The 55,639-nt window shown below is 73.4% G+C and carries 53 protein-coding genes (1 of these 53 cut by a window edge); 32 read left to right on the forward strand and 21 right to left on the reverse strand.

Annotation, left to right across the window (positions count from 1 at the left end; genetic code table 11):
- The 6 genes from CFP65_RS31445 to CFP65_RS31470 all read left to right on the forward strand — a co-directional run.
- Positions 1-477, forward strand: the 3' end of a protein-coding gene (locus tag CFP65_RS31445) for a LodA/GoxA family CTQ-dependent oxidase (protein WP_104819360.1). 1,449 nt of this gene lie to the left of the window's left edge; the window shows 477 of its 1,926 coding nt (coding positions 1,450-1,926); the start codon falls outside the window, past its left edge; its stop codon occupies positions 475-477.
- Positions 474-1,592 carry a tryptophan 7-halogenase gene (locus CFP65_RS31450; RefSeq protein WP_104819361.1) on the forward strand — a complete coding sequence of 373 codons (1,119 nt, stop codon included), beginning with the start codon at positions 474-476 and terminating at the stop codon, positions 1,590-1,592. Before CFP65_RS31445 ends, CFP65_RS31450 begins: the two co-directional genes overlap by 4 nt.
- Positions 1,589-1,804 (forward strand): hypothetical protein, encoded by a 216-nt coding sequence (locus tag CFP65_RS31455; RefSeq protein ID WP_104819362.1) that lies wholly within the window; start codon positions 1,589-1,591, stop codon positions 1,802-1,804. Before CFP65_RS31450 ends, CFP65_RS31455 begins: the two co-directional genes overlap by 4 nt.
- A gap of 43 nt (positions 1,805-1,847) precedes the next feature.
- Positions 1,848-2,147: a hypothetical protein gene (locus CFP65_RS31460; RefSeq protein WP_104819363.1), complete on the forward strand. Its 300-nt coding sequence runs from the start codon at positions 1,848-1,850 to the stop codon at positions 2,145-2,147.
- 149 nt (positions 2,148-2,296) lie between these two features.
- Positions 2,297-3,016, forward strand: a complete 720-nt coding sequence (locus tag CFP65_RS31465; RefSeq protein ID WP_104819364.1) for a hypothetical protein — start codon at positions 2,297-2,299, stop codon at positions 3,014-3,016.
- Positions 3,017-3,089: 73 nt separating this feature from the next.
- On the forward strand, positions 3,090-3,857 hold the full coding sequence (locus tag CFP65_RS31470; protein WP_104819365.1) for a cyclopropane-fatty-acyl-phospholipid synthase family protein: 768 nt from the start codon (positions 3,090-3,092) through the stop codon (positions 3,855-3,857).
- Positions 3,858-3,888: 31 nt separating this feature from the next.
- Here the strand turns inward: CFP65_RS31470 and CFP65_RS31475 are convergent, their stop codons facing one another.
- The 6 genes from CFP65_RS31475 to CFP65_RS31500 form a co-directional block, all read right to left on the reverse strand.
- Positions 3,889-4,590: a DUF6230 family protein gene (locus CFP65_RS31475; RefSeq protein ID WP_104819366.1), complete on the reverse strand. Its 702-nt coding sequence runs from the start codon at positions 4,588-4,590 to the stop codon at positions 3,889-3,891.
- The gene (locus tag CFP65_RS31480) at positions 4,587-5,246 is read right to left on the reverse strand and encodes a hypothetical protein (protein ID WP_104819367.1); all 660 of its coding nucleotides are present in this window, start codon (positions 5,244-5,246) and stop codon (positions 4,587-4,589) included. The genes CFP65_RS31475 and CFP65_RS31480 overlap by 4 nt, the downstream gene beginning before the upstream one ends.
- On the reverse strand, positions 5,243-5,653 hold the full coding sequence (locus CFP65_RS31485; protein WP_104819368.1) for a DUF6114 domain-containing protein: 411 nt from the start codon (positions 5,651-5,653) through the stop codon (positions 5,243-5,245). The genes CFP65_RS31480 and CFP65_RS31485 overlap by 4 nt, the downstream gene beginning before the upstream one ends.
- Positions 5,647-6,459 carry a DUF6230 family protein gene (locus tag CFP65_RS31490; RefSeq protein ID WP_104819369.1) on the reverse strand — a complete coding sequence of 271 codons (813 nt, stop codon included), beginning with the start codon at positions 6,457-6,459 and terminating at the stop codon, positions 5,647-5,649. Before CFP65_RS31490 ends, CFP65_RS31485 begins: the two co-directional genes overlap by 7 nt.
- A 33-nt stretch (positions 6,460-6,492) precedes the next feature.
- Positions 6,493-6,945 carry a DUF6114 domain-containing protein gene (locus CFP65_RS31495; protein ID WP_104819370.1) on the reverse strand — a complete coding sequence of 151 codons (453 nt, stop codon included), beginning with the start codon at positions 6,943-6,945 and terminating at the stop codon, positions 6,493-6,495.
- A 92-nt stretch (positions 6,946-7,037) separates the two neighbouring features.
- Positions 7,038-7,790, reverse strand: coding sequence for a DUF6230 family protein (locus CFP65_RS31500; RefSeq protein ID WP_254552661.1), 753 nt, complete (start codon positions 7,788-7,790; stop codon positions 7,038-7,040).
- Positions 7,791-7,970: 180 nt separating this feature from the next.
- On the opposite strand from CFP65_RS31500, the gene CFP65_RS31505 reads away from it, so the two are divergent.
- Complete coding sequence (locus CFP65_RS31505; RefSeq protein ID WP_104819371.1) at positions 7,971-8,630, forward strand: TetR/AcrR family transcriptional regulator; 660 nt, start codon at positions 7,971-7,973, stop codon at positions 8,628-8,630.
- A 141-nt stretch (positions 8,631-8,771) separates the two neighbouring features.
- Here CFP65_RS31505 and lepB read toward each other — a convergent pair whose 3' ends face one another.
- Together lepB and CFP65_RS31515 are read right to left on the reverse strand one after the other, a co-directional pair.
- Positions 8,772-9,392 (reverse strand): signal peptidase I, encoded by a 621-nt coding sequence (gene lepB, locus CFP65_RS31510; RefSeq protein ID WP_104819372.1) that lies wholly within the window; start codon positions 9,390-9,392, stop codon positions 8,772-8,774.
- A gap of 63 nt (positions 9,393-9,455) precedes the next feature.
- Positions 9,456-10,574 carry a GlxA family transcriptional regulator gene (locus CFP65_RS31515; RefSeq protein WP_104819373.1) on the reverse strand — a complete coding sequence of 373 codons (1,119 nt, stop codon included), beginning with the start codon at positions 10,572-10,574 and terminating at the stop codon, positions 9,456-9,458.
- A 122-nt stretch (positions 10,575-10,696) separates the two neighbouring features.
- Here CFP65_RS31515 and CFP65_RS31520 point away from each other — a divergent pair, with 122 nt between their 5' ends.
- Complete coding sequence (locus CFP65_RS31520) at positions 10,697-11,668, forward strand: NADP-dependent oxidoreductase (RefSeq protein ID WP_371682484.1); 972 nt, start codon at positions 10,697-10,699, stop codon at positions 11,666-11,668.
- 44 nt (positions 11,669-11,712) lie between these two features.
- Positions 11,713-12,249: a GNAT family N-acetyltransferase gene (locus CFP65_RS31525; protein WP_104819374.1), complete on the forward strand. Its 537-nt coding sequence runs from the start codon at positions 11,713-11,715 to the stop codon at positions 12,247-12,249.
- Positions 12,250-12,251: 2 nt separating this feature from the next.
- Here the strand turns inward: CFP65_RS31525 and CFP65_RS31530 are convergent, their stop codons facing one another.
- Entirely contained in the window at positions 12,252-13,508 is a 1,257-nt protein-coding gene (locus CFP65_RS31530) for an MFS transporter (RefSeq protein WP_256387315.1), read from the reverse strand.
- A 327-nt stretch (positions 13,509-13,835) separates the two neighbouring features.
- Here CFP65_RS31530 and CFP65_RS31535 point away from each other — a divergent pair, with 327 nt between their 5' ends.
- Positions 13,836-14,771, forward strand: a complete 936-nt coding sequence (locus CFP65_RS31535) for a LysR family transcriptional regulator (protein WP_104819376.1) — start codon at positions 13,836-13,838, stop codon at positions 14,769-14,771.
- Between the two features lie 15 nt (positions 14,772-14,786).
- Here the strand turns inward: CFP65_RS31535 and CFP65_RS31540 are convergent, their stop codons facing one another.
- Genes CFP65_RS31540 through CFP65_RS31550 form a run of 4 tightly spaced genes read right to left on the reverse strand, consistent with a single transcriptional unit; the run spans position 14,787 to position 16,720 of the window.
- On the reverse strand, positions 14,787-15,392 hold the full coding sequence (locus tag CFP65_RS31540) for a hypothetical protein (protein WP_104819377.1): 606 nt from the start codon (positions 15,390-15,392) through the stop codon (positions 14,787-14,789).
- 20 nt (positions 15,393-15,412) lie between these two features.
- Positions 15,413-15,934, reverse strand: coding sequence for an AAA family ATPase (locus CFP65_RS31545; RefSeq protein ID WP_104819378.1), 522 nt, complete (start codon positions 15,932-15,934; stop codon positions 15,413-15,415).
- 34 nt (positions 15,935-15,968) lie between these two features.
- Positions 15,969-16,073: a hypothetical protein gene (locus CFP65_RS41405; protein WP_254552663.1), complete on the reverse strand. Its 105-nt coding sequence runs from the start codon at positions 16,071-16,073 to the stop codon at positions 15,969-15,971.
- Positions 16,070-16,720 (reverse strand): SDR family NAD(P)-dependent oxidoreductase, encoded by a 651-nt coding sequence (locus CFP65_RS31550; protein ID WP_254552664.1) that lies wholly within the window; start codon positions 16,718-16,720, stop codon positions 16,070-16,072. Before CFP65_RS31550 ends, CFP65_RS41405 begins: the two co-directional genes overlap by 4 nt.
- A gap of 176 nt (positions 16,721-16,896) precedes the next feature.
- Between CFP65_RS31550 and CFP65_RS31555 the strand changes: the two genes are divergently transcribed.
- A complete protein-coding gene (locus CFP65_RS31555) occupies positions 16,897-17,502 on the forward strand; it encodes a nucleotidyltransferase domain-containing protein (RefSeq protein ID WP_158702450.1) in 606 nt (201 codons plus the stop codon).
- 27 nt (positions 17,503-17,529) lie between these two features.
- Here the strand turns inward: CFP65_RS31555 and CFP65_RS31560 are convergent, their stop codons facing one another.
- Complete coding sequence (locus CFP65_RS31560) at positions 17,530-20,778, reverse strand: AAA family ATPase (RefSeq protein ID WP_104819380.1); 3,249 nt, start codon at positions 20,776-20,778, stop codon at positions 17,530-17,532.
- A gap of 136 nt (positions 20,779-20,914) precedes the next feature.
- On the reverse strand, positions 20,915-22,084 hold the full coding sequence (locus CFP65_RS31565; protein ID WP_104819381.1) for an exonuclease SbcCD subunit D: 1,170 nt from the start codon (positions 22,082-22,084) through the stop codon (positions 20,915-20,917).
- Between the two features lie 462 nt (positions 22,085-22,546).
- Between CFP65_RS31565 and CFP65_RS31570 the strand changes: the two genes are divergently transcribed.
- The 3 genes from CFP65_RS31570 (at position 22,547) to CFP65_RS31580 (ending at position 25,240) form a co-directional block, all read left to right on the forward strand.
- A complete protein-coding gene (locus tag CFP65_RS31570) occupies positions 22,547-23,320 on the forward strand; it encodes a hypothetical protein (protein ID WP_104819382.1) in 774 nt (257 codons plus the stop codon).
- A gap of 254 nt (positions 23,321-23,574) precedes the next feature.
- Positions 23,575-24,174: an NUDIX hydrolase gene (locus tag CFP65_RS31575; RefSeq protein ID WP_217368206.1), complete on the forward strand. Its 600-nt coding sequence runs from the start codon at positions 23,575-23,577 to the stop codon at positions 24,172-24,174.
- 262 nt (positions 24,175-24,436) lie between these two features.
- The gene (locus tag CFP65_RS31580) at positions 24,437-25,240 is read left to right on the forward strand and encodes an SGNH/GDSL hydrolase family protein (protein ID WP_104819383.1); all 804 of its coding nucleotides are present in this window, start codon (positions 24,437-24,439) and stop codon (positions 25,238-25,240) included.
- A 91-nt stretch (positions 25,241-25,331) separates the two neighbouring features.
- On the opposite strand, the gene CFP65_RS31585 is transcribed toward CFP65_RS31580, so the two are convergent.
- From CFP65_RS31585 to CFP65_RS31595, 3 genes are all read right to left on the reverse strand, one after another.
- Positions 25,332-26,615 carry a chitinase gene (locus CFP65_RS31585; protein ID WP_104819384.1) on the reverse strand — a complete coding sequence of 428 codons (1,284 nt, stop codon included), beginning with the start codon at positions 26,613-26,615 and terminating at the stop codon, positions 25,332-25,334.
- A 55-nt stretch (positions 26,616-26,670) separates the two neighbouring features.
- Positions 26,671-27,786, reverse strand: coding sequence for a polysaccharide deacetylase family protein (locus tag CFP65_RS31590; RefSeq protein ID WP_104819385.1), 1,116 nt, complete (start codon positions 27,784-27,786; stop codon positions 26,671-26,673).
- A 145-nt stretch (positions 27,787-27,931) separates the two neighbouring features.
- On the reverse strand, positions 27,932-29,749 hold the full coding sequence (locus CFP65_RS31595; protein ID WP_104819386.1) for a long-chain fatty acid--CoA ligase: 1,818 nt from the start codon (positions 29,747-29,749) through the stop codon (positions 27,932-27,934).
- A gap of 437 nt (positions 29,750-30,186) precedes the next feature.
- Between CFP65_RS31595 and CFP65_RS31600 the strand changes: the two genes are divergently transcribed.
- The 9 genes from CFP65_RS31600 (at position 30,187) to CFP65_RS31640 (ending at position 40,869) form a co-directional block, all read left to right on the forward strand.
- Complete coding sequence (locus CFP65_RS31600; RefSeq protein ID WP_104819387.1) at positions 30,187-33,423, forward strand: nitrate- and nitrite sensing domain-containing protein; 3,237 nt, start codon at positions 30,187-30,189, stop codon at positions 33,421-33,423.
- A complete protein-coding gene (locus tag CFP65_RS31605; RefSeq protein WP_104819388.1) occupies positions 33,420-33,824 on the forward strand; it encodes a roadblock/LC7 domain-containing protein in 405 nt (134 codons plus the stop codon). Before CFP65_RS31600 ends, CFP65_RS31605 begins: the two co-directional genes overlap by 4 nt.
- A 24-nt stretch (positions 33,825-33,848) precedes the next feature.
- A complete protein-coding gene (locus CFP65_RS31610; RefSeq protein WP_104819389.1) occupies positions 33,849-34,286 on the forward strand; it encodes a DUF742 domain-containing protein in 438 nt (145 codons plus the stop codon).
- Positions 34,267-34,857, forward strand: coding sequence for an ATP/GTP-binding protein (locus CFP65_RS31615; RefSeq protein WP_104819390.1), 591 nt, complete (start codon positions 34,267-34,269; stop codon positions 34,855-34,857). The genes CFP65_RS31610 and CFP65_RS31615 overlap by 20 nt, the downstream gene beginning before the upstream one ends.
- Positions 34,858-35,192: 335 nt before the next feature.
- Positions 35,193-35,975: a winged helix family transcriptional regulator gene (locus CFP65_RS31620; RefSeq protein WP_305778265.1), complete on the forward strand. Its 783-nt coding sequence runs from the start codon at positions 35,193-35,195 to the stop codon at positions 35,973-35,975.
- Between the two features lie 351 nt (positions 35,976-36,326).
- Positions 36,327-36,782: a cupin domain-containing protein gene (locus CFP65_RS31625; RefSeq protein ID WP_254552665.1), complete on the forward strand. Its 456-nt coding sequence runs from the start codon at positions 36,327-36,329 to the stop codon at positions 36,780-36,782.
- A 77-nt stretch (positions 36,783-36,859) separates the two neighbouring features.
- Positions 36,860-38,614: an FAD-binding oxidoreductase gene (locus CFP65_RS31630; protein WP_104819391.1), complete on the forward strand. Its 1,755-nt coding sequence runs from the start codon at positions 36,860-36,862 to the stop codon at positions 38,612-38,614.
- Complete coding sequence (locus tag CFP65_RS31635; RefSeq protein ID WP_254552666.1) at positions 38,611-40,071, forward strand: MFS transporter; 1,461 nt, start codon at positions 38,611-38,613, stop codon at positions 40,069-40,071. Before CFP65_RS31630 ends, CFP65_RS31635 begins: the two co-directional genes overlap by 4 nt.
- Before the next feature lie 36 nt (positions 40,072-40,107).
- Positions 40,108-40,869: an SDR family NAD(P)-dependent oxidoreductase gene (locus CFP65_RS31640; RefSeq protein WP_104819392.1), complete on the forward strand. Its 762-nt coding sequence runs from the start codon at positions 40,108-40,110 to the stop codon at positions 40,867-40,869.
- Between the two features lie 81 nt (positions 40,870-40,950).
- On the opposite strand, the gene CFP65_RS31645 is transcribed toward CFP65_RS31640, so the two are convergent.
- On the reverse strand, positions 40,951-41,943 hold the full coding sequence (locus tag CFP65_RS31645; protein ID WP_104819393.1) for an aldo/keto reductase: 993 nt from the start codon (positions 41,941-41,943) through the stop codon (positions 40,951-40,953).
- A gap of 54 nt (positions 41,944-41,997) precedes the next feature.
- Positions 41,998-43,854 carry an acyl-CoA dehydrogenase gene (locus CFP65_RS31650; RefSeq protein ID WP_174805587.1) on the reverse strand — a complete coding sequence of 619 codons (1,857 nt, stop codon included), beginning with the start codon at positions 43,852-43,854 and terminating at the stop codon, positions 41,998-42,000.
- A 111-nt stretch (positions 43,855-43,965) separates the two neighbouring features.
- On the opposite strand from CFP65_RS31650, the gene CFP65_RS31655 reads away from it, so the two are divergent.
- From CFP65_RS31655 to CFP65_RS31695, 9 genes are all read left to right on the forward strand, one after another.
- Positions 43,966-44,523, forward strand: a complete 558-nt coding sequence (locus CFP65_RS31655; protein ID WP_254552667.1) for a TetR/AcrR family transcriptional regulator — start codon at positions 43,966-43,968, stop codon at positions 44,521-44,523.
- A gap of 52 nt (positions 44,524-44,575) precedes the next feature.
- Positions 44,576-44,980 (forward strand): carboxymuconolactone decarboxylase family protein, encoded by a 405-nt coding sequence (locus CFP65_RS31660; RefSeq protein ID WP_104819395.1) that lies wholly within the window; start codon positions 44,576-44,578, stop codon positions 44,978-44,980.
- Positions 44,977-45,921, forward strand: coding sequence for a phosphotriesterase (locus CFP65_RS31665; protein WP_104819396.1), 945 nt, complete (start codon positions 44,977-44,979; stop codon positions 45,919-45,921). The genes CFP65_RS31660 and CFP65_RS31665 overlap by 4 nt, the downstream gene beginning before the upstream one ends.
- Before the next feature lie 183 nt (positions 45,922-46,104).
- Positions 46,105-47,637 carry an alpha/beta hydrolase gene (locus CFP65_RS31670; protein ID WP_104819397.1) on the forward strand — a complete coding sequence of 511 codons (1,533 nt, stop codon included), beginning with the start codon at positions 46,105-46,107 and terminating at the stop codon, positions 47,635-47,637.
- A 119-nt stretch (positions 47,638-47,756) separates the two neighbouring features.
- Complete coding sequence (aspT, locus tag CFP65_RS31675; RefSeq protein WP_104821267.1) at positions 47,757-49,433, forward strand: aspartate-alanine antiporter; 1,677 nt, start codon at positions 47,757-47,759, stop codon at positions 49,431-49,433.
- Positions 49,434-49,461: 28 nt separating this feature from the next.
- The gene (aspT, locus tag CFP65_RS31680; RefSeq protein ID WP_104819398.1) at positions 49,462-51,159 is read left to right on the forward strand and encodes an aspartate-alanine antiporter; all 1,698 of its coding nucleotides are present in this window, start codon (positions 49,462-49,464) and stop codon (positions 51,157-51,159) included.
- A 34-nt stretch (positions 51,160-51,193) separates the two neighbouring features.
- Positions 51,194-52,852, forward strand: a complete 1,659-nt coding sequence (locus tag CFP65_RS31685) for a bifunctional aspartate transaminase/aspartate 4-decarboxylase (RefSeq protein ID WP_104819399.1) — start codon at positions 51,194-51,196, stop codon at positions 52,850-52,852.
- Between the two features lie 104 nt (positions 52,853-52,956).
- Entirely contained in the window at positions 52,957-53,835 is an 879-nt protein-coding gene (locus CFP65_RS31690; protein WP_104819400.1) for a universal stress protein, read from the forward strand.
- Positions 53,836-53,890: 55 nt separating this feature from the next.
- Positions 53,891-54,346, forward strand: coding sequence for a peptidase inhibitor family I36 protein (locus tag CFP65_RS31695; RefSeq protein WP_104819401.1), 456 nt, complete (start codon positions 53,891-53,893; stop codon positions 54,344-54,346).
- Between the two features lie 17 nt (positions 54,347-54,363).
- Here the strand turns inward: CFP65_RS31695 and CFP65_RS31700 are convergent, their stop codons facing one another.
- Positions 54,364-55,545, reverse strand: a complete 1,182-nt coding sequence (locus tag CFP65_RS31700) for an esterase family protein (RefSeq protein WP_104819402.1) — start codon at positions 55,543-55,545, stop codon at positions 54,364-54,366.
- Positions 55,546-55,639 lie beyond the last annotated feature (94 nt).

Here is a 55,639-nt window from a genome sequence, read left to right on the forward strand (position 1 = left end):
TACGAACTCGCGCTCAGCCCCCGGTACGACCCCTACCTCCCCACCTTCTGGCCCGCCCGGGTGCCCAACCACGTGCTCACCGAGGAGGACTACCGGATCGTCCGCGACGAGAGCCGCCCGCTCGCCGAGCGGAACGCCGCCTTCGAGCGGCGGGCCGTCTGGCTGCGGGGCCTGCGCGGCCAGAACGTCCAGCAGCTGACCCAGATGATCGCCGACTGGTACCAGCTGGGCATCGTCGAGGTCCGCGAGGGTACCGCGGGCTTCCCGGAGCGGATGCAGGTCGAATCCACCCCCGGCATCGACCTCACCGGCGTCGGCCCCACCGACAACCTGGTCTCCCTGCACGTCCCGCAGGCCCCCGACCCGGCCTTCACCGCCGCCGCCGTCAACCAGGCCGTGGAGGTCGGCGGCTACACCGCGGCCGAGGTCAACGCCGGGTACTTCGACAAGCTCGCGCCCTACCGCGACCAGCGGTGACCGGCGCTCGGCCGCGCGGCGGACTCGCGTACGAGGTGGTGGTCGTGGGCGGCGGGCCGGCCGGGGCCGCCGCCGCGCTCACCCTGGCCCGGGCCGGGCGGTCCGTGCTGCTGGTGGAGGCGGCCGGGGGTGGGCCGGTGAAGGTGGGGGAGGCGCTGCCCTCGGTGGCCCGGGTGCTGCTGCACGACCTCGGTGCCGCGCTCGACCCGGCCGCCCACCTCCCCAACTACGCCAACCTCGCCGCCTGGGGCACCCCGGCCCTCACCCGCACCGACTTCCTCCGCGACCCGCACGGCCCCGGCCACCACCTCGACCGCCCCGCCTTCGACCGCTCCCTCCGCACCGCCGCCCTCGCGGCCGGCGCCACCCTGCGCACCGCCACCGCCCGCCCGCTCCACCGCTCCCCGGACGGCTGGTGGACGGTCTCGCTCACCTCGCACGGTGCGCCCCAGCCGGTCCGCTGCCGCTGGTTGATCGACGCCAGTGGCCGGCGCCGGGCCGTGGCCGCACGCTGCGGCGCCGCCCACCACCGCGCCGACCGCCTGCTCGCACTCCACCTCGAACTCCCGCCCGCCACCGGCCCGGCCGAGTCCTGCTCCCTGGTCGAGGCCGCCCCGGACGGCTGGTGGTACACCGCCCCGCTGCCCGGCCGCCGCCGGCTGCTCGCCTACTTCACCGACGCCGACCTCGACCCGCCCACCGCCGCCGAGGCCTTCCACCGCCTCCTCCGGCAGACCCGCCACCTCGCCGAACGCACCGCGGCCCACCCCCGCCCCGACCACCCGACCCCGCGCCGGGCGCCCGCCCACTCCGCCCACCTCACCACCCCCGTCGGCGTGGGCTGGCTCGCCGTCGGGGACGCCGCCACGGCCTTCGACCCGGTCTCCTCCCAGGGCATCCTCACCGCCCTGCACACCGGCCGCGCCGGCGCCGCCGCCCTGCACGCCCACCTGACCGGCGACCCGACCGCCCTCCCGGCCTACGTCAGCGGTGTCGCCACCCTGCTCGCCGCCTACCGCCGCAACCGCCATGTGGTCTACACCACTGAATCCCGGTGGCCCGAACGGCCGTTCTGGCGCCGTCGGCACCGCACACTGCCTACGCTGGAACCATGAGCGACGAACCCGCCCGCGACCTGGCGCCCGTCTGTGAGCTTGCGCCCACCGCTGACCCCGAGGCCGCCCTGATCCCCGCCACCGACCCCGGCCCCCGGGCCGACTGCGTGCAGTGCGGCGAGCCCACCGAGTACCCGGCCGACCAGCCGGGCGTCACCCTCTGCCCGGTCTGCGCCTGGCAGGAGGCCCAGCGGATCGCCTGCTCCGGCTGACCCGCCGCCGGCTCATTCGCCGCCGGCCTGCAGCAGCGCGTCGGTGTGCTCCAGCGCCCACTGCCCGAGTGCGGCCAACGGCCCGGGCACCGGATGGCTGGCCCCGGCGCCGGTCGGGCAGCCGGTGCGGACGGTGGCGATCTGCGGGGAGGACGAGGCTGCGCTGGGCGTGGTGTCCGAGCTGGTCCGCGAACTCGGCGGCACCCCAGCCGTGTTGGGCGGCCTCGCGCTCGCCCGGCAGGTGGAGGGGGTGGCGGGGTTCGTGATGCGGCTGGTGGCCACCGGCCACAACCCCGTGACGGCGATACCGGCCGTCCCCGCTGCCGCCACCGACCGTTCGTAGCCTGAGCAGCCTTCCGGGGTAAGGATCCCGGGTGTGTCGGTCTGACTAATCCACCCGTGCGGGTGGCGCCCGGCCCTGTGCCTGGCGCGGTCCGCCCGGGCCAACCTATAAAGGGCCACGTCCTGTTGATCAACTGATGGGCTCTCACCATGTTGCAGGCCGCTCTGCGGGTGCTCGCCGCCGTCTCCCTCGCCTCCGCCGTCTCCACCGTCGCCGTGGCTCCGGCCTCGGCCGTCGCCCCGGCCACCGTGCCGGCCCCGCGCGCGGCGGCGGCCGACGACCTGACCACGCCATGTGGCCCGGTCCTCGACTACCGCGCCTCGGACTGGTGGCAGACCACGACCCAGCCGGACATCGCCCAGTCGGTGGCGGCCAACGCGACGGCCGAGCACTGGCAGTGGCGCAACGACGTCAACACCCTCTGGCGCGGCGACACCCGCGAGAACGTGGAGGACATCTTCCGTGCCGGCTTCACGCCCCGCGGCAAGGAGGTCACCCCCCTCGACCAGTACATCGTCAAGGGCGGCGGCCAGAGCAGCGCCCACCTCAGCACCAGCTGCGCCCAGTGGGTCGCCCAGAAGTTCGCCACCTACGGCACCGCCAAGACCGGCTGGGTCTACGAGATCTACGCCCCGGGCGGCATCGACGTCAACGCCACCGCCCGCGTGAACAACTACCAGTCCCCGTACCTCTGGAACAAGGAGATCGACTTCCCCGGCGGCATCGACGGCCACTACCTCAAGGGCGCCTGCAAGTACCACCTGACCGCCACCGACCCCGACACCAAGGTCAGCACCTTCGAAAACCTCGGCTGCAAGTCGAACCCCGACTTCGCCCCCTTCCAGCAGGCGCCGCCTGCCGCCCACTGAGCCCGCCCCCCTGGCATCGCCGCCCGGAAAAGCGGTGTCGCCGCCCGTCGGGCCGGCCCTACCGTTCTGACCCATGGACGACACCACCGCCCCGCCGCGGCTGACCCGGCTCACCTTCCACGGCCCGCTCTCCGAGGAGCGGGCCGCCCGGATGATCCGCCGGCTCGGCGCCCCAGCCACCCCGGCCACCGTGCTCGACATCGGCTGCGGCTGGGGCGAGTTCATGCTCCGTCTCCTCGAAGCGACGCCCGGTGCGACCGGTGTCGGCATCGATCTCAACGAGGACGACCTCGCCCGCGGGCGCGCCAACGCCAAGGCCCGCGGGCTGGCCGAGCGCGTCCGCTTCGTCCGGGAGTCCGCCGTCGACACCGCCCAGGGCCCCGCCGACCTCGTTCTCTGCCTCGGCGCCAGTCACGCGCTCAGCGACGCCCAGCCACCCGAGCACACGACCGCCGCCCTGCGCGCTCTTCGCCGCCTGGTCGCCCCTGGCGGCCGAGTTCTGCTCGGCGAGGCCTTCTGGGAGCGCACGCCCACTCCGGGCGAGCTGTCGGCCATGTGGCCCGACGCCTCCGCCGCCGAGTTCCACGAGCTCCCCGATCTCGTCGACCTCGCCATCGCCGCAGGCTTCCGCCCGGCCTGGATCGAAAGCGCGAACCTCGACGAATGGGACGACTTCGAGTCCGCCTACCAGTCCGACGTCGAGGAGTGGCTCGCCGCCTACCCCGGCCACCCCCTGGCGCAGGAGACCCGCCACCGTGTCGACCGCCACCGCGCCAGGTGGCTCCGGGGCTACCGCGGTGTCATGGGCCTGGCCTACCTGACCCTCGTACCCGTGCGCTGAGCGGCGGGCGGACTCGACTGCCAAGACCGCCTCACGGCGTGCCCGGGGTGCCCGTCGGGGCTTGGGGGGCCGGGCAGGTGGCGGTGCCGGGGTGGACGGTGATGGAGAGGTTGGGGGTGGTGAGGAGGCCGGGGAGCTGGAGGTCGTCGACGGTGGCGGTGACCTGGTCGAACTTGGCGTAGCCGGCCTGGATGCCGAAGCGGTGTTCGGGGCTGAGGAGGGGGTTGGGGACGGGCTGGTTGGTGGCGGGGTCGGTGACGGTGGTGATGTCGGGGCCGTTGATGTTGAGGTCGACCAGGCCGTCCATGTCGAGGGTACCGGTGGCGGTGCGGAGGTCGAGGACGGTGTTCTGGGTGGAGATCTCCCAGCTGCCCGGGTTGGTGTCGCCGAGGGTGATCATCAGGGTGTAGGTGGCGCCGAGGATCTGCTGCTGCTGGGCCAGGCAGAGGCCGTTGAGCAGGCCGTTGGCGAAGCCCATCCGGAGCGGGTGGGTGGCGGCGGTGGTGCCGGTGGCGGTCTCGACGGTCTGGTCGACCAGGGCGGCGGCGTAGTGGGTGCCGTAGAGGCTGCTGGTGGTGAGCTGGATGGTGCCGCTCTGGATCAGCAGCCCGCTGGCCAGCACGCCGTGGGCGAGGGCGCCGCCGAGCCCGCCGGCCACGGTGAGGGCGGGGAGCAGGACGAGCAGGGCGCGCCGCCAGTGCGTCCGGCCCTCCGGAGCTTCCACGGCGGTCACGGGGTGGTCACCGTGATGGTGCCGGGCAGGTGGACCGGATTGTTGGTGGAGCTGAGGGCGGCGTGGTTGTCGGTGGTCTGGATGCCGTAGACCCGGGCGTCGAAGCCGCTCGCGCCGGCGTTGAGCTTGATGAACGAGCCGAAGAAGTTGAGCAGGCCCTGCACCCCGCAGATCGGGATGATCACGGTGACGCAGATGTTGTCGATCGTGCCCCACATCACCGTGGTCTCCGGCTGCCCGGCCGTGTCCAGGCCGCCGAGCGAGCCGGAGCCCGGGATGTCGATGGTCAGCGCGGTGCCGTCCGGGGCGGTGTGGGTGACGTGCATGTGGCTGTTCACCTGGAGCTGGGTGAAGGTGTACTGGGTGGTGGTGACGGTGGTGCCGTCGGAGAGCCGGATGGTCACGTTGTTGTTCACCGTCAGCCCGACGGCCGTCAGGTCGTCGATGGTGACGTGCATCGGGTTCGGCGTCGGCAGGAAGGGCATGCCGAGCGGGCTCGGTTCACCCGGCAGCACCCGGGGGGTGACGCGGCGCGGGGCGGCGGCGTGGGCCGGGCTCTCCTCCGGCAGCACGGCTGCCGCGAGGAGGATGCCGAACACGCCGGTGACGGCGGCCAGTTGACGCCAGCGGAGGGAGCGGCGGACGGGAAGGGTCACTGCCCGCTCCCCGCATCGGCCACCGCCCGGCGACGGCGTCGCGGGCCCCAGCCGACCATCATCGCGCCGCCCAGGACGCCGAACAGCATCCCGGCCAGGAAGCCGCCGAGGTTGGAGAGCACGAGGGAGACCACGGCCAGCACGGTGCCGATCAGGCCGAAGGTGTACCGCTGGCGGGGTAGCGCCAGCGGGATGAGCCCGCAGAGCATCATGCCGCCGCCGACCAGGTAGCCGGAGAGCGCGTTGAAGCCCGTCACCGTCACCAGGTGGATCGCGCCGAGCGAGAACTTGAGCACCGTCCAGCCACCCACCACCAGCCAGACCGAGCCCCAGAACGGCCGGGTGCGGCGGAAGGCGCGGAACCAACTCCAGCCGCTGCGAGCCAGGTTGAGGCCGGCGGTCAGCATGTGGTGGCCGATCCGGGGACGACCCTGATCGAGAGCGACTGGAGGGTCAGCGAGCCGGCGATCTCGGCGGTGTTGGCGGTCGCGTTGAGCCCGGCCAGGTTGACGGTGCTGCCGCCCGGGCCGGAGCCGGCCGAGCCGAGGCCGAAGCCGCCCGCCTGCGCGCCGGTGAGCGGGGAGTCCGCCACCATCACCTGGTCGGCGGCCATGCCGAGCACCGCGTTCTGCAGGGTGGTGCTGCCGCTGGCGGTCAGCGAGGGGGCCTCGATGTAGAGGTTGGAGGCATTGAGGTCGGTGGTGAAGGTGGCCGGCGGGGTGGCGGTGACCTGCTGACCGGCCGTCAGCAGCAGCGAGTAGCCGACCCCCGCGATCGACTGGTGGACGATGCCGCAGAGCCCGGCCAGATTGGCGCTGGCGAAGCCGACCCGGGCCATCGCCGTGGAGTTGGAGGTGGTGCCGGTGCTGGACTCGATGGTCGGCGTGTTGAGCACGGCCCCGAAGCCGGTGCCGGACACCCCGTTCGACATCAGGGTGAAGGGGGTGTTGGTCACGTTGAAGCTCGCCGCGAGCACGCCGGTGGCCATGCTGCTGCCGAGTGCCCCGATGCCGAGCGCGGCGGGCAGCAGCACGGCGGCGGAGCGGCCCCAGCGGGTGCCGCGCCGGGTGCCGTCGGCGGCCTCCTCCAGCATCCGCCGGTTCCAGCCGGCGGCGGCCGAGCCGGCGGCGGTGGCCACCTCCGTTGCGGCTGTCCTCGCGGCGGCGGTCAGGCGACGGGCCCGCCACGGGCGGGTTGACTGACGGATCTTCATGGGTGCCGTCCTGGTGGGTGTGGGGCGTCGGGGCTACTCGGCGAGGGGCGCGGCCGCAGGCGTGGCGGCGGCGTTGGTGGGGCGGCGCCGCCGGCGCCAGGAGGCGCGGGCGGGCTTGGCCGGCATCCAGCCGACGGCCATCACCCCGCCGAGCACGGAGCAGAGCATGCCGACGAAGAACCCGCCGAGGTTGGTCAGCGGGAAGGAGGCGACGCCGACGATCACCGTGATGATCCCGGCGGTGTAGCGCTGACTGGGGATCAGCAGCATCAGCAGGGCCAGCGCCATCAGGATCGCGCCGCCCGCCATGCCGGCGATGCCGCCGAGGCCGACGTGCAGCAGGGCGGTGACCGGGGCCAGCGGCAGGTAGAAGATCACGAACCCGCCGAGCGCCGTCCAGACGGCGGCCCAGAACGGGCGGGTGCGGCGCCAGCGGCGGTACGCGAGCCGGGCCCGCCGGAGGGCGCCGGGTTGAGCCTCGGACATCTCTGACCTCTCATCAGGGTGGGATGACTGCACGGGGGCGGGTGGGTGGAGCCCCGGTGGTGCGGACTCCACCCGGGTGGTCCGCCGAACGGTCAGCAGTCGCCGCCGTTCGCGCCCTTTCCGGCGGTGTCGCCGTTGACCAGGGCGATGTTGAGGTTGGGCAGGGTGATGGCCCCGCCGAGGGTGGCGCCGTTGGCGTGGGCCTTGAGGCCGCTGATGTCGGTCTCGCCGCCGGTGGCGTCGAGGCCGAACTGGCCGGTGGAGCCGTCGGTGATGCCGCTGTTCTTGATGTTGGCGCTGTCGGCGCCCGCGCCGATCTGGTTGGGGGTGGTGGCGGTGGCGTTCAGCGTCGCGCTGGCGCCGGTGATCGCGCCGCCGTCCAGGATCAGGTTGCTGGCCTGGAGGCCCTGGCCCGCGTCGAGTTGGGCCGTGGTGAGCGGGGTGGCGGCGGCCGGGGAGGTGATGTTGAGCGACCAGGTGCCGACCGTGCCGACCACCGGCAGGTTGACCGACTGGGTGGCGTGGATGCAGATGCCGTCCAGACCTGCCTTGGCCAGGCCGACCTCGGTGACGGCGGTCGGGTTGGCGCCCGCGTTCACCGTGGTCATCACCGCGCCGAGGCCCTTGGGCGCCGCCATGGTGTTGGAGCTGAGGGTGAACGGGACGGCGGTGAGCGAGAGGTTCGCCGCGAGCGCCCCCTCGGTCATCGCCACGGCCATCGCGCTGATCGCGATGACGGCGGGGACGGCCACCAGCGCGCTGCGGCGCCAGCGGGTCACCCCGCGCGGATCGGTGCTCGGTGCGGTGGCGGTGCCTTCCTCGGATCTTTCCTGGCTCTCGGACATGAGTCACTCCGACTCTCTTCCCGCTCGCGCGGGGCTGGATGAGGGTACTGCCGATCACGGGAGGAATCGCCAGGAATCCACCCGAAGCGGTTTACAGGTTTCGGCAGTGTGTCCAGACCGTAAGCACTATCAGACATGGCGTCAATAAGATGAACGGGATTGGCTGACTAGACTCCGCCAATGGCCACGAACCGCGAACGCGAGCACTCTCCGCTGCGGACGCGGCTGCTCGACACCGCCGCCGAACTGATCGTCGATCGCGGCTTCCGCCGGCTGCACCTGACCGAGGTCGCCACCCGGGCCGGGGTGAGCCGGCAGACGGTCTACAACGAGTTCGGGTCCAAGGAGGGCCTGGGGCAGGAGCTGTTCGGCCGAGAGCTGCACCGGATCGCCGTCGGCACCCTGGCCGAACTCGAGGCCAACCGCGGCCGGCTGCGCGCCGCCACCGAGGCCGGGGTGGGCTACATCCTCCACGAGGCGGCCGTGAACCCGCTGCTCAGAGCCGTGCTGACGGCCGATCGGGACGGCGAGAACGGTCTGCTCGCCTACCTCACCACCCGCTCCGGCGCCGCCTTCGACACCTTCTCCTCGCTGCTGGTCTCGTACACGGAGGAGGTCTGGCCGGAGGTCGACGACCTCTCCCGCTCGCTCGCCGTCGAGTCCGTGGTGCGGCTCACCGCGAGCCACCTGCTCCAGTCCTCGGCGGACCCGGCCGAGGCCGGCCTGACCGAGGCGGCGGGGCGGATCGCGGAGATCGTGATGCGGGTCTCCGGGGTGGTCGACCCCGGACCCGGCTGCGGACCCGACTCCGGACCTGACTCCGGACCTGACGGGATGTGACGCGGGCGTTCTCTGTCGAGTCGGGCCAGGGTCGGCGGGATTTCGCTGGGCCGGTGACGGTGGGGGAATTCCGCTACGGGGTGACGCTGAATTGCATTTCGCTACCCGGTGACTCGTATATTCCCGGGATGCGTTCGAACGTCAGGACTGCGGGGCCGGGACGGGGGTCATGGCCGGGCCGGCGGGCAGGGAGCCGAAGGCGGTGAGCGGCCAGACCCGCAGGTGGATCCGGGCGCTGACGGTGGTCAGGTCGCCCCAGCCGAAGGTGCGGGCGTCGTCGGAGCCGTCGGGGTTGTCACCGAGGAAGAACAGCTTGCCGGGCGGGACGGTCTGCGGGTGGGGGGCGGCGTCGCGCTGGCCGTCCGGCTGGCAGCAGTTGCTGCTCCGGTGCGCCTGGGCCGGCCAGGTCGGCTGGTCGATCCGGTACCACTGGCCGGTGCCGCCGGGCTGTACCAGCACGGTGAACGGTGCGGCCGGCGTGGAGTCGATCTCCACCCGGTCGCCGGGCAGGCCGATCACCCGCTTCACGATGGTGGTGTCCCGGCCCGGCGTCTTGAGCAGCACCACGTCGAACCGGTGCAGCCGGCTGCCCTGGCTGATCTTGTCCGGCAGCAGCCGCTCTCCGTCGGCCAGGGTCGGCTGCATGCTGTGCCCGTCCACCCGGACGGCGATCACCGCCAGTACGGCCACCGCCGCGACTCCCAGCCCGAGCAGGATCCCGACCCCGATGGCCACTCCGCGCCACGCCCGCCACCAACTCATCGCGCCCCTCCGCCCGTCACGCTGATCAGTGCGGCAGAGCGTGCTGGGTGGCGGGTGCGGCCGTCAAGGGGTTGACAGGCTGGGGCGACTCGGGCTCAAGCGGCCGGGATGGGTGTGGCCTTGGTCGGTGCGGCCCTGGTCGGTGTGGCCTTGGGCGGTGCGGCCCCGGAAGGTGCGGCGGTACGCGGCGGGTGAGACGCCGATCGCGGCGGCCAGGTGCCCGCGGAGCGAGGAGGCGCTGCCGAAGCCGGCGCGTTCGGCCACCTGGTCCACCGGCAGATCGCTGGACTCCAGGAGCCGGCGGGCGAGTTCGAGCCGCTGGGTGGTGAGCCAGCGGCCCGGGGTCTGGCCGGTCTCGGCCAGGAACCGGCGGCTGAAGGTGCGCACGCTCATCTCGGCCCGCGCCGCCAACTCGGCCAGCTGGATGGGCTGGTGGAGCTGGTGCAGGGCCCACTCGCGAGCCCCGGCGGTGTCGCTCCCGCTCGGCTCCGGGACGGGCCGGTCGATGTACTGCGCCTGCCCGCCGTCCCGCCAGGGCGGCACCACGCAGTACCGGGCCACCCGGTTGGCCACCTCGCTGCCGTGGTCGCGCCGGATCAGGTACAGGCAGAGGTCCATCCCGGCGGCCGAACCGGCCGAGGTGAGCACGTCGCCGTCGTCCACGTAGAGCACGCTCGGGTCGAGCGGGATCTCGGGGTGGAGCGCGCGGAAGCGGTCGGCGTAGAGCCAGTGCGTGGTGGCCGGCCGGCCGTCGAGCCGCCCGGCGGCGGCGAGCACGAAGGCGGAGGTGCAGATCGCCACCAGCCGCGTGCCGGGCCGGAGTTCGGCGAGCGCGGTGGTCAGCAGCCCGGCCAGCGGCTCGGCCGGCGGCCCAGCCGCCGGTTCGGCCGCCGGTTCGGCCGCAGGTTCGCCGCCGCCGAGCGGGTCGACGACGGCCGGGACGACCACGGTGTCGGCGGTGGCGATCACGCTCGCGTCGTGCTCGACGGTGACCGCGAAGTCCTCGCTGGTGCGGACCGGTCGGCCGTCCGTGGTGCAGGTGAGCACCTCGTAGAGCGGCCGGCCGTCGGCGCTGTACGCGAGGCCGAACGCCTTGGCGGGGATGCCGAGTTCGAAGGGGTAGACGCCGGGGAGGGCGAGGACGACGACGCGGTGCACGGCCTGCCGCACGGACTGCTGCATGGCCAGATCCTCTCACTCGTTGGCAATCCGGCCACTCGTTTCGGCCGGCTGGGTCCGGCAGGCTGTGGATCAAGCGCCGAGTGGCGCTGAGCAGCGAGGACGAGTGAGGGGAGCGGGTCCGGATGGCGGGGACGACGGGGGCAGTGGGGGCGGCGGGGGTCATGCTGGCGGTGGCGTTCGCGGAGCCGGGTGGGCCGGAGGTGCTGCGGCTGGTGGAACGGGAGCGGCCGGTGCCGGGGCCGACGGAGATCCTGGTGCGGGTGCACGCGGCTGGGATCAACCCGATCGACTGGAAGACCAGGGCGGGGGTGGTGCGGCTGGCGCCCGGCGGGGACGTGCCGGGGTGGGACGTGTCGGGGGTGGTGGCGGCGGTCGGGCTCGGCGTGACGCTTTTCCGGCCGGGGGACGAGGTGTACGGCATGCCGGGGTTCCCCCGGCTGGTCGGCGGCTACGCCGAGTACGTGGCCGCCCCGGCCCGCCACTTCGCGCCGAAGCCGGTGGGGCTCGACCACGTGGCGGCGGCGGCGCTGCCGCTGGCCGGGCTGACGGCCTGGCAGGCACTGGTCGACACGGCCGAACTGCAATTCGGGCAGCGGGTGTTGGTGCACGCGGCGGCAGGTGGGGTGGGGCACCTGGCGGTGCAGCTCGCCAAGGCGCGCGGCGCGTACGTGATCGGCACCGCGCGGGCGGAGAAGCACGCCTTCCTGCGGGAGCTGGGAGCGGACGAGGTGATCGACTACACGGCGGTGGACTTCGCGGCGATGCTCTCGGACGTGGACGTGGTGATCGACTCGGTCGGTGGCAACTATCAGGAAGGCTCCCTGTCAGTTCTTCGGGACGGCGGCACGCTGATCACCCTCCCCACCGTGGAGACCTCGGCCCTCGCCGCCGCGGCAGCGGCCCGCGGCATCCGCTCCGGCTTCCTGCTGGTCGAGCCCGACCGTCACGGCCTGCTGGCCCTCACCGATCTGGTGGAGAGCGGCCGCCTCCGGGTCCACGTGGACGCCGTCTTCCCGCTGGCCGAGGCGGCGCGGGCCCACACCCTCGGCGAAACCGGCCGGACCAAGGGCAAGTTGGTGCTCAAGGTAGCCTGACCCGGGCCTTCACTACCCAAGCCGCCACCCCGAAGGAGCAGCGCGTGTCCCTCGAACTCCGCTACCACGTCACCCTCGACGCGGCGCTCCGGCAGGAGCTGACGGAGGTGTACGCGGAGGTGCGGGCGCCGCTGCTCCACCTGCCCAACTACGGCATCGAGGCCTTCGCCGGACGTCTCGACCGCCACCTGGCCGATCCCGGCTTCGGGATCGTACTCGGCTACGAGGGCGGGCAGCCCGTCGGGTACGCGTACGGCAACACCGTCGGTGCCCGTGACCCGTACTGGCAGCGGTTGGCGGAGCCGCTCGCCGAGGGCGGTCCGACCGTACCGGCGTTGGCGATCAAGGAGATCGGAGTCCGACCGCCGTGGCGCGGCACCGGTGCGGCCCGCCGGATCCACGACGGCTTGCTGGCCGAACGCACCGAGGAGACCGTCATGTTGATGGTCAACCCGCTTGCCGGGGACGGCAAGGTGCAGCGGGTCTACGAGAGTTGGGGCTACCGGAGGTTCAACTCCCAGTCGGCCACGGCGGCCTCGCCCGAGCTGGCCGCGATGGTCCGTCCGAACCGGCCGGCCTGAGCTCAACCGGTGGCGGGGGTCGGTGCGGGGGCGGCCTCGGGCCCGGGGGCGGTGAGGTGGTGGCCGCGGGGGAGCAGGAGCGGGGTGGCCAGGGCCAGCAGGCCGGCCAGGGCGATGGTGGTGCGGGGTGTGGTGAGGGCGGCGAGCAGGCCGGCCAGGGTGGTGAGGACGGCGATGGTGAGCTGCTGGCCGACGGACCAGGCGGTGAGGGTGCGGGTGAGCAGGTGCTCGGGGGTCCGTTCCAGCCGGTGGGTGGCGAGCACCGGGGTGTAGAGGCTCATGTTCACGATGATCGCGAGTTCGACGGCGATCACGGTGAGCAGCCCGATCGGGCCCGGCCGGACGAAGGCCAGGCCGAGCAGCCAGACCGCGCGGAGGGTGCCGATGGTCCGGAACACCCAGGCCCGCCCGTGGCGGTCCACCACCCGCCGGGCCAGCCGGGAGCCGAGCAGGCCGCCGAGGCAGGGAGCGGCGAAGGCCAGTCCGTACTGCCAGGCCGGGAAGGCGAGTTGGCGGAGCAGGAGGACGGCCAGGAGTGGCTCGGTGGCCATGATCAGGCCGGAGACCAGCAGGTTGTTGAGGTAGAGCGGGCGCAGGCTCGGGTCGGTGAAGACGTGCCGCCAACCGTCGAGCAGGCCGCCGCCGGCGGGTCGGCGGTGGACGCGGGTGCCCCGGCCGCTCCGCTGCGGAGGGGGCTGCTCCACGGTGCGGATCGCGGTGATGCCCAGGGCGGAGAGCAGGTAGCTGAGGGCGTCCGCGACCACCGTGACCACCGGGCCGAAGCTGGCGATCGCCGCGCCGCCCAGCGGTGGGCCGATCGCGATCGAGCTCCATGTGGTCGACTCGAACCTGGCGTTGGCGACCAGCAGGTCCTCGGGGCGGACCAGCGCCTTGAGGTGGGCGCCGCTCGCCGCGCCGAAGGCGATCTTGGCCGCCGCGACCACCGCCGAGACGGCCAGCAGCTGGCCGAGGCCGAGCCGACCGAAGGCGTAGGCCAGCGGGACGGTGGCCATCGCCGCGCACCGGGCCAGGTCCATCGCGACCATCACCGGCCGCTTGCGGCGGAACTCCACCCAGGGGGCGAGCGGCAGGGCGATCAGTGCCCCCACGGCGGGCCCGGTGGCGGCGAGCACCGACACCTCGGCCGGCCCGGCGTGCAGCACCTGGACGGCGATCAGCGGCAGCGCCCCGAACCCGAGCCCGGAGCCGTAGGCGCTCACCGCGTACGCGGCCCAGAGCCACCCGAAGTCCCGCCCCAGGCGCGGTCGGCCCGGGCCACCGCGCCACGACCGGCCGAGCCGCTGCCCGGCCGGCCGTGCCGGGCCCGCACCGGGCGGCTGCCCCGCACCGGGCCCGACTCGCAGCTCTCGGCCAGAGGCGCCCCACCGCCCGAAGCCAGGCCCGCCCGGCCGCGTCGCCCCGGGCACCCGACCCCACCCCCGCCGCACCCTGCCGATCATGCGCGGGCCCCTCCTCGTACAACCGATCATTGACCGGAGCCATCAAATCCTGGTCTTGACCCGGGGATCAAACAACCAATCGGCCACTACGACACAACCAACGGTTGTTGCCCTATCGTGGGCGGCATGGATCTCGACGCTGTCCGGACCTTCGTCGTGGCCGCCGACGCGGGCCGTTTCCAGGAGGCCGCCGCCGAGCTGGCCGTCACCCAGCAGGCCGTCTCCAAGCGGATCGCCACGCTGGAGCGGGGGCTGGGGGTGCGGCTGTTCGTCCGGACGCCGCGCGGCGCCCAGCTGACCATCGACGGGCAGGCCTTCCTGCCGCACGCCCGCGAGCTGCTCCGGGTGGCCGAGCGGGCGGTGGCCTCGGTGCGGGCCGGGACGCGGGCGCTGCGGGTGGACGTGCTCTCCTCGCGCAGTGCGCAGTCGGGGCTGATGCGGGAGTTCCACCGGCTGCACCCGGAGATCGAGCTCGACGTGCTGACGCTCTTCGACCTCGACACGGCCGTGGCCGAGCTCTGCTCCGGGGCGCTGGACGCCACCTTCCGCGCCGTGGCCGCGCCCGGGCGACCGCTGCCCGAGGACGTGGCGGCCGTCCGGGTCTTCGACGAGCCGCTGCAACTGCTCACCGGGCCCGGTCACGCGCTGGCCAACGCCCGCTCGGTGACCATGGCCGAGCTGGTCGGCCACCGGATCTGGATGCCCGGCATCGTGCCCGGCACCGAGTGGGCCGCCTACTACGACGACCTGGTGGCCGAGTTCGGCCTCACCATCGAGGCCACCGGCCCCAACTTCGGCTCCGACGCCCTGCTCGACACCATCGCCGACACCCCGGCCCTGGCCACCTTCATGAGCGCACAGACCCGCCTGGTCTGGCCCGCCGGCCACGGCCTGCGCCGCATCCCGGTCACCGACCCCACCCCGGTCTACCCGCACTCCCTCCTCTGGCACCGCGACAACCCCCACCCGGCCCTGGCCACCCTCCGCACCCACCTGGCCACCGTCCCGCCCACCTGTGACGAGACCACGGCCTGGACCCCGGGCTGGACCAACCCGCGCTGAGCCCACCCGGCTGGTTCAGCCCCCGGTGTGGTGGCGGCGGGTCGGCGGGGAGAGCAGCCGGGCCACCGTCCGGCGGGCCGCCTCGCGGTGGTCGGGACGGGGCGCCGGCACCCGTGGCCCGGCCAGGTCGGTGCCGGTGAGCGAGCCGGCCGGGACGGTGGCCCAGTCGGTGCGGTGGATCACCGCGAGGTGGCCCTCGCGGTGGGCCTTGGAGTCCTTCCAGTCGTCCGGCGGGGCCAGCAGGACGCGGAGGCCGTGATCGTCCGGCCACTCCAGGCCGAGGACCTGGCGGCCGAAGTGATCCTCGAAGAGCGACCGGGCGGCACCCGTCGCCAGGTCGACCAGCAGGAGCTCGCCCTCGAAGAGGTAGCCGCCGTCGTACTCCCCGGTGCCCACCGCGAGCAGGGGCAGCGACGGGTGGAAGGCCAGCGCGTTGACGGGGTGTTCGGCGTGCAGCAGCCAGCGGCGGCGGGCCCGGTCGGTGACCCGGAAGAGGCCGTACCCGTCCGAGCCGGCCGCCGCGAGCAGGCCGCGCCGGTGGTCCCGGACGGCCAGCAGGAGTTCGCCGAGCCCGGCGAAGGGGTCGTCGGGGCCGGCCGGGAGCGGCAGAGAGTTGTGCATACGGACGATCTTCGCAGGCCTCAGCCCTTGAGGGTGTCGACGATCTGCCGGGCGGCCTGGGCCGGGGTGAGGTGGGTGGTGTCGACCACCTCGGCCTCGGCGTGGAGCCAGCTGCGGGCGGCCTCGGCGTAGGGGGCGAGGTACTTGAAGCGGAACGGGGAAGGGCCCATCACCGCATCGTGCTGAATCCGGTGGTGCAGGGTCTCTTGGTCGGCGTGCAGGACGAAGTGGCGTACCGGGATGCCATGTTCGGCAAGGCCCGCGCTGATCTCGCGCCAGTACTGCTCGACCAGGACGGTCATCGGGACGACCAGGGTGCCGCCGGTGTAGTCGAGCAGGCGGCGGGCGGAGTCGACCACCAACTGCCGCCAGGGCAGCCAGTGCTGGAAGTTGTCGGTGGCCGGCAGGCCCGGCGAGACGTCCATGAGCAGTTCGCCGACCTTCTCGGCGTCGAACACCCGGGAATCCGGGATCAGTTGCTGCACCAGCGGGCTGGTGGTCGTCTTGCCCGCGCCGTGGGTACCGTTCATCCATACGATCATGGCCCCGATGCTAGGCAATCGGCCGGGTCGGATGTCAGCGCATTCCGCCGGAGGCCAGGATCACGTCCCCGGTGATCCACCGCGCGTCCTCGGAGGCCAGGAAGGCCACCAGCGGGCCGTAGTCCTCCGGGGTGCTCATCCGCCCCAGCTGGGTGTCGGCGATGGCTCGGGCTTCCTGGGGCGAGCCGGGGAAGCCCATGGCCCGGGTGCCCTCAGTGTCCGAGGGCCGGGAATGATCGCGTTGACCCGGGTGCCGTGCGGGCCCAGCTCCTTGGCCGCGACGATGGTGAAGGCGTTGACCGCGCTCTTGGAAGCGACGTACAGCGAGGCGTACGGCGGGTGGGTGAGCGTGCCGGCCGTCGAGACGTTGACGATCGACGCGGCCCCGATGTCCTGCTGCGCCGCCAGGGCTTGGGTGGTGAGGATTGTGCCGAGCAGATTGGTGGTCAGCTCGCGCTGGAACTCCGCTTCGGTGATCTCCGCCAGCGATGCGAAGGCTGCGACGGCCGCGTTGTTCACCAGCACGTCCACCGGCCCGTACTCCTCGCGGGCCCGCTGGAACAGGCGCCGCACGTCCTCGCTGCGGGGCCACGTCCGGCCGGACGGCGAGCGCCCGGCCCCCTCGGTGGTGATGTCCGCGACCACCCGCCCGGCGCCCGCCGCATCCTCCCGGTAGTTCACCACGACGGCCGCGCCGGTGCGGGCCAGCGCCTTGGCGATCCCCGCGCCCGAACCCTTCGACGCGTCCGTGACGATCGCCGTGCGTGCCGTGCTGTTGCTGCTCACAGTGACTCCTCGAACCAGACCACGAGCTGCTGGGCCACGTTGATCGTCTCGGCCCTCCTCGCGGGCCCGCACCGAACTCCTCGCCGCCCAGGAGCAGTACGACCGTGAGCAGGAGTCACCACGCCCGTGGCGGAATCGGGGTGCGGGGCCCGGTGCCCGGGTGGGAGAGTCGGGCGGTGAATCGAGAGATGCGGGTGCAGCCGGCGGACGATCCGGCGTTGCGGCAGGTCGGGGAGCTCTTCGAGGGGTACGCCGGGTCCTGGTGGGTGGCCGGCGGGTGGGCCGTGGACCTGAACCTCGGGCGGGTGACGCGGGCGCACGGGGACGTGGATGTGCAGGTGCTCGCCCGAGAACTAGAGCTTTTCGTAGGGCACTCCGGGGCTTACGAGCTCCAGCTGGCCGACCGGCTCACGGGCGAGCGGCGGGCCTGGGCGTACCCGGAGCCGGTGGAGCCGGGGCGAGAGACGCTGCTGCTGGTCGGCGGGCCAGTCGCGCTGGAGGTGATGGTGGCCCGGTCGGACGGGGACGAGTGGGTGTTCCACCGGGGGCACCGGACCCGCCTGCCGCTCGGGCGGCTGACCCGGCGGACGGCCGACGGGCTGCCGTACCTCGCGCCGGAGGTGGTGCTGCTGTTCAAGGCCCGCGGCACCCGGCCCAAGGACGAGGAGGACTTCCGGGCGCTCGCTCCGCTGCTCGGGCCGGAGCAGCGGAGCTGGCTCGCCGAACGCCTGACCCCGCCAGGGACCGGGCCGCACCCCTGGCGGGAGGCACTCGAAGCCTGAAGGCCCGTACGGCACCGGGGTGGTGGGTCAGCCGGGCTCCTGGTCGGCGAGGCGGAGGGTGGAGCCGCGGCGGCCCTTGCGGACCAGGAGTTGGGCCGGGATGCGGGTACGGAGATCGGGGACGTGACTGACGATGCCGACGGCGCGGTCGCGTTCGCGGAGGCCGTCGAGCACGTCCATCACCTCCTCCAGAGCCTGTTCGTCGAGGCTGCCGAAGCCCTCGTCCACGAAGAGGGTGTCGAGCGGGCGGCCGCCGGCCTCGTCGGTGACCACGTCGGCGAGGCCGAGGGCCAGCGAGAGGGAGGCGAAGAAGCTCTCGCCGCCGGAGAGGGTGGCGGTGTCGCGGTCGCGGCCCGTCCAGGCGTCGACCACCCGCAGGGCCAGCCCCGAGCGCTTGTTGCCGGCGGCGCGGCCGTCGCTGTGGACGAGGGTGTACCGGCCGCCGGACATCCGGACCAGCCGCTCGCTGGCCGCCGCCGCGACCTGCTCCAGCCGGGCTGCCAGCACGTACGACTCCAGGCGCATCCGCAGCACGTTCTCGGTGGAGGTGCCCGCCGCCAGCGCCGCAAGCCGGCTGATCCGGCCGTGGCGCTCCAGCTCCGGGGCCAACTCGGCAGCCAGTCGGGCCAGTTCGGCGCCCAAGCGGGCCAGGGCGGCGCACCGTTCGGTGGCCGCGCTGTGCCGGGCCGAGGCCTCGGTGAGGCGGGCCAGGCCGGCGTCGTGGCGGGCCCGGGCCTGCGCGAGGTCGGCGGGTGGGAGAGCGGCGGCGGCGAGGAGTTCGGCATCGGTGAGCCGGTCCTGGACGCGGGCCAGGGTCGTGCGGTGATGCTCGACCCGGGTGTGCAGGGCGGTGCGTTCGGCGGTGGGGAGCAGGGCGGCGTGCGCCTCGGCGGGCCCGGCGAAGCCGGCGGCCTGGGCGGCCAGCCGGAGTTCGTGCTCGGCCTCGGTGAGCCGGGCCGCCGCCTCGGTGCGGGCCCGGGCGGCCGTGGCGGCGCTCGCCAGGGCCTCGGCCTGGGTGGCCAGGGCCGCACCATGGGCGGCGACGGACGGCGCATCGCCGCGCGCCTCGGCCACGCGGCGGGCCAACTCGGCGCGCTCCTCGGCGAGTTTGAGGGAACGCTCGGCGAGTACGGCGATCCGCTGGTCGGCCTCGTGCAGGCCGCGCTGCCGCTTGGACTCCTCGGCGGCGAGGCGGGCCAGCTGCTGGGTGAGGGAGCCCAGCTCCTCGGCGGCGCGCAGTGCCGTGCGCCGCTCCTCGGCCAACTCGGCCAGCTCGGAACGGAGTTCCGCCGCACCGGCGCCGCCGGCGGCCGTGGTGGCGGCGGATTCGGCGACCCGGAGCTCGGTGAGGCTGCCTTCGGCGAGGTGCAGGGCCGACTCGGCGCGGGACTGCTCCTGCTGGGCGCGGCGCTCGTCCTCCGCGCTGACCGGGGCCTCGGTGGCCCGGGCGGGCGCCGGGTGCTCGGCCGAACCGCAGACCCGGCACGGCTCGCCCGGGGCCAGCTGGGCTGCCAACTCGGCCGCCATGCCGACCAGTCGGCGTTCGCGGAGATCCAGGGTGCGGGAACGGGCCTCCTGGGCCAGGTCCTTGAGCGTGCGGACGGTGCCCTCGGCCTCGGCGATCTCGCCGAGCAGCTGTTCGCGGCGGCGGGCCGCGGTCAGGCGTTCGTCCAACTCGCTGTGCTTGGCGTCGAGTTGCTCGACCGTGGTGGCGGCGGCGCGGGCCGACTCCTGGGCGGCGGAGAGCTGCTCGAACCGGCCCTCGTACTCGACCAGCCACTCCCGGGCGTCCTCGGCGGCCCCCTCGACCCGGGCCCGTTCGGCCTCGGCCCGCTCCTGCTCACGGCCGAGCGTCAGCCAACGCTCCTCCTCGGCCCGGGCGGTGGTGAGCCGGCCGAGGTGCTCGCGGAGCCCGCGCTCGGCCTCGGCCAGGGCCTCGGCTTCGGCGGCGGAGTGAGGGTGGGAGAGGGCGGCGCGGGCGGACTGCTCGGCGCAGGTGGCCGCGTCGAGGGTGGCGGTCGCGTGGGCGTGCAGACGGAAGGCCGTCTCCACGGTGGCGGCGGCCTGGGCGGCCGCCAGCCGCCGGGCCTCCTCGGCGGCCCGCTCGGCGGAGGCGGCGAGCTGGTCGGCTTCGGCCACGGCGGCCTGGTGGCGACGCTGACGGTCGGCCAGTTCGGCGGTCTCCTCGGCGGCGCGGCGAGCCCCGTCGTGCGCCGTCTCGGCGGCCTGCAGCCAGAGCTCGGCGACGGTCGACTCCTCGGCGGCGTTGGAGCGGAGGATCGCGGCCCAGGCGAGGACGCCGTCGGCGAGGCTGCCGGTGCCGCGGTCGGTATGGCCGAGGGCGGCACCGGTACGGCCGGGGGCGGTGGTGGGTGTACCGGCAGCCCGGCTCCGGGCCCGGGAGTCGGCGGGACCGGCGGAGCCACCCGTGTGGTCACCGGCGGAGCCGCCGGTGAGGCTGCCGGTACTGCCGCCGCCCGCGAGTCCGGGTGCGCCGTCGGGGGTTGCGCCTGAGCGGCGCGTGGTCGGCTTGGCCGACGGGCTCGGGGCGGGCTCCTCTGCGGGGAACCAGGGGTCCATGGGCTCGGCCAGGGGGCCGGCGGCCTCGCGGGTGCGGTCGGCGAGGCTGCGCAGGCGGGTGCGGCCGGCGGTGACGGCGGCTTCCTGGGCGCGGCGCTGGTCGGCCAGCCACTTCTCCACCTGCTCGAAGCGGCTGGTGTCGAAGAGCTGGCGGAGCAGGGCGGCCCGTTCGGTGGCGTCGGCGCGCAGGAAACGGGCGAAGTCGCCCTGGGGGAGCAGCACCACCTGGCAGAACTGCTCCCGGCTCATGCCGATCAGGCGGCGCAGCTCCTCGCCGGCCTCCTGGTGGGAGGTGCTGAGGGCGCGCCAGCCGGGCTCGCCCGCACCCGTGTCGGCCGTCCACTCGCGGAGCAGGGTCTGCGCCTTCTCCAGGGTGGTGCCGGCCCCGCGCCGTTTCGGACGCGGCTGCTCGGGCGACCGGATGATCTCCAACCGCCGCCCGCCCAGGGTGAGTTCGAGTCGGATCCGGGTGAGCAGGGCCGGGTCGGCGTGGTCGCTGCGCAGCGGGTTGCCCTTGCGGGTGCCGGGCACCTCGCCGTACAGGGCGTAGCAGACGGCGTCGAGCACGCTGCTCTTGCCCGCGCCGGTGGCGCCGCGGAGCAGGAAGAGCCCGGCGGCGGCGAGCTGGTCGAAGTCGACCCGCTCGGTGCCGGCGAAGGGGCCGAAGGCGGTGAGCTCCAGGTGGTGCAGCTTCATCGATGCGGCTCCTGCTCGCGCTCGTTCATCGTGGCCGAGACCAAGGGCAGTGCCGTCGTGGCCGAGACCAAGGGCAGCGCCATCGGGCCCGAGACCAAGGGCAGTGCCATCGGGGCCGACCCTGGGCGGTGCGGCTTCATCGGGGCAGCTCCTGCTCGCGTTCGGTCTCGCGGCGGACGGCCTCGAAGGCCTCGCGGAGCCAGGCTCGTTCGGTCTCGTCGGGCTCGCTGCCCGGGCGGACGTGGCGGACGAAGCCCTCGGCCACCTCCAGGTCGGGGCGGCCGCTCACCCGGGCGGCGTAGGAGGGGTGCTCGGCGCCGGGGGTGTGCTCGGGCTCGAAGAGCAGCTGCAGGGTGTGCGGGAAGCGGCTGCGCAGCCGCTCCATCGGGTCGGCCGGGCGGGCCGGGTCGGTGAGGGTGGCCTGGACCCAGGCGTCTTCGTGCTCGGCGAGGGCCGGATCGGCCAGCAACTCGTCCAGCCGGCCGCGCAGCACGGCCAGCGGGCGGGGCTGCGGGCAGTCGATCCGCTCGGCGGCGACCGAGCCGTCGGCCGCGAGGTCGACCAGCCACATGGTCTTGCGGTGGCGGTGCTCGGAGAAGGAGTAGGCGAGCGGGGAGCCGCTGTAGCGCAGGTGCGGGGCGAGGGTCTGGGCGCCGTGCAGGTGGCCGAGGGCGGCGTAGTGAACGCCGTCGAAGACGCTCGCGGGCACGGCGGCCACCCCGCCGACGGTGATGTCGCGCTCGCTGTCGCTGGGCTCGCCGCCGGTGACGAAGGCGTGCGCGAGCACCACGGCCCGGGTGCCGGCCGGGCGGTCGGCGAGGTCGGCCCGGACGCCCGCCATCGCGGCGGAGAGCACCTCGGCGTGGCCGCCGCGGGCGAGGCCGAAGCGCTCGCGGGTGAGCAGCGGCTCCAGGTAGGGCAGGCCGTAGACGGCCACCGGGCCGTGCTCGTCGGCCAGCAGCACCGGGACGGCGCAGCCGTCGGGGTCGGTGCGCAGGTGGATGCCCGCCCGGTCGATCAGGCCGGCGCCGACGCCCAGGCGGCGGGCCGAGTCGTGGTTGCCGCTGATGAAGACGGTGGGCACGCCGAGCTCGGCGAGGCGGTGCAGCACCTCGTCGAACAGCCCCACGGCCTCCAGCCCCGGCAGCGCCCGGTCGTACACGTCGCCCGCGACCAGCACGGCGCCTACCCGCTCGGCCCGGACCACCTCGACCAGGTGCGTAAGGAAGGCCCGCTGGGCCTCGTGCATGCTCTCCCGGTGGAAGGACCGGCCGAGGTGCCAGTCGGAGGTGTGCAGCAGCCTCATCGCGACGCCGCCCCCGCTGCCGCCGCGACCCGCTGTGCCCGCTCGCCCGCTGCCACTCGAGGTCTCCTCTGCTCGCGCGGAGGCCACTCCGCCACCGTCCGGTGCCCCCAGCATCCCAGGCCCGACTGACACCCGGCACCACCCGGTGGCACAGCGTGCCCTGTCAGTGACGCTCGGTATGGTCGGCGGCACCTGGGGGCCGGGTCGGCCCCGGACGAGCGAGGGAGGCAGGCGATGGTGCACCGGAGAGCGGCGGCCAGGCGGCGGCAGCAGCGGGCGGAGCGGGTGGGGCGGGTGGAGCGGGCGGCGGCGCGCCGAGCGGCGCGCGGCGCGCGCAGTCGTGGTGGCGCGAGTAGCGGGAGCGGCGCCGGTGGCCCGGTCGGCCGGGCGGGGCGGTCGCGGCCCGGGGGTGGTGGGCCCGGTCCGGGCGGGCCCGGGCGGGGTGGGGGTGAGCGGCGGGCGGTGCGGCAGCCGGTCGCGCTCGCCGTGGCCGCCTCGGCGGGTGATTTCGCGGGGTTCGGGTTCCTCGGGGAGGCCGACTACGCGGGCTACCTGGCGCGGACGGACGCCCAGCTGCGGGTGCTGCACGGCCACGGGCTGGACGTGCACCTGCGGCTGCTGGAGCCGGTGGACTACGCGGACTTCTGCGAGGAGCACCAGCTCGACCCGGGCGATCCGGTGGCCCGGGTCGCCTACGCGGCCGATCCGGCGCTGGCCGGGGAGCCGTTCCGGTACGGCGGGCAGTCGCTCGCCGCGCTGCTGCCCGCGCTGGTGGACGACCACCGGGCCCGGGTGCGGATCTCGCTCGGCTGCGCCTCGCTGCTCGATTCGCTGGGCTGGGCGGAGGAGCCGGAGCAGCGGCTCGCCGGGGTGCTCGGGTACGTGTCCGCGGTGTACCTGGCGCTGGCCGCCGGGGCGGGGGAGGGCCGCCACCGGGTGACGCTGCGTTCGGTGGGGCTGCTGGACGGGGAGGTGCTGGCCGCCTCGGCCGAGCTGTGCGTGGCGGCCGGGGCGCCGGGGCCGGCGGGGCGGGAGGTGGAGGCGTTCTGCGTCACGCTCGCGGCGGCGGTGGCCGGCTGCGGGGCGGGGGAGCTGCTGCTGCGGGCCGGGCGGCGGGTGTACGGCTGGGCGCTGGTGGACGGGTACCTGCGGCCGATGACGGCGGTGGAGACGGCCGCCGTGCTGGCCCCCGGGGAGGTGGCGCGCCCGGCCGCCGGGTTCGCGCTGGAGCGCTGAGCCACAGGGCCTCTCTTACGGATCACGCCGGGCGGGGGCGTGGCCCGGAGGTGTCGGTGGGGTGGCGGTGGGTTGGCCGGGTGACGGAGGGTGGGGGTGCCCCGGGCGGCTGCCAGGACTGTTCATCGGTCGCGTGTTCGGGGAAGATCAACAGTCGGGGCAGGTCCGAGCGGGTCGGCGGCCCCCGACCACACCGCCGCGGTCCGCCGCGACCACACCACTGCGGCCTGCCGCACGAGACCGAAGGGGGACGCATGAGCCGCATCGAGTACAGCGCGGAGATCGCCGAGTTGCTCGGCCGGGTGCGGCGGCGTCCGCTCGCGGGGTGGCCGTGGCGGCCGGGGGAGACGGTGCCCGAGGGGCTGCCGGTCAAGCAGTCCTGGGGGTGGCTGTTCGTGCCGGACGGCCGGGTGCTGACCCTGGTGAACCCCCGGGACGGTGTGGTGAGCCTGCCCGGCGGCTCGCTCGAACCCGAGGATGCCGGCGACCCGGGCCGGGCCCTGGCCCGCGAGGCCGGCGAGGAGGCCCAGGCCGTGATCGGCGAGCCGCACTACCTCGGCTACCTCTACGACCGGGTCGGCTCGGCGAACGGCGGCCACGAGTGCGCCCGGGTCCGGATGACAGCCGCCCTGCACGCCGTCGGGCCCACGGCGCCCGACCCGGCCTCCGGCCGCCACTACCGCCGTCTCCTGGTCGCCCCCGGTCTCGCGGTCGAGCTCCTCGGCTGGGGCGCACCGGGCCTCCGCCAGGCCCGGGTCGCCGTCGCCACCGCCGTGGTCCAGCTCGGCGTCCCGGCCGCGGCCAACGAGACGATCGAGGAAGTTCCCCCGGCCGGCGTGACCTTCACCGCCTGAGTGCCGTTCACCGTCTGACCCTCGTTCATCACCAGTCACAGCCGCCGCCGGGCGCGAACGGCCGTACTCACCCCTACTGCCGAGTAGCTCACGCCGCGTCTGCTGTCAATATCCTTGCAGCACACGTTAGTTGACACTCTCGTAGCGCTAGAACGGCAGAAGCCCCTGCTGACGCAACAACTTTGGCATGGGCACTATCCCTGGAAGCTACTGCCTGGTATCAAAAGTGTGACCGGCATCACTGCCCCAGTGGAGGAACCATATGCGCACCACCCGCGTCGTGTCCGCTGCAGGTCTGGCGATCACCCTCGCCCTGTCCACCGTCGCCGTCGCCGCCACCACCGCCCAGGCGGCCGGCCAGAACTACGTCGCCCTGGGGGACTCGTACTCCTCGGGCGTCGGTGCCGGGAGCTACACCAGCGCCAGCGGTAGCTGCAAGATCAGCACCAACGCGTACCCGTACCTGTGGAAGAACGCGCACAGCCCGGCCTCGTTCAACGACGTGGCCTGCTCGGGTGCGGTCACCGGGGACGTGCTCAACAATCAGGTGTCGGCGCTGAGTTCCTCCACCTCGCTGGTGAGCATCACCATCGGTGGCAACGACGCGGGCTTCGCCAGCACCATGCAGACCTGTGTGCTCGACTCCGACAGCGCGTGTCTGAGCGCGGTGAGCAACGCCAAGGCGTACGCGCAGAACACCCTGCCCGGCAAGCTCGACCAGGTGTACACCGCCATTCGCAACAACGCGCCCAACGCCCATGTGGTGGTGCTCGGTTACCCGCACCTCTACCAGGTGCCCGGGAGCTGCATCTTCGGGATCAGCGACACCAAGCGGACCGCGATCAACAGCGCGGCCGACACCCTCGACACGGTGATCTCGCAGAGAGTCGCGGCGGCCGGCGCCAACTTCGCCTGGGGGGACGTGCGGAGCGCGTTCGCCACGCACGAGATCTGCGGCAGCAGCACCACCTGGCTGAACAGCACCACGCTGCCGATCGACGAGAGCTACCACCCCAAGGCTGCGGGCCAGTCGGGCGGTTACTACCCGGTGTTCAACAGCCACTGAGCCCAGGCGTAGCGGCCAGGGGCCGCGTGACCGGCCGTGCACCCAGCTGCACGGCGGCCGCGCGGCCCCTGGCCCGTTCACGGGGCGGGCGTCAGCAGGGGCCGTCGTCGGCCCAGACGCCCCACTGGCCGCTGGCGCTCGGGTTCTCGTTCTGCGTCCACCACTTGGCGTGCCACTTGTGGCCCGCGTAGGAGACCACGTTGCCGGCCGTGTAGACCTTGGTCGGGTCCCAGGCGGGGGCGGTGCAGGTGCCCGGGGTGGTCGGCGAGGGGGACGGGGAGGAGGACGGCGGGGTGGTGGGCGGGGTCGCGCCCGCGAAGCGGACGGTGTACTTGGTGAAGTCCCAGTCGTTCTGGACCACGCTGGAGCAGGAGCCGGAGAGGCCCGGGTCCACCGTGCCGGCGCACTGGCGGTCGCGATTGACGGACCAGTAGGTGTAGCGGGCCAGCCCGTGCGCCGTGGCGAAGTCGAGCACGGTCTGGAAGTCCGCCTGGCGGAAGTACTCGGCGGCGTCGGTGCGGCCGTTCATCATCGAGACGCCCTCGTGGGCGTACGCGGTGGCCTCCGACCAGCCGAAGGTGGACTGGAGGATCGCGTTGAACTTCACCAGCGCGTCGGTCTGGGCCGCCGCGCCGTTGAAGCCGCCGTCGAAGGGCATGATCGAGTAGTTGGCGGGCGTGAAGCCCTGCGACTTGGCCTCGTTCAGCATCTGGGTGCCGAACCAGCCGGTGCCCGCGTTGGTGCCCGCCGTGGTGATCGAGACGTAGAGGCCGGGGTTGTTCTGCTGGAGCAGCCTGGCCGCGCCGATCTCGTTGTGGATGGCGGCCGTGTTCTCGTACTCCGGCTCCTCCAGGTCGAAGTCCACGGCCTTCAACTGGTACTTGTCCACGGCCTTCTGGTACGCGGCGGCGGTGGCCTCCGGGGTGCCGCAGGTCTGGCCGAGCTTGGTGCCGCCGTAGCCGCCGAAGGAGACCGAGACGTCGCCGCCCTTGGCCCTGATGGTGCTGATCACCGAGGGCATGGTGGTGTCGGTGTTGATCGAGGAGGTGCCGCCCCAAGCGGGGCTGCAGCCGCCGCCGTCCAGGATGAAGGCCAGCTGGAAGGCCTTCTGGCCGGTGGCGTCCATCACCGCCGCGGCGTTCGGCGGGTTGTTGTCCTCGGGCATCAGGTACGGCGCGGAGGCGTACCAGTTGCTGCCGAGCGCGGCGGGGGAGACCGCAGTGGTCGTGGGCGTGACGGTGGCGCCGGCGCTGGTGGTGAGGGCGAGCGCGGTGCCGCCGCCGGCCAGCAGGCCGAGGCCGAGCAGGGCCGCGAGCGGGCGGTGCCGGCGGGCGTGAACTCGCCGTTCGGGGTTGGTGGTTCGAGCACGTTCCATGGGGCGTGACCTCCGGTACGGACTGTGGGGGAGAGGTGACGGGAGCGCGGGCCGGCTACTTGAGGTAGCCGGCCAATCCGGCGGGCGTCAGACCGGCGGCCTGGGCGGCGGCGTAGGCCCGCTGGAGATCGGTGGCGAGGGTGTCGGTGAAGTGGGTCAGCACGATGTCCCCGGGCTGCAGCGGCCCGCCCCGGTAGACGTTCGACTGGCCCCAGCTGAAGTCCGCCGTGGCCGTGACCACCACGCGCATGCCGCAGTCGGCCGCGGCCTGCAGGGTGTCGGCGTTCCAGGTGAAGTACGGCGGACGGAAGACGGTGGGCGTGACCCCGTAGATCCGCTGGTCGGCGTCGCGCGCGGAGCAGATCTCGGCCTGCTGCTCGGCGGCCGAGAGGGTGGTCAGGTCGCGGTGCGAGACGGTGTGGTCCTGGATCGAGGAGCCCGGCACCGAGGTGACCCGGCGGAAGTAGTCCGGGGTGTTGCCGGAGGGCATCGGCAGCGGGAAGGCGGTGATCGGCAGGTGGTGGTCGGCGATGAACTGCTCGGCCTCAGGGGTGGGTTGCCAGCCGTCGTCGATGGTGAAGAAGACCACCTTGTCCGTGGTAGGCACGTTCCAGGTGGCCCGGGCCGGGTCGGGCGCGGGCCCGCTGAGCTGCAGGTCGTCGGCCGTGTAGGCGCCCTGGCCGTACCAACCGTGCAGCGCCAGGCGGACGGTGGTGTTGTCGGCGCCGGTGGTGAAGCTCGTGGTCAGCTGCTGCCAGCCGTCGCCGGTGCCCGCCGTCCAGGCCGGCGGCACGTCGTGGCCGGTGCCGGTGGCGTCGAGGAAGACGTAACTGCCGTGCACCCAGGCGGAGAGGGTGTAGCTGGTGTTCGGGCGCACCGAGACGGTCTGGTAGCACTCCCCGTTCGAGCCGGCGCTCGCCGGGGTCACGGCCAGGGCCGAACTCCCGCTGTGCGCCGCCGTGGTGACGCTCGCCTCGCCCGCGGTGCAGTTCCAGCCGGGGATCGAGCCCCAGTCGGCCAGCGGCAGGGTCGGGATCTCGAAGCCGGGGTTGGTGGCCAGGTTGACGGCCGGGGTGTCGGCGTGGGCCGTGGTGGGGACGGCGGTGCCGAAGGCGGCCAGCGCGGCGGTGGCCGCGAATGCGGACAGGCGCGAGCGCAGAGAGGTGGGCACGAAGACACAACTCCTGTGTGGGGGACAGGTGGAGTGCTCCCCGAGGGAGGGGAACGAGTCGGCATGCCGCACACAGGCCGTGCCACACAATGGACTGGACCAAGCCCACCGTCAAGAGTTGACACCGAGCTGTGTCAAGCCGCCCTCACGGCGTGTAGAGCTCCGCCACGTCGGCCGCGTAGTACTCCAGGATGGCCGGCCGGCGCAGCTTGAGCGAGGGCGTGAGCAACCCCTGCTCGATGCTGAACTCCCTTGGCAGCAACCGGAAGGCGCGGATCGACTCGGCCCGCGAGACGGCGGTGTTGGCCGAGGCCACGGCCCGCTGGATCTCCGCGTGCAGCTCGCCGTCGGCCAGCACCTGGCGCGAGTCCAGCTGCTCCCGGCCGTGGGTCTTCAGCCAGTGCGCGAGCGCCTCCTGGTCGAGGGTGATCAGTGCGGCCACGTACGGCCGGCCGTCGCCGACCAGCAGGCACTGGGAGACCAGCGGATGGGCCCGCACCCGCTCCTCCAGTGCGGCCGGGGCGAGGTTTTTGCCGCTGGAGGTCACGATCACCTCCTTGCGGCGGCCGGTGATGGTGAGGTAGCCGTCCTCGTCCAGCTGCCCCAAGTCACCGGTGCCGAACCAGCCTTCGTACCAGTCGCTGCTGTCCTGGGTCTGGCCCAGGTAGCCGGTGAAGACGGTGGCGCCGCGCACCCAGACCTCGCCGTCCTCGGCGATCACCACCGAGACGCCCGGCAGCGGGGTGCCCACCGTGCCGCACTTGGCCCGGCCCGGCGGGTTGGCGGTCACGGCGGCGCAGGTCTCGGTCAGCCCGTAGCCCTCGTGCACGGCCATCCCGACGCCGGTGAAGAAGAGGCCCAACTCCCGCCCCAGCGGCGCCCCGCCGCACATCAGGCTGCGCACCCGGCCGCCGAAGACCTCGCGCAGGCGCTGATACACCAGCCGGTCGTACGCGGCGTGGCGCAGCCGCAGCGCCGCGCCCGGCCCGGGGCCCCGGCCGAGCGCGCGCTGCTCCCGGGCGGCGGCCCACTCGACGGCCAGCTCGGCGGCCTGGGCGAAGACTTCGCCGCGTCCGGCCTCCTCGGCGGCCTGCCGGGCCCGCTGCCGCACCTTCTCCAGCACGTAGGGGACGACCTGGAGGAAGGTGGGGCGGAAGGAGGCGATCGCGGGCAGCAGGGTGTCGCCGGAGACCTGGCCGTGGTGGCCCAGCCGGATGCCGCCCCGGACGGCGACCACCTGGAGGATCCGGCCGTAGACGTGGGCCAGCGGGAGGAAGGCCAGGGTGGCGGGCTGGCCGCCGTTCGGGTCCCTGATCAGCTCGCCCCAGCCGGCCAGCAGGGCGTCCGCCTCGGCGGAGAAGTTGCCGTGGGTGAGCAGGCAGCCCTTGGGCCGGCCGCCGGTGCCCGAGGTGTAGATCACGGTGGCCACCGACTCGGGTGTCACGCCCAGGCGTTGGCGGTGCACCAGGCTGTCCGGCACCCCGTGGCCGTCCTCACTCAGCGCGGCCACGCAGCCCCGGTCGAGCTGCCAGATACCGGTCAGGGCGGGCAGCGCGTCGCAGACCGCGCCGACCGTCATGGCGTGGTCCTCGTGCTCGACCACGCAGGCCACCGCCTGGGTCTCGGCGAGGATCCAGCGCACCTGCTCGGCGGCGGAGGTCGGGTAGATCGGCACCGGGATGGCCCCGATCGACCAGAGCGCGTAGTCGAACAGCGTCCACTCGTACCGGGTGGTGGCCATCAGTGCGACCCGGTCGCCGTAGCGCACCCCGCGCACCAGCAGGCCCTTGGCCAGCGCCATCACCTCGGTGCGGAACCGGGCGGCCGTCACCGCCGTCCAGCGCCCGTCCTCCCAACGGGAGAACTGCACCAGCTCCGGGGTCCGTTCGGCCGTGTCGTAGACCGAATCGGCCAGCCCGCCGACGGCCGGTTCGGGCACCGCGAGTTCGCCCCCTTCGCGCAACTCCGGCCCCCTCGCTGCCCGTCCGCACCGGCCCCGGCCGTCGTGAGGTCACGCTCCGCGGGGCCTCCCGGGCGCGCACACACCCGGGAATCGGGTCCCGAAGCTACCGGATCACCGGGGTGCTGGACAGGCCATTCGGGCCGTTCGCCCAGGATCGACACCGGGCGACCCCCCTCGTGCCGGCCCGGTGCGGCCCCCGTGCCGACCGGGTGCGGCCGTCCCGCCAGCGCGCTGTGACCGCGCGGTCACCCGGGCGTACCCGGACAGACCGGGATGATCACGACAGTGGCCCGGAACCTGGCCGAAGCCCCTTCGAACGAGTGGTCAGACAGTAGTAAGCTCGCGCAGATCCGTCGGCCGGGCAGGGCCGTCGGGCCCCTCCCCACCCCCACCACCCCCTCCCTCGTCCGCGCCTGGCCTTCCCGACCGAGGACCCCATGCGTCTGCGCCGCAGCTCGATCCGCGCGAAGATCATCGCGCTGCTCATGGTGCCCATCGTCGCGCTCACCGGACTCTGGGTGTACGCGAGCCTGGTGACCACCGGTGACGTCTGGGCCCAACTCGGCGTCAGCCAGGCGTACCGCTCCTTCGGCGCCCCCACCGACCAGTACGCCCGGGACCTGCAGGAGGAGCGCCGGGCCGCCGTGCTCCGGCTGGCCGACGGCACCGCCCCCGGCGTCCAGGAGGCCTACCGCCAGGCGCAGACCGTCACCGACCGCGACCTCCAACTGCTGCGCCTCCAGCAGAGCACCGACGGCGGCGGCCTCGGCCGCGAGCAGCGCGCCCGGCTGGCCGACGTGCTCTCGGCCGGCGACCAGCTGACCGTGGTGCGGCGCCAGGTGGACCGGGCGGCGAACAGCTGGTCGTACGTGATCAGGCAGTACGCCGACCTGATCGCGCCGGTCTTCAGCTTCCGCACCTCCTTCGTCAACCGGCAGAGCGGGCAGCTGCCCCGGCAGGGCACCATCCTGATCGAGCTGGTCCGGGCCCGGGAGTACCTGGCCCAGGAGGACGCCGCGATGGAGGCCCTGCGGGCCACCCCGCACCCCGGCGAGCAGATGGTGCAGACGGCCCTGGACGCGCTGCACAACCAGCGCGCCCTGCTGGGCGTCTACACCCACGAGCTGGACGCCCAGGACGAGACCGACTACCAGGACCTGCTCACCGGCGACAACTGGACCTCCATGCGCGGCATGGAGGACTACTTTGAGCAGAGCCAGGACCACGTGGCCGCCGTCCAGTCGCCCTCCTCGGGCGCCTGGCACGCCGCCGCGGCCAAGGCCCTGGACGACCTCGGCGCCCTCAACACCCGGCTGGCCGCCGCGATCGGCGCCCGGGCCAAGGCCTACGCCGTCAACCAGCTGGTGCGCGGGGGCATCGCCGGCCTGATCGGCCTGATCGCCGTGATCGTCTCCATCCTGATCTCCTACCGGATCGGCCGCGGCCTGGTCCGCGAGCTGATCGGGCTGCGCAACGCCGCCCAGGAGCTCTCCGGCACCCGGCTGCCCGCCGTGATGCTGCGGCTGCGCCGCGGCGAGGCGGTGGACGTGGCCGCCGAGGCCCCCGCGCTCGACTTCGGCCCGGCCGAGATCGGGCAGGTCGGGCGGGCCTTCAACGAGGTGCAGCGGGTCGCCTTCGAGGCGGCGGTCGAGCAGGCCGAGCTGCGGCGCGGCGTCTCCGCCGTCTTCGTCAACCTCGCCCGGCGCAGCCAGGTGCTGCTGCACCGCCAGCTCACCCTGCTCGACACCATGGAGCGGCGCACCGAGGACCCGGCCGAGCTGGAGGACCTCTTCAAGCTGGACCACCTGACCACCCGCATGCGGCGGCACGCCGAGGGCCTGATCATCCTCTCCGGCGGTTCGCCGGGGCGGGCCTGGCGCAAGCCGGTGCGGATGGTGGACGTGGTGCGGGCCGCCGTCGGCGAGGTGGAGGACTACGCGCGGGTGATCGTGCGGCCCTTCCCGGGCACCGGGCTGCTCGGCAGTGCCGTCGCGGACGTCACGCACCTGATCGCCGAGCTGGTCGAGAACGCCGCCGTGTACTCGCCGCCGCACACCCAGGTCACCGTGCAGGGCGAGGTGGTCGCGCACGGGTTCTGCCTGGAGATCGATGACCGGGGCCTCGGGCTGAGCGAGCAGGCCCTCGCCGAGACCAACCAACGCCTCGCCGAGGAGCAGGAGTTCGACCTGGCGGACACCGACCGGCTGGGCCTGTTCGTGGTCAGCCGACTGGCCCGGCGGCACGGGATCAAGGTGCACCTGCGCCCCTCCCCGTACGGCGGCACGGCGGCGGTGGTGCTGATCCCGCGCGAACTCCTCGCCGAAGCCGTCTCGCCGACCGCCCCGCCCGCCGCCGCCCGCCCGGTCTCCCACCGCGGCCAGCGTGAACTCGTCGCCGTCCCGCCCCTCCCCGACACCCCGGCCACCCCGGACCCCGCCGCCGAGCCCCGCCCCACCACGGGCCCTCGTCCCGCCGCCCCCGCCGCCCCGGCCCTCACCCCGGGCGGCCTGCCCCGCCGCCGCTCCACCGCGCCGCGGCCGGGCGAGGGGTTGAAGCTGAGCAAGGACACGGACGGTTCGGCGGGGGCGGGTGCGTACGTCGATGCGGGGGCACAGTCTCCTGCGGGTGCGGGTGCGGGTGCGGGTGCGGGTGCGGGTGCGGGTGCGGGTGCGGGTGCGGGTGCGGTGGCCGGCCCGGTCGGCCTCGCCGTCGCGCCTGCGGCCGACGCGGCGCGCGGCGGTCGCGCGCCACTCGCGGTCGGCGAGGCCGGTCCGCGTGGCTCGGTGCCCCCGGCCGGCGAGCCGGGTGCGGTCGATGCGGTCACCGGACGTCACCGGCGGGCGGACGCCACTCCCGAGACGCCGACCGACCGTCGTGGCGCGCCTGCCCACGCCGCTCCGTTGCGTGCCGGCGACCGAGCCTCGGCCGCTGCTACTGCTGCCGGCCGCGGAGTCGCGCCGGGCGACCCCGCCGTGGCTGCGCCTGCCCACGCTGCTCCGTTGCGTGCCGGCGACCGAGCCTCGGCCGCTGCTACTGCCGCCAGCCGCGGAGCTGTGCCGGGCGACCCCGCCGTGGCTGCGCCTGCGCCCGGGGTGCCGTGGCCCGCTCAGGCCGAGGGCGGGCCGGCTGCCGCTGCGCCTGCCGGTGGACCGTCCTGGCCCTCTCCCACTCCGCTCGACCCGGCACCCGCCGAGTCGCCTTCCCCCGCCGCCGCCGCTCCCGTGGCCGGCTCGCCCTGGCCCGCTCCCGTCGCCGATGTGCCGGCCGCCGGGGGGCTGTTGCCCCGGCGGGTGCGGCAGGCGAGTCTGGCTCCGCAGCTGCGGCCGGTCGAGGGTGGGGCGGAGCCGGTGGTGGAGAGCGGGCGGGAGCGGTCGCCGGAGGAGGCGCGGGCTGCGTTCGCCTCGTTCCAGCGCGGGTTCCGGCGGGGGCGGGGAGACCGGCTGCAGCCGGCCTCGCTCACCGTCGTGCCCGAGCCCAGCGTCGTGCCCGATCCCACCGCTGGGACCGATCCCACTACCGGGGTCGCGTCCACCGTCCTGCCCGGCCGTCCCAAGGCATCCGGGCGGGCGGCGCTGCCCTCCGCTCCCGTACCTCCGGCGCTCGCTCCGGCCCCCAGGCCGGCCGCGCTGCCGGCTGCACAGCCCGCACCATCTCTGGAAGGAACCGAACAATGACCGCTCCGGCACAGCCGTCCGGCGAACTCAACTGGCTGCTGGACGACTTGGTGGGACGCGTCGCGGACCTGCGGCACGCGGTGATCCTCTCCAGCGACGGCCTGGCCACCGCCACCTCGGGCGGGCTCGCCCGGGAGGACGCCGAGCACCTGGCCGCCGTGGCGGCCGGGTTCCACAGCCTGGCCAAGGGCGCGGGCCGCCACTTCCAGGTGGGCGGCGTGCGGCAGACCATGGTCGAGCTGGACGAGGCCTACCTGTTCATCACGGCGGCGGGGGACGGCAGTTGCCTGGCCGTGCTGAGCGAGGCGGAGTCGGACGTGGGCCAGATCGCCTACGAGATGGCACTGTTGGTGAAGCGGGTCGGCGAGCACCTCACCGCCGAGCCCCGCTCGGACGCGTAGCAACCCGGGGAGCAGACCGAGGCGATGACCATCGAGGACGCCGCACCTGACGAGAGATCCGAGGGCCCGTCACGCCCGCCCGTCGAGGACCAGTGGTTCGACGACGAAGCGGGGCCGGTGGTGCGGCTCTTCTCGATGACCAGGGGCCGGACCAGGCCCACCGACGAGGGGCTGTTCGACCTCATCTCGCTGATCACCGCAGCTGCCGCCCCGGCCGGGGCGGAGGCGGCTGCGCCGGATCTCGACCCCGAGCACCAGGCCATCCTGGCGCTCTGCCGGGACGAGCCACTGAGCGTGGCCGAGCTCGGCTCCTACACCGACCTGCCGGTGAGCGTGGTGCGGGTGCTCCTCGGCGACCTGCACGAGGCCGAGCTGATCCACGTGACCCGACCCGTTCCGTTCGCCGGGCACCCGGACGAGCGCCTGCTCCGAGACGTGATCAATGGCCTCCGTGCTCTCTGAATCCTCCTCCTCCCCGTGGAACGTGCGGGCGCTCAAGATCCTGGTGGCCGGCGGCTTCGGGGTGGGCAAGACCACCCTGGTGAGCGCGGTGAGCGAGATCCGCCCGCTCCGGACGGAGGAGCAGCTGAGCGAGCTGGGCCGCCCGGTGGACGACACCACCGGGGTGGAGACCAAGCGCACCACCACGGTGGCGATGGACTTCGGCCGGATCGACCTCAAGGCGGACCTGGCGCTCTACCTGTTCGGCACGCCGGGCCAGGACCGGTTCTGGTTCGTCTGGGACGAGCTGGCCCAGGGGGCGCTCGGGGCGGTGGTGCTGGCCGACACCCGGCGGCTGGCCGACTGCTTCCCCTCGGTGGACTTCTTCGAGCAGCGCGGCATCCCCTTCCTGGTGGGGGTCAACTGCTTCGAGGGCACCGAGGTGTACGCGCCGGACGACGTCCGGGCCGCGCTCGACCTCGACCCGGCGGTGCCGGTGCTGCTCTGCGACGCGCGCCGCCGGGAGGACGGCAAGGAGCTCCTGATCCGTCTGGTCGAGCACGCGGCGATGTCCGGCTCCGCCCGGAGGTGAGGTCGGGCTCCGCCCGGAGGCGAGACCGTCCGGTTTCACACGAATGTGACGCGTTCTTCGCACTGTTTCGCGAACTCGTGCGACCTGACGACACACGGGGGTGCCTTCATCTGGTTGAATGGCGGCATGAATCACGTCGAGGACAGCGCCCGGGGTCGGTACGACCTCGAGCCGTTCTGGCCGTCCCGACAGCCGCACCTCTTTGACCAGACGTGTCCGGGTTTGCCCGGCGCGTCCCGGTTCGCCGCCCGCTGACCTCGGTTCAGCCCCTGCGGTACGCCTGGTTCGACGCGCAGACGACGCCCACCACCGTCCTCGCGCGAAAGAGCTGCATCATGTCCTCCAGCACGGCCACCCTTCCCCTGCCCGCCGCGACCCCGCACCTGCGCGCCGTCCGGTCCACCACTCCGATCGCCGAGCGCCGCTACCCCGCTGCCTCGCCCTACGCGACCCCGGTCGCCCCACAGCACCCGGCGCCGATCCCGCCGCAGTACGGCACCGTGCCGCAGGTGCTGCCCCAGCCCGCCGTCCAGCCCGCTCCGGCGGCCCTGGTCGAGGGCCTTCCGGCCGGCGCCACCGTCGTCGCCGCGCTGCCCCAATCCGCCATCCCGCAGGGCCTGTTGGCCCAGTACGGGGCCCAGTTCGGCGAGGCGGCGGCCGCCGCCCAGCCGTTGGTGGGCTACCTGGTGCTCGTCCCGGCCGAGCCCGCCCAGCGCCCGGCCGGCCACTCGCACCCGGGCGTCGGCCACCCGCAGCCCGCCGCCCACCAGTCCGGCGCCCAGGCCCAACCCACCGCCGCCGCGCCCCAGTCGGCCGGCAAGCCGGACCGGGGCCGGGGCATCGCGGTCGACACCGAGCGCCGCAACGCCTGGGTGGACGGCCGTCAACTCGAGCTGACCTACCTGGAGTTCGAACTCCTCGCGCACCTCACCGAGCACCCCCAGCGGGTGCACACCCGTGACCAGTTGGTCTCCGCCGTCTGGGGCTACGGCCACGTCGGCGACGGGCGCACGGTGGACGTGCACGTGGCCCGGCTGCGCCGCAAGCTCGGTGCCGCGTACCGGGACTCGATCGTCACGGTGCGCCGGGTCGGCTACAAGTACACCCCGGTGAGCTGACGCTCCGTCACATTCCGGGGTCTCTCTTACGGATCACGCCGGGCGGGCGGCCGACGTGATCCGTAAGAGAGACCCAAGGGGGTGCCCGCCTGGCGGGCACCCCCTTCGTCATGCCTGCGGAATATTCGCTCGAACCTTATGGTTCGATAACGAATATGTGCGGGCCGGCAGTCCGATCGCCGGCAAACCAGCCATTCCTGATGGCGCAGAATCGTATGCTGACAGAATCCCGGCCCGCCGTTGCCCGGCGTGATGATCGCATGCCAAGCTCCCGGTGACCTGATGGGCGGGCTTGTCCCGCGGGCTCTGGAGGGTTCTGTGACGGCAGGGTTGAACGGCCTGTTACCGCTGGTGCGACGTGATGGTGAAGGGGTCTCCCGGCTCTGGGGGAGAGGCTCGCTGGTCACCACCAAGCTCTCCGCGAAGGAGACCGCCGGCACGTTGGGGATCTCGCACTTCGAGGCGATCGAGGGCGAGCGCGCACCGCGCCACCTGCACAATCTCGAGGACGAGATCTTCATCGTCGAGGGCGGCCAGGTGCGCCTGACCGTGGGCGAGGAGACCGAGACGCTCTCGGGCTCGGGGTTGGTCTTCCTGCCGAGAGGCGTGCCGCACTCGTACGTGGTGGAGAGCCCCAAGGCGAGGTTCTACGTGATCACCACCCCGGGTGGATTCGAACGTTTCTTCTCCGAGGCCGGTTATCCCACGGACCTGGGGAACGCCGCGCCCGTCGGCGACCGCTGGTCGGTCGACCGCACCCAGGAGTTCGCCCACAATCTCGGGCTCGACCTGATCTGGGGCGTCTGATCGCCCGTCGGTGTCCAACATTCGGATCTTCACAGGATCTCGGTCGAGATCTTCACAGAAAAGGAATGTGAGTTCAGGTGAAAAGGCGCAGTGTGCTGCTCGGCACCACGGCGGCGATAGCCGCCACCGCGGTGGAGTCCGTCCCCGGCACCGCCTCCGCGGCCCCGGCCGGGTCGGCCCCCGCGGTCTCTCCCGCCGACATCGCCGCCCCAGGCCCGGACGCCGTGACCGTCCGGGCCGGTGACCCGCGCTACGGCGACCTGACGGTGGGAAACAACGCCCGCTGGACGGCCAGGCCGGATGCCGTCCGCCTGGTCCGCACCACCGCGCAGGTGGTCAAGGCCGTCCAGGAGGCGGTCGACGCCGGCAAGCGGATCTCCGTGCGCAGTGGCGGCCACTGCTATGCGGACTTCGTCTTCAACCCCGAGGTGAAGGTGGTCATCGACACCTCCCTGCTCGACACCGTCGGCTACGACGAGAGATTCCAGGCCTTCGAGGTCGGCGCCGGCTCGACCCTGCTGCACGTCTACGACTCGCTGTTCAAGGGCTGGGGCGTCGCCATCCCGGGCGGCATGTGCTACTCGGTGGGCGCCGGCGGCCACATCAGCGGCGGCGGCTACGGCATGCTCTCCCGCCGGCACGGCCTCACCGTCGACCACCTGTACGCCGTCGAGGTGGTCGTGGTGGACGCGAACGGGCGGGCGCGCAGCGTGATCGCCACCCGCGAGGCGGCCGACCCCAACCGCGACCTCTGGTGGGCCACCACCGGTGGCGGTGGCGGCAACTTCGGCGTCATCACCCGGTACTGGTTCCGCAGCCCGGGCGCCACCGGCACCGACCCGGCCGGCCAGCTGATCAAGCCGCCGGCCGAGGTGCTGGTGAGCGCGATCGCGCTGCCCTGGAGCGAGCTGGACAAGGACGCGTTCACCTCGCTGGTGCTCAACTTCGGTGACTGGCACACGAAGAACGGCGACCCGAACTCGCCGGCCGCCTCGCTGTGCAGCTTCCTGATGATGAACCACCAGTCCAACGGCTCGATCGGCCTGCTCACCCAGATCGACGCCGGGGTGCCCGGCGCCGACCAGGTGCTGGCCGACTTCCTGGCCTACGTCACCGCGGGCCTGCCCTCCTCCGCCGCCAAGCCCGCCACCGGGCCGATCGGCGAACTCGGCCCGATGCCGCACCTGTTCACGCCCCAGCGGCTGCCCTGGCTGACCTCGGTGAAGCTGCTCGGCACCAGCAACCCGACGCTGACCAGCCCCACCCTGCGCGGCCACCACAAGTCCGCGTACCTGCGCCGCAATCTCAGCGCGGCCCAGGCGGCCACCCTGTACCGGCAGTTGACCCGCACCGACCACGTCAACCCGGCCTCGATGGTCGTGCTGCTCTCCTACGGCGGCAAGATCAACACGGTCGGCTCGGCCGACACCGCCTCGGCGCAGCGCGATTCGGTCTACAAGGGCCTGTTCCAGAGCTTCTGGGCCGACTCGGCAGGCGACGCGGAGAACATCGACTGGGTGCGCTCGGTCTACGGCGAGGTCTTCGCCGACACCGGCGGCTACCCGGTGCCCGGGCCGGCGGCCGACGGCTGCTACATCAACTACCCGGACGCCGACATCACCGACGCGAAGGTGAACACCACCGGCGTGCCCTGGTACACCCTGTACTACAAGGGCAACTACCCGCGCCTGCAGAAGATCAAGGCGGCCTACGACCCCCGCGACACCTTCCGCCACTCGCAGTCGATCAGGCTCCCGGCCGGCACGCCCACGGTGAAGCCCACCGTCAAGCCCACGCCCAAGCCCTCGACCAGTCCCGGAGGTACACCGTGACCAAGACCCCGGTGGCGGATCCCGCCCCCGCCCGCCCGGACGCCGCCGCGTCCGGGCGGGGCCGGGCCCCCGCCTTCGCGCTGCTCGCCACGGTGCAGTTCACGCTGATCCTCGCGATGAGCGTGCTCAATGTGGTGATGCCGGCGATCGAGGGCGAATTCGGCCTCTCCCGGGCCTCGTTGGCGCTGCTCGGTGCCTCGTACGCGATGTCCTTCAGCGGCCTGCTGCTGCTCGGCGGCCGGCTGGCCGACCTGTACGGCGCGCGCCGCACGCTGCTCCAGGGCACCGCCGTGTTCGGTGCCGCCTCGCTGGCGGCGGCGCTCGCCCCCGGGCTCTGGACGCTGCTGGCCGCCCGGTTCGTCCAGGGGGCCGGTGCGGCGCTCGCGGTGCCCGCGGCGATGGCCCTGGTCAGCGTGGTGCATCCCGAACCCGACCGGCACGCACGGGCGATGGCCTTCTGGGGCGGCCTGGCCGCCTCCGGCGGCACCGCCGGCATGGTGATCTCCGGGATCGTCGCCTCCTGGGATTCCTGGCGGCTGGCCTTCGCGCTGCCGATCGCGGTGGCCGCCGTCACCCTGGCCACGGCCGGCCGGCTGCTGCCCGCCGGGCCCGCCCCGCGCGGCGGCGGGCGGCTGGACGTCTGGGGCGCCGTGCTGGTCACCGCCGGTATCGCGGCGCTCAGTTACGGTCTGGTGGAGGCCCCGGACCAGGGCTGGACGGCCCCCGCGCCGCTGGTCACCATCATCGGCGGCCTGGTGCTGCTGATCGCCTTCGGGCTGGTCGAGGCCCGGGTGCCGCAGCCGCTGCTGCCGCTCTCCTTCCTCGCCTCGCCGCGCCGGGCGGTGGCGCTGGTGGCCGTCTTCCTCGGCTCGGCCGGCATCACCACCATCTTCTTCATGCTCGCGCTCTACTTCCAACAGGTGCGCGGGTACTCGGCCTTGGAGACCTCGGCGGTGTTCGTCCCGTTCGGCCTCACCCTGGTGCTGGTCGGCGGCCTCGGGGCCGGCCCGCTGATCGGCAGGTTCGGCCCGCGCCCGGTGCTGGTCGGCGGCCTGGCGGCGGCGGCGGTCGGGCTCGCGGTGCTGAGCACGCTCGGCACCGACTCGCCCTACCCGGGCCGGATGCTCGCCGGGCTGCTGATCTTCCCGGCCGGCGCGGTGCTGGTCTTCGCCGGCTCCACGGTGGCCGCCACCACCGACGTGCCGCCCGGACAGGCCGGCCTGGCCGGCTCGGTGGTGAACACCGCGCTGGAGGCCGGCCCCGCCGTCGGCCTCGCCGTGCTGGTCACCCTGGCGGCCGGCCGCACCAGCCGCTCGCTCACCCACGGCACCGGCCAACTCGCCGCCCAGACCGCCGGATACGGCTTCGCCTTCGCCGTCGCGGCGGTGGCCTTCGCGGTGGCCGCGGTCGCCGCCCTTCTACTGCTGCGCCCCACCCGGGTGCGGCACGATGGCTGACGCACAGTCATTCGACACACCAAGGAGCACGCACTGATGAACGCCCGCTTCACCGACAAGATCGTCATCGTCACCGGCGCCGGCTCCGGCATCGGCCGGGCCAGCGCCCTCGCCTTCGCCCGCGAGGGTGCCTCGGTGGTGGTGGCCGGCTCCAGCCCGGAGCCGCTGGAGGAGACCGTGCGCTTGGTGAAGGAGCACGGCGGCACGGCCACCGCCGTGGTCGCCGACGTCACGGTGGCCCAGTCCATGACCGACCTGGTGCGCACCACCGTCGACACCTACGGCGGCCTGGACATCGCCCACAACAACGCCGGCGTCTTCGGCAAGCCGGCCCCGCTGGCCGACCTCGACCTCGCGGTCTGGCACACCTCGCTGGACGTCAACCTCACCGGCGTGCTGCACAGCATGCAGGCCGAGATCCGCCACATGCGCGCCAACGGCGGCGGCGCCATCGTCAACACCGCCTCCAACATCGGCGCGCACGGCCGCCGCCCGGGCATGGCCGCCTATGCCACCTCCAAGGCCGCCGTCTCCACCCTCACCAAGGTCGCCGCCCTCGACCACATCAAGGACGGCGTCCGGATCAACGCGGTGAGCCCCGGCGCCACCGACACCAGCATGTCGCTGCGCCCCGGCGAGACCGACGCCGACCGCGCGGTGCGCCTGGCCGCCGCCGTCCCGATCGGCCGGGTCGCCGCCACCTCCGAGATCGTGGCCGCCGTCCTCTGGCTCGCCTCGGAGGACGCCGCCTTCGCGGTCGGCCACGACCTGGTCGTCGACGGCGGCGTCACCGCCTGAGCCGAGGCCGCGGACGCCGCGGACGCAGCGGGCCCGGCCGTCGATCCGACGGCCGGGCCCGCTGCGCACCGTCCGCGGTGCTCAGCCGCTCAGGGCGTCGATCTCCGCGAGCTCGGCCGCAGTGAGCGGGCCGGCCGCCAACGCGTCGAGGTTCTGGTCGAGTTGGGCCACGCTGCTGGCCCCGATGATGACCGAGACCACCCGCGGGTCGCGCAGCACCCAGGAGAGCGCCAGCTGGGCCAGCGACTGGCCGCGGCCCTCGGCGACCTTGGCCAGCGCGCGCAGGCGGGCCAGCTTCTCGGCGGTGAGGGCCTCCTCCTTGAGGAAGTGGCCCACCGACATCCGGGAGCCGGCCGGCACCTCACCCGAGAGGTAACGGTCCGTCAGGAGGCCCTGGGCGAGCGGGGAGTAGGCGATCAGCGAGGTCTGGGTCTCGCCCACGGCCTCCAGCACGCCCTCCCGCTCCACGCCCCGGTCCAGGATCGAGTACCGAGCCTGGTTGAGCAGCACCGGCGTGCCCAGCTCGCGCAGCAGCGCGACGGCCTCCCGGTGCTGCTGCGCCGGGTAGTTGGAGATGCCCGCGTAGAGCGCCCGGCCCGAGCGGACGGCCTGGTCGAGCGCGCCCATGGTCTCCTCCAGGGGTGTCTCGGGGTCGTACCGGTGCGAGTAGAAGACGTCCACGTACTCCAGGCCCATCCGGCCCAGCGACTGGTCAAGGCTGGCCAGCAGGTACTTGCGGGAGCCGCCGTCCCCGTACGGGCCGGGCCACATGTCGTAGCCGGCCTTGGAGGCGATGAACAGCTCGTCCCGGTACGGGCGGAAGTCCAGGCCGTACAGGGTGCCGAAGTTGCGCTCGGCACTGCCGTACGGCGGCCCGTAGTTGTTGGCCAGGTCGAAGTGGGTGACACCCCGGTCGAAGGCCCGGCGCAGCACGGCGCGCTGCACCTCCAGCGGCTGGGTGTCGCCGAAGTTGTGCCAGAGGCCGAGCGAGACGGCGGGCAGCTGCACGCCGCTGCGCCCGGCGCGGCGGTAGGTCATGGCGGAGTAGCGGTCGTCGGCGGCGAGGTACGTCATACCCCGCATCCTGCCAGGTGGCGCGGGCTCACCGCGCCACCTGGCAGGATGCGGTCAGTGCCAGTGGCCCTCCGGGTCGTCGTAGGCCCCGGTGTAGTCGGTGCGGGCGATCGGGTGGTCGGCGAGCAGCTCGGTCGGGAGGTCGAAGGCGGCGGTGAGTGGCATGGCCTGGGCGGCGAGGCGCTCGGTGAGGCCGTCGATCAGGACGGGCAGGTCGAGCACCTGCTCCGGGGTCAGCCGGCCGAGGGCCAGCAGGTCACCGCTCTGCTCGGCGATCCGCTGGAGGGCGAAGAGCCGCAGCAGCTCGCGCAGCGGCTCGGCGGCCCGGCCGGAGTCGTCCGCCACGTCGTCCGCGGCGGCGTCGGCCTCCGCGGCGCGGGCGAGTTCGCGGGCGGCGAGGAGTTGGGCGTGCGCCTCGACCAGGCGCAGGGCCGGGGTGACGGCGTGGTTCCAGCGGGCCAGCGGGTCGCCGGAGGGGCCCTGGCGCAGGCGGGTGCGGGCGCGGGTGAGCCAGAGGTGCTCGACGGCGGCCAGCAGGTCGAGCAGGGTGGCTGGATCCGACAGGTCGCGCCCGGCGGTGGCGGGCGGCTCCTCGGGGGTGTGCTGGAAGAGGAGTTCGGCCCCGGCCTTGGCCCAGATCACCAGGTTGTCGCCCTCGGCGGTGATCGTCCCTTCCAGGTCGGTGACGAGCCCGGCCACTCCGTTGACCGCCAGCAGCCCCTGCGCCCCGCAGCGTTCGCGGCACTCGGTGCCAATCGCCCGGGCTTGCCAGGTGATCCAGCCCTTGGCCACGGCGGTCAGCCGTTCGGCCGTGGCGGCCGCCGCCGGGTCGCCCGCCGGGCGCTCGGCCCAGCCGCGCAGCACCGAGCGGTGCAGCAGGGTCATCGCGTACGTGGTGGCGAGCGCGCCGACCAGCGGGGCGTAGTGGCTGCGGTGGGCGAAGACCGGCAGCCGGTGGCCCGGGGTCGAGCCGCTCACCTGGCGGGTGTGGCCGTAGCGGACGGCGATGGTGAGCGCCTTGCGGGTGGCGCCCAGTGCGGCGGCGCTCATGCAGAGCTTGCCGGTGGTGACCCGGCCGATCGCCGCGAGGAAGCGTTTCCGCTTGTTGCCGAGGGTGCTGGTCAGCGTGCCGTCGGGGGCCAGTCGGCCGTGCTCGCCGGTGAGCAGTGCGGAGAGCGGCAGCACCACCCGGTCGAAGGAGGTCAGGCAGTGGTCCACCGGGCTGCCGACCCGCTCGGGCAGCGGCCGCACCCGTACGCCCGGCAGGGTGGCGGTGCCGTCGGTGAGCGGGGTGAGGAAGAGGAAGACGCCGTGGTCGGTGCCGCCGACCAGCAGCCGGGCCGCCACCACGGCGCTCTTGGGGCCGCCGTTGAGGCTGGTGTTGGGCATGAACTTCTGCGCGCCGGAGCGGGGGGTGTGCAGCAGGAAGGTGCGGTCCTCGGGCCGGTAGGTGGCCGTGGTCTCCAGGGCGGCGGCGTCGTTGCCGTGTTCGAGCTCGGTGCAGAGGAAGGTGCCGGTGCGGCGTAACTCGGTGTACTCCGTCAGGTCGCGACCGCCGTCGTGGTCCACCAGGCTCCCGAGGAAGAGGTTGTAGTGGATGCCGGCCACCGTGGTCAGCCCGCCGTCCACCAGGGCCGTCCACTCGTGCAGCGCGGCCAGGGCCACCGGGTCGGCGGCCAGCCGCTCGCCGTCCTCGGTGGCCTCGGCGATCAGGCGAAGGCGCTGGTAGGAGAGGTCGAGGCGGTCGGCGCGGGCGAGTTCGGCCTGCTGTCGGAAGGGGGGCGTGCTGACGAGCTTGCGCCAGCGCTCGTGGTGGTGCGCGGCGTCCTCACCGTAGAGCACCCGGGTCAGGGCTCGGACGGTCAGGTCGGACGTCTCGGAGATCTCGGGGATCTTGGTTTCAGTGATCATGACGGCGTCAACGACACCGAGTGCCACCTGGATATCACCGATTCCGGACAGATTTTCGGCCACGCGGCCGGGCGGTCGAATTCTGTACCTACTGGTATGTACAGTGTGATCATGGGAACGACGCAGGACCTTCTGATCGAGAGCACCCAGCAGCTGCTCTGGGAGCGCGGGTACGTCGGCACCAGCCCCAAGGCGATCCAGCAGGCCGCCGGGGTCGGCCAGGGCAGCATGTACCACCACTTCTCCGGCAAGCCCGAGTTGGCCGCCGCCGCGCTCCGGCGCAGCGCCGAGCAGCAGCGCACCGAGGCCGCCGCCCTGCTTGCCGAGGGCGGCACCGCCACCGAGCGGATCTCCGCTTACCTGCTGCGCGAGCGCGACGTGCTGGCCGGCTGCCGGATCGGCCGGATGGCCCAGGACCCGGAGGTGGTGGCCGACGACCGGCTGCGCGCACCGGTCGCCGAGACCTTCGCCTGGCTGCGCGAGCAGCTGGCCGTCGTGATCGCCGAGGGCCAGGCGAGCGGCGAGTTCCGCACCGGGCCCGCCCCGGCCGACGCGGCGGCGGCCCTGATCGCCCTGGTCCAGGGCGGCCACGTGCTGGCCCGTGCGGCGGCCGAGCCGGAGCCGTTCGAGGCGGCGGTCCGGGCGGGGCTGGCCCTGCTCCTCGCCTGACGTCGGCGCGCTCCACCCGAACACCACCACCATCACCACGGGGGACAACACCATGGACGACCTCACCCCGGCCGTGCTCGACCGCGCGGCCGGCTACCGACTCCTCGACGAGCTGCAGGACGAGGCCACCCAGCGGGCCTCGCTGCCCGGGCTGGAGAAGCTCGCGCCGGGCTTCGCGGACTGGGTGGTCACCAGCCTGTTCGGCGGCACCTACCAGCGGGCCGGCCTGGAGCTGAGGGACCGCCAGCTGCTCAACCTCGCCGCGCTCGCCACCCTCGGCGGGGTCGACCCGCAGCTGACCGGGCACGTGCGCAGCAGCCTGCGGGTCGGCCTGACGCCGGAGCAGATCATCGAGGTCTTCGTCCACCTCGCGCCGTACATCGGCACCCCGAAGGCACTGGCCGGCCTGCGCGTGGCCGCCGCCGCCCTCGCCGAGGCGGGGGAGGAGCGGCGATGAGCCTCACCGACCAGAGCCACCCCGCGACCGTCCGGACGGTGCTCGGGGAGCTCGACCCGGCCGAGCTCGGGGTCTGCGACGCGCACGACCACCTCTTCCTGCGCAGCCCCCTGCTGGCCGGCCAGGAGCTGGCTGATCCGGCGGCGGCGGAGCGCGAGCTGCGGGCCTTCGCCGCCCTAGGCGGGCGGGCGCTGGTGCAGTGGACGCCGTACGGGATGGGGCGCCGGCGCGGGGAGTTGGTGCGGCTGGCGCGGGCCACCGGGGTGCACCTGGTGGGGGCGACGGGGCTGCACCAGGCGCGGCACTACGAGCCGGAGTGGCTGCGCTCGCTCGACCTGGCGGAGCTGTTCGTGGCGGACCTGACGGCGGCGCAGGCCCCGGCGGGGCTGATCAAGACGGCGGGGGAGTACCACGGGCTCGGCGGGCACGCGCGGTGGGTGATGACGGCGGCGGCCGAGGCGCACCACGCCACCGGAGCGCCGATCGCCGTGCACCACGAGCTCGGGACGGGGCCGCTGCAGGTGCTGGAGCTGCTCTGCGGCGAGCTCGGGGTGCCGCCGCGGTCGGTGCTGCTGGGCCACCTCAACCGCTTCCCGGACGCCCGCCTGCACCGGAAGGCCGCCGAGTCGGGGGCCTACGTGGTGCTGGACGGCCCCTCCCGGGCCCACCACGCGACGGACCACCACCTCTTCGACACCGTGGCCGACCTGATCGAATCCGGCCACGCCGACCAGCTGCTCTTCGGCGGCGACACCACCACGGCCGCCGCCCTGGCCGAGGTCGGCCCGACCCACCTGGTGTCCGCCCTCCGCCCGCGCCTGGCCGCCGAGTTCGGCGAGGAGCTGGCCCACCGCGTCTTCACCACCAACCCGGCCCGCGCCTTCGCCGCCCGCTGGCGCCTGCCGCTCCGCGCCGCAGCGGAGAGCCCCGACCGGCCCTGACCTCCCAGGGATTTCCCCGAGACCTGGGTGACGAGTCGTGAGACTCCGGTCGTAGAGCGGCTGGTCGGCGTACGCCGGAAGTCGGACCGTCAGTCCGTCCCCGCGTCGTACAGGGTGCGGGGTGGGCGGATCGGAGACTGGAGGCAATCCCGGACCCGACCATCCTGCCCCGGAGGGCCTGCCATGACGCTGCGCAACCGACGAACGATCCCCGTGCTGACCACGGCCGCCGCCGCCCTGCTGGCCGGGCTGACTCCGGCGACGGCCTTCGCGGCGGCGGATCCGCTCCGGCCGTACGAGCGGCAGCAGCTGCGGTGGGAGCGGTGTGAGGCGGGCCAGCCGACGGGGTTCGAGTGCGCGAAGGTCAAGGTGCCGCTGGATTACAGTCACCCCGGGGATCGACAGATCGACATCGCGATATCGCGGGTCAAGGCGGAGCGGCCGCAGCAGCGGCACGGGGTGCTGCTGACGAACCCCGGCGGTCCCGGCACGCCGGGGCTGAGCCTGCCGGTGGAGCTGGCGCCGCTGCTCCCGGCGCAGGTGCGGGAGCAGTACGACCTGGTCGGGTTCGACCCGCGCGGGGTCGGGCGGAGCGCGCCGATCGGCTGCGGGCTGACGGCCGACGAGCAGACCGTCCTGCACCCGTACTCGCCGGTGACCTTCGGTCAGGACGTGGCCCGGGCCCGTTCGGTGGCGGACAAGTGCCGGGAGAAGGCGGGGGACGTGCTGCCGTACCTCACCACCCGCAACACCGCGCGGGACATGGACCTCGTCCGGGCGGCGCTGGGGGAGCGGAGGATCTCGTACTACGGGTTCTCCTACGGCACCTATCTCGGCGCGGTCTACACCCAGCTCTTCCCCGAGCGCACGGACCGGTTCGTACTGGACAGCGCGGTGGACCCCGCACTGGCCTGGCGCGGGGCCTTCCGGGGGTGGTCGGCGGGGGCCGAGCTCGCCTTCACCCGGTGGACGGAGTGGGCCGCGGCGCGGAACGCCGCGTACGGGCTGGGTGCCACCCCGGCCGAGGTCCGGCGGACGTTCTGGGGCCTGATCGCCGCCGCCGACCGCAAGCCGGTGCCGACCACCGGCCAGGCGCTGAGCGGCGACGCGATCCGGGAGCAGTACGCCGCCTTCGTGTACGTGGAGACCGTCACCCCGTGGATCGCCGCCCTGAAGGCGGCGGCCGTCGGCGGCCCGCCCGCGCCGGCCGAGCCTGCCGTGCCCGGGGCGGCGGCCGAGCCCGGTGCGGCAGCGGAATCCACCAAAGCGAAGGAGGCGGCGGAGGTGCCGGCCGACAACGCCGTCGCCATGGCCTGGGCCGTCATGTGCGGTGACACCCGGAGCTGGCCGCGCGACCCCGAGCAGTACCGCCGGGACGCGATCCGCGACCGGGTGGCGCGCCCGCTGGCCGGCGACCTGGTGGCCGGGATCCAGCCCTGCGCGTTCTGGCAGAAGGCGATCGAGCCGGCCACCGTGGTGGACAGCCGGGTCGGCGCGCTGATCGTGCAGAACGAGTGGGACCCGAGGACGCCCCTGGCCGCGGCCCAGGGCATGAGGCGGGCCCTGCACGGTGCCCGGATGGTCACGGTGGAGGGCGGCGAGGGCCACGGCGTCCTGGTCTCCGGCCCCTCCTGCGCCGATGGCGACATCACCCGGTACCTGACCACGGGCCGCCTCCCCGCGCAGGACCAGACCTGCGGGCCGACCGCCGGTTAGCGGCGCTCCGCCCGGCGGATGTTCGAGTGTCAAAAGCGGACATATGACGATTAGTACGGTCTAATCGGACACATGATCAGACCTCTGTGCTCCGAACGCCCGGTCAGGCGGTGCCGCCGGTGAGCCTGCTACGGGAGAACGCCGTCCTCGCCCTGTTCGCCTGCCTGGCGCTCGGGTACCTGATCGGCAAGCTGCGGGTCGGGCCGATCCAGCTCGGCGGGATCTGCGGCACGCTGATCGTCTCGATGCTGATCGGCGCTCAGCACGTCTCGGTCAACAGCGACGTGAAGAACGTGGCCTTCGCGCTCTTCATCTTCTCGCTGGGCTACATCGCCGGGCCGCAGTTCTTCGCCAACCTCAACGCCAAGGGGCTCCGGTTCGGGGTGCTCTCGGTGATGGAGGCCGGGGTGGTGATCGGCCTGGCGCTGGGCTTCGCGAAGGGCTTCGACCTGGACGTGGGCACCGCCTCCGGGATCCTGGCGGGGGCGGCCACCGAATCGGCCGTGGTCGGCACCGCCCAGGAGGCGATCACCAAGCTGGCCGGGATCACCCCGGACCAGTCCACCCAGCTCCAGGCGCACGTGGCCACCGCGTACTCGGTCTGCTACCTGTTCGGCCTGGTCACCATCGTCATGCTGACCAGCCAGATCATGCCGCTGATGATGCGGATCAACCTGGCCGACGCCTCCCGGACGATCTGGGAGCGGATGCGCGGCGCCGACGCGAGCCTGGCCGCCGACGAGCAGGCCTCGCTGCCCGCGCTGGTCGGCCGCACCTACCTGGTCTCGCAGGGCGAGGGCAGCAGCGTCAAGCAGCTGGAGGCGGACTCCGGGCTGCTGGTGGCGGTCGAAGGGGTCAAGCGCGGCGAGCAGGTGCTCACCGTGGGGCCGGAGCTGCGGCTGCGCCGGGGCGACCGGGTGCTGGTGGTCGGGGCCCGGGACGCGGTGCGCGACACCGGGCACGAGCTCGGGCCGGAGACCTCCGGGGAGCCGGGGCTGGACAGCCCGCTGGCGGTGCGCGAGGTGGTCGTCACCAACAAGGCGGTCAGCGGCAAGACCGTCGCCGCCCTGCGGGCCGGGGAGCCGGAGAGCGTCAACGGGGTCTTCCTCACCGACATCCAGCGGGTGGACCACCACCTGCCGGCCGTCGGCGAGACGGAGCTGCACCAGGGCGACACCCTCACCGTGGTCGGCGCCCGCAGCAAGGTGGAGAAGTTCGCCGCCAAGGTGGGCGCGAGCGTCCGGCAGGACAGCGCCGACTACATCTACATCAGCCTCGGCATCTGCCTGGGCGTGCTGCTGGGCATGGTCACCGTCCACGCGGGCAGCGTCAACCTCGCGCTCGGCACCGGCGGCGGCTGCCTGATCGCCGGCCTGGTCTTCGGCTGGCTGCGCGCCCAGCGCCCCACCTTCGGCGCCTACCCGCCGGTGGCCGCGCAGACCGCCAAGGACCTGGGCCTGTCGATGTTCATCGCCGTCACCGGCATGGCGGCTGGCCCCGACGCCGGGCCGCTGCTCAAGCAGTACCCGGTGCTGCTGCCCTCCGCGGGCATCCTGATGGTGGTCGTGCCCGCGATGCTCTCGCTCGTGGTGGGCCGCAAGCTGCTGAAGATCGAGCCGCCGATCCTGATCGGCGCGATCGCCGGGCAGCAGTGCTCGACCCCCGCGATCACCGCGATCGGCAACGTCGCGCAGTCCAGCGTGCCGATGCTCGGCTACACGATCACGTACACCATCTCGAACTTCCTGCTCCCGCTGACCGGCCCCGTGCTGGTCGGCATCCTCGGCCTGTCCTGACCACCTTGACGCCTTCGCGAGGACCCGCATGGATTGGATCACCGCCCACGTCTTCAAGCCCTACCCGGAACTGCTGATCTTCCTGACCATCTCGATCGGCTTCCTGGTCGGGAAGGTCCGCTACAAGGCCATCGGGCTGGGGGCGGTGACGGGCTGTCTGATCGCCGGGCTGTTCACCGGCTGGGTCACCGACGTGACCATCAACGGCACGGTGAAGTCGGTCTTCTTCATCATGTTCCTGTTCGCCCTGGGCTACAAGGTCGGCCCGCAGTTCTTCCGCGGCCTCAAGAAGGACGGGCTGCCGCAGGTCGGGGTGGCCGTCGCGGTCTGCGTCACCGGCCTCGGCATCTGCTACGCCTTCGACAAGATGCTCGGCTACGGGCCCGGCCTGGGCGCCGGCCTGCTCGGCGGGGCGCTCACCCAGTCGGCCGTGATCGGTGTCGCCCAGGACGCGATCGCCAACATCCAGGGCCTGAGCCCCGACCAGATCACCGCCGAGCAGAACCTGGTGCCGATCGGCTACGCCGTCACCTACCCGCTCGGCACCATCCTCTGCGCGATCCTGCTGGCCAACATCGCGCCCCGGCTGCTCAAGAGCGACCTGGCCGCCGACAGCAAGCAGCTGGCGATCGAACTGGACGCCCCCGAGGACAACCCCGACCTCTCCGAGGGCTACTACGAGGTGGTGCTGCGCGCCTTCAGCGCCGTCAACGGCTTCGTGGGCCGCACCATCGACGACATCGAGGCGCAGCAGAAGGAGCTCGGCCGCCGGATCTACGTGACCCGGGTGCGCCGGGACGGGGCGATCCTCGACCACAGCCAGCAGACCGTGATCGAGCGCGGCGACACCGTGGCGGTCAGCGCCCTGCGCCACGACCTGGTCGACTTCGACCCGGTCGCCCACATCGGGCCTGAGCAGGACGACGCCGGGCTGCTCGGCTACCAGACCGAGCACCTGAGCGTGGTCTGCTCGGAGCAGGCGCAGCTGGGCAAGACCATCGCCGAGGTGCGGCGCGAGCCGTTCATGGTCGGGGTGTTCGTCGACAAGGTGTACCGCTCGGGCGCGGAGTTCCCCTACCGGCTCTCCACCCGGCTGGAGCGCGGCGACACCCTGGTGCTGACCGGCCCCAAGCGGCTGGTCGACCCGGCCGCCAAGGCGCTCGGCAAGACGGTGCCGACCAGCTTCGCCACCGACATGGTCTGGGTGGGCCTGGGCATCTTCCTCGGCGGCTGCATCGGCATCCCGGCGCTCACCGCGGGCGGGGTGCCGATCAGCCTCTCCACCTCCGGCGGCGCGCTGATCATGGGCCTGGTCTTCGGCTGGATCCGGGGCAAGTACCCCACCTACGGCAACGTGCCGCCGGGCGCCCAGTGGTTCATGGACACCTTCGGCCTCTGCGCCTTCGTGGCGATCGTCGGGGTCAACGCCGGCCCGGGCTTCACCAGCGGTCTCTCCCAGGCGGGTTGGGGCCTGCTGCTCTGGGGTGCGGTGGCCACCGTGGTCCCGCTGATCGTCGGCATCCTGGTCGGCCACTACGTGTTCAGGATCCGCACCCCGATCCTGATGGGCGTGGTGGCCGGCGCCCAGACCACCACCGCGGCGATCGGCGCGATCAACGAAGAGGCCAAGTCCCAGATCCCCACCCTCGGTTACACCATCCCGTACGCGGCGGGCAACGTCCTGCTGACGATCTGGGGCGCCATCATCGTCGCCCTGCTCGGCTAGTGACCACCAGGCTTAAAAGGAGAGTTGACGTCCCATGAGCAAGCCCTCGATCAGCCGTGACGAGATCCGCCGCCTGGGCCAGCTGAGCCCCTTCGAGCTCAAGGGCGAGTTCATCAAGCTCGCCGAGGAGTACCAGGCCGACCAGCCCGGGCAGAAGGGCAAGTCCAGCTCCCACCTGCTCAACGCGGGCCGGGGCAACCCGAACTGGATCGCCACCGGCCCGCGCGAGGCGTACCTGGCGCTCGGCCACTTCGCGCTCCAGGAGAGCCGCCGGGTCTGGACGGCCGACAACCTGGGCGGGATGCCCGAGCAGCAGGGCATCGCCGAGCGGTACGACCGGTTCGCCCGCAGCCACCCCGAGCTGCCCGGCATCGAGCTGCTCACCGCGAGCATCGACCTGGCGGTGGAGCGGTTCGGCTTCGACCGGGACACCTGGATCCACGAGCTGGCCGACTCGATCATCGGCGACAACTACCCGGTGCCGGACCGGATGCTGCGCTGCACCGAGGCCGTGGTGCGCGGCTACCTCCAGGAGGAGCTGATGGACGGCCGGCCGCCGGCCGGGCGGCTCGACCTGTTCGCCACCGAGGGCGGCACCGCCGCGATGTGCTACATCTTCGACTCGTTGATGAAGAACGGCATCCTGCACAAGGGCGACAAGATCGCCCTGATGGTGCCGGTCTTCACCCCGTACATCGAGATCGCCGAGCTGGACACCTTCGGGTTCGACGTGGTCAACATCGAGGCCAGCAGCTTCGCCGAGACCGGGGTGCGCGAGTGGCGCTACCCGACCGAGGAGGTGGCCAAGCTGGAGGACCCGGCGGTCAAGCTGGTCTGCCTGGTCAACCCGAGCAACCCGCCCTCGCTCGCGCTCTCCCAGCGGGTGGCCGACCAGATCAAGCAGATCGTCGCCACCAAGAACCCCAACCTGATGATCGTCACCGACGACGTCTACGGCACCTTCGTCAACGGCTTCCGCACCATCGCCGCCGACCTGCCGCGCAACACCCTGCTGGTCTACTCCTACTCCAAGCACTACGGCTGCACCGGCCACCGGCTCGGCGTGATCGGCCTCCAGCAGGAGAACGTGATCGACGAGATGCTGGCGAAGCTGCCCGCCGAGGAGAAGCAGCGCCTGGCCCGCCGGTACGGCTCGATCACCCTGGAGCCCGAGAAGCTGCGCTTCGTCGACCGGCTGGTGGCCGACTCCCGGCAGGTGGCGCTCAACCACACCGCCGGGCTGAGCCTGCCGCAGCAGGTGCAGATGGGCCTGTTCTCGCTCTTCGCCCTGCTGCCCGAGGGCAAGGCGTACAAGGCCAAGGTGCAGGAGATCGTGCACCGGCGCCTCGCGCTGCTGCTCGAGGGCTCGGGGATGAAGATCTCCGAGGACGAGAAGCGGGCCGGCTACTACATCGAGCTCGACCTCCAGGCCGAGGCCGAGCGGGTGGCCGGGCCGGAGTTCGCCGAGTACCTGGTGAAGACCTACGAGCCGACCGAGCCGCTGTTCCGCCTCGCCGAGCAGACCGGGGTGGTGCTGCTCAACGGCGGCGGGTTCGACGGCCCCGAGTGGTCGGTGCGGGTCTCGCTGGCCAACCTGGACGACCTGGACTACCTCAAGATCGGCCACCACCTGAAGACCATCTTCGACGACTACCTCGCCGAGTGGGAGACCTCCAAGGCCGCCAAGGCCTGACCGGGCGACGGAGCGTGACCGTGCGGGCCCCCGGAGTGCTCCGGGGGCCCGCACGGCCGTGCGCGGCGCATCCTGGAGGGGAGACCCACCCCTCAGGAGCGGTCATGAACGGTAAGTCCCCCGCCGGCGTGGTCGTCGGCGTCGACGGTTCGGCCCCGGCGGCGCAGGCGGCCGAATGGGCCGCCCGGGAGGCCGAGCGGCGCGGCTGCTCGCTCCACCTGGTGCACGCCGTCAACACCGGCACCGTCACCCTCTCGCCCCGGGCCGGGGCGGCCGTCACCGACCTGGTGCTCAAGAACGCCCAGGCCGTGCTCGACGAGCAGCTCGACCTGCTGATCGGCGCCCACCCGAGCCTGCGGATCACCGGCGACGTGGTGCCCCGGGACGCCGCGCCCGCCGTGCTCAACGCCGCCGAGCACGCCGAACTGGCCGTGCTCGGCACCCGGGGCCACGGCGGCTTCGCCTCGCTGCTGCTCGGCTCGGTCAGCCTGCGGGTCACCGCGCACGCCGCCTGCCCGACCGTGGTGGTCCGCGAGGTGCAGCCCGAGCGGCTGGCCGACCACCTGCTGGTCGCCATCCGGGACGAGCGGGACACGGTGGCGCTGCGCTTCGCCCTGCGCGAGGCCGAGCTGCTCGGCCTGCCGGTGCGGGCCCTGCACACCTGGCACGCGGCCGTCGCCGACCTCGGCCGGATGGCGCCGATGGTGGACGAGCTCGGCGAGGAGACCGCCCTGCACGAGCAGCTGCTGCGCCGCACGGTGGAGGCCGTCCAGCCCGAATACCCCGACACCGAGCTCACCGCCGACCAGCTGACCGGCGCCGCCCCGGCCGTACTGGTCGAGGAGTCGCGCAACGCCGCCCTGCTGGTGATCGCCCGGCACGCCCCGGCCCCGCACTTCGGCCTGCGGCTCGGCGGCGCGGTGCACGCGGTGCTGCACCACGCGCACTGCCCGGTCGCCGTGGTGCCGTTGCCGGCGCCCTGAAGCCCAGTGTCCTGAGCCGGGCGGGCTCGTTCAGTCGGGCATGAGCACTCCTGCTGTGAGCAAGAAGATCGCGCTGCTCGGCCTGGCCGCCGCCTCGGTGCTGGCCGGCCCGGCCCCCGCCGAGGCGGCCACCACGAGCGTGAAGGTGGTCCGCGGGCACGGCCTCGAGGCCTGCCCGGCCGACTACCTCTGCCTGTACGAGAACCCCGACTACAACGGCTCCGCCGATGCCCGGATCTGGGTGATCGGCGAGGGCAAGGTGGACAGCCTGGCCGCCTCCGGCGGGGACGACGTAGCCCGTTCGGCGTACATGAACGCGAACAACCGCAACGCCCGCGCCTACCTCTACGCCGAGCACGCCGAGCACGGTGCCGCCGTCCGGATGGACCAGCAGGTGCGCCGCCGGCTCCCCGCCATGGACGACCTGAACGGGCGGGAGGAGAACGGCGACAAGGTGAGCCACCTGAACTTCGACCGGCAGGTCAGCTCCACCGTCTTCTGGCGCAGCTGAGACCTCCGGGGTGCGGCTCAGGCTCCGGCGGGCGGGAGGGCCAGGTGCTGGGAGAGGAACTCCAGCGAGGGCGGCAGCAGCCGCGTCCAGGTCTGGAAGTTGTGCCCGCCGGTCGGCACCTCGGCCGTGGAGACGGTCATCGGGGCCTGGATCGCCGCCTCGAAGAGATCGGTGTCGTGCTTGTAGTTGCCGTCCCCCTCGTCAGAGCCGGAGAGCATCACCGCGACCTTCGGGGCGGGCAGGTTCTTCAGCCGCCACATCAGGTCGGCGTCGGAGCGCCGCTGCTGGCTGCCCTTGAACAGGTCGCCGGTGGTGGCGTCCTCGGCGGCCTTGTAGTACCCGGAGATCGAGACGGCGGTGCCGAAGGCGTCCGGGTGGCGCATGGCCAGCTTGAGCGCGCAGTACCCGCCGGTGGAGTTGCCCACCACGCCCCAGGCGTGCGGGTCGGGGGAGACCCGGTAGGAGCCCTCGATCACCTTCGGCACGTCCTTGCTGAAGTACGTGTCCGACTGCGCGCCCTGCGGGATGTCCTCGCACTCGGTGTCGGCGGGCATCGCCGGGGAGGGCCGCATCAGCACCAGCACGGTCGGCTGCATCTTGCCGGACTGCATCAACTGCAGCGAGGCGCCGGGGTAGTTGAGCCGGGTGAGCAGGTTCTTGGCGTCCCCGGGGAAGCCGGTCATCACGATCGCGGCCGGGAACTTGCGGCCCGCGTACTCCGGCTGGAAGTACTGCGGCGGCAGGTAGACGTACCCGTCGGTGCTCAGCCCGGTGCTCGGGCCGCCGATCCGTACCACCCGGATCTCGCCGGCCTGCTTCGGGTCACGCCCCAGCGCCCCGCCGCCCTGCACCGGCTCGCGCCCTAGCTCCTGCACGGCGGCGCCCTTGGCCGCCGCTCCCGGGGCGTCCGCGCCGACGGCCGGCCGGCCGCCCACCGCCTTGGACTGGACGCTGACCTGGCCCTGGTCGCCGGTGCCCAGCAGGTCGTCCCAACTGCTGTAGAAGGTGAAGTAGTTGTTGGCCACCAGGCCGAGCGCGCAGATCACCGCCAGCTGGGTGCCGAGCAGGGTGCCGATCCGGCCGAGCACGGCCCTCCAGGTGCGCCCGGCCAGCCTGGGCCAGACCCAGACCGTCCCCACCATCACCGCAGCGGCCACCAGCACCGCCAGGGCGAGCACCTTGTGACTGGTCAGCCCCATGCCCACAGCTCCCGTACGTCCACCGGGCCCCGGGCCCGCACCACCGACCGGCGGGACACCCCGGGCCGTTCACCCGGTAGGTACGCTCCGCACG

The sequence above is a fragment of the Kitasatospora sp. MMS16-BH015 genome (genome assembly GCF_002943525.1).
In the GTDB taxonomy this organism is placed as follows: Bacteria; Actinomycetota; Actinomycetes; order Streptomycetales; family Streptomycetaceae; genus Kitasatospora.

Excerpts from the sequence above, each read along its gene's own strand:
- CFP65_RS31665 (WP_104819396.1), top strand. The coding sequence starts at position 44,977 with ATGAGCCTCACCGACCAGAGCCACCCCGCGACCGTCCGGACGGTGCTC.
- CFP65_RS31640 (WP_104819392.1), top strand. The coding sequence starts at position 40,108 with ATGAACGCCCGCTTCACCGACAAGATCGTCATCGTCACCGGCGCCGGC.
- CFP65_RS31655 (WP_254552667.1), top strand. The coding sequence starts at position 43,966 with ATGGGAACGACGCAGGACCTTCTGATCGAGAGCACCCAGCAGCTGCTC.
- CFP65_RS31500 (WP_254552661.1), bottom strand. The coding sequence starts at position 7,790 with ATGTCCGAGAGCCAGGAAAGATCCGAGGAAGGCACCGCCACCGCACCG.
- CFP65_RS31490 (WP_104819369.1), bottom strand. The coding sequence starts at position 6,459 with ATGAAGATCCGTCAGTCAACCCGCCCGTGGCGGGCCCGTCGCCTGACC.
- CFP65_RS31660 (WP_104819395.1), top strand. The coding sequence starts at position 44,576 with ATGGACGACCTCACCCCGGCCGTGCTCGACCGCGCGGCCGGCTACCGA.
- CFP65_RS31670 (WP_104819397.1), top strand. The coding sequence starts at position 46,105 with ATGACGCTGCGCAACCGACGAACGATCCCCGTGCTGACCACGGCCGCC.
- CFP65_RS31610 (WP_104819389.1), top strand. The coding sequence starts at position 33,849 with ATGACCATCGAGGACGCCGCACCTGACGAGAGATCCGAGGGCCCGTCA.
- CFP65_RS31535 (WP_104819376.1), top strand. The coding sequence starts at position 13,836 with ATGGATCTCGACGCTGTCCGGACCTTCGTCGTGGCCGCCGACGCGGGC.
- lepB (WP_104819372.1), bottom strand. The coding sequence starts at position 9,392 with ATGAGTTGGTGGCGGGCGTGGCGCGGAGTGGCCATCGGGGTCGGGATC.
- CFP65_RS31540 (WP_104819377.1), bottom strand. The coding sequence starts at position 15,392 with ATGCACAACTCTCTGCCGCTCCCGGCCGGCCCCGACGACCCCTTCGCC.
- CFP65_RS31585 (WP_104819384.1), bottom strand. The coding sequence starts at position 26,615 with ATGGAACGTGCTCGAACCACCAACCCCGAACGGCGAGTTCACGCCCGC.
- CFP65_RS31565 (WP_104819381.1), bottom strand. The coding sequence starts at position 22,084 with ATGAGGCTGCTGCACACCTCCGACTGGCACCTCGGCCGGTCCTTCCAC.
- CFP65_RS31465 (WP_104819364.1), top strand. The coding sequence starts at position 2,297 with ATGTTGCAGGCCGCTCTGCGGGTGCTCGCCGCCGTCTCCCTCGCCTCC.
- CFP65_RS31520 (WP_371682484.1), top strand. The coding sequence starts at position 10,697 with ATGGCGGGGACGACGGGGGCAGTGGGGGCGGCGGGGGTCATGCTGGCG.
- CFP65_RS31600 (WP_104819387.1), top strand. The coding sequence starts at position 30,187 with ATGCGTCTGCGCCGCAGCTCGATCCGCGCGAAGATCATCGCGCTGCTC.
- CFP65_RS31575 (WP_217368206.1), top strand. The coding sequence starts at position 23,575 with ATGAGCCGCATCGAGTACAGCGCGGAGATCGCCGAGTTGCTCGGCCGG.
- CFP65_RS31505 (WP_104819371.1), top strand. The coding sequence starts at position 7,971 with ATGGCCACGAACCGCGAACGCGAGCACTCTCCGCTGCGGACGCGGCTG.
- aspT (WP_104819398.1), top strand. The coding sequence starts at position 49,462 with ATGGATTGGATCACCGCCCACGTCTTCAAGCCCTACCCGGAACTGCTG.
- CFP65_RS41405 (WP_254552663.1), bottom strand. The coding sequence starts at position 16,073 with ATGAGCACCCCGGAGGACTACGGCCCGCTGGTGGCCTTCCTGGCCTCC.
- CFP65_RS31515 (WP_104819373.1), bottom strand. The coding sequence starts at position 10,574 with ATGCAGCAGTCCGTGCGGCAGGCCGTGCACCGCGTCGTCGTCCTCGCC.
- CFP65_RS31605 (WP_104819388.1), top strand. The coding sequence starts at position 33,420 with ATGACCGCTCCGGCACAGCCGTCCGGCGAACTCAACTGGCTGCTGGAC.
- CFP65_RS31615 (WP_104819390.1), top strand. The coding sequence starts at position 34,267 with ATGGCCTCCGTGCTCTCTGAATCCTCCTCCTCCCCGTGGAACGTGCGG.
- CFP65_RS31495 (WP_104819370.1), bottom strand. The coding sequence starts at position 6,945 with ATGTCCGAGGCTCAACCCGGCGCCCTCCGGCGGGCCCGGCTCGCGTAC.
- CFP65_RS31620 (WP_305778265.1), top strand. The coding sequence starts at position 35,193 with ATGTCCTCCAGCACGGCCACCCTTCCCCTGCCCGCCGCGACCCCGCAC.
- CFP65_RS31455 (WP_104819362.1), top strand. The coding sequence starts at position 1,589 with ATGAGCGACGAACCCGCCCGCGACCTGGCGCCCGTCTGTGAGCTTGCG.
- CFP65_RS31685 (WP_104819399.1), top strand. The coding sequence starts at position 51,194 with ATGAGCAAGCCCTCGATCAGCCGTGACGAGATCCGCCGCCTGGGCCAG.
- CFP65_RS31470 (WP_104819365.1), top strand. The coding sequence starts at position 3,090 with ATGGACGACACCACCGCCCCGCCGCGGCTGACCCGGCTCACCTTCCAC.
- CFP65_RS31645 (WP_104819393.1), bottom strand. The coding sequence starts at position 41,943 with ATGACGTACCTCGCCGCCGACGACCGCTACTCCGCCATGACCTACCGC.
- CFP65_RS31580 (WP_104819383.1), top strand. The coding sequence starts at position 24,437 with ATGCGCACCACCCGCGTCGTGTCCGCTGCAGGTCTGGCGATCACCCTC.
- CFP65_RS31485 (WP_104819368.1), bottom strand. The coding sequence starts at position 5,653 with ATGCTGACCGCCGGCCTCAACCTGGCTCGCAGCGGCTGGAGTTGGTTC.
- CFP65_RS31545 (WP_104819378.1), bottom strand. The coding sequence starts at position 15,934 with ATGATCGTATGGATGAACGGTACCCACGGCGCGGGCAAGACGACCACC.
- CFP65_RS31700 (WP_104819402.1), bottom strand. The coding sequence starts at position 55,545 with ATGGGGCTGACCAGTCACAAGGTGCTCGCCCTGGCGGTGCTGGTGGCC.
- CFP65_RS31650 (WP_174805587.1), bottom strand. The coding sequence starts at position 43,854 with ATGATCACTGAAACCAAGATCCCCGAGATCTCCGAGACGTCCGACCTG.
- CFP65_RS31690 (WP_104819400.1), top strand. The coding sequence starts at position 52,957 with ATGAACGGTAAGTCCCCCGCCGGCGTGGTCGTCGGCGTCGACGGTTCG.
- CFP65_RS31560 (WP_104819380.1), bottom strand. The coding sequence starts at position 20,778 with ATGAAGCTGCACCACCTGGAGCTCACCGCCTTCGGCCCCTTCGCCGGC.